Origin of the sequence: Exiguobacterium sp. s141, assembly GCF_018618085.1 — a bacterium.
GTDB classification, from domain to species: domain Bacteria; phylum Bacillota; class Bacilli; order Exiguobacteriales; family Exiguobacteriaceae; genus Exiguobacterium; species Exiguobacterium mexicanum_A.
On sequence record NZ_JACSLJ010000005.1, the window covers coordinates 57268 to 113384 of the forward strand.

The 56117-nt window shown below is 53.5% G+C and carries 60 protein-coding genes and 1 pseudogene (1 of these 61 running past the window's edge); 18 read left to right on the plus strand and 43 right to left on the minus strand.

Going from position 1 to position 56117, the window contains the following annotated elements:
• The first annotated feature begins 47 nt into the window (after positions 1–47).
• The 3 genes from KNP74_RS11290 (at position 48) to KNP74_RS11300 (ending at position 1723) form a co-directional block, all read left to right on the plus strand.
• Positions 48–221: a hypothetical protein gene (locus KNP74_RS11290; RefSeq protein ID WP_167491747.1), complete on the plus strand. Its 174-nt coding sequence runs from the start codon at positions 48–50 to the stop codon at positions 219–221.
• A 60-nt stretch (positions 222–281) separates the two neighbouring features.
• Positions 282–485: a hypothetical protein gene (locus tag KNP74_RS11295; protein ID WP_114165113.1), complete on the plus strand. Its 204-nt coding sequence runs from the start codon at positions 282–284 to the stop codon at positions 483–485.
• Positions 486–616: 131 nt separating this feature from the next.
• Positions 617–1723, plus strand: coding sequence for a sensor histidine kinase (locus KNP74_RS11300; protein WP_214764329.1), 1107 nt, complete (start codon positions 617–619; stop codon positions 1721–1723).
• A 40-nt stretch (positions 1724–1763) separates the two neighbouring features.
• Here the strand turns inward: KNP74_RS11300 and KNP74_RS11305 are convergent, their stop codons facing one another.
• A complete protein-coding gene (locus KNP74_RS11305) occupies positions 1764–2090 on the minus strand; it encodes a winged helix-turn-helix transcriptional regulator (protein ID WP_138858809.1) in 327 nt (108 codons plus the stop codon).
• A gap of 114 nt (positions 2091–2204) precedes the next feature.
• Between KNP74_RS11305 and KNP74_RS11310 the strand changes: the two genes are divergently transcribed.
• Positions 2205–2834: an NAD(P)-dependent oxidoreductase gene (locus KNP74_RS11310; RefSeq protein WP_214764330.1), complete on the plus strand. Its 630-nt coding sequence runs from the start codon at positions 2205–2207 to the stop codon at positions 2832–2834.
• A gap of 14 nt (positions 2835–2848) precedes the next feature.
• Here the strand turns inward: KNP74_RS11310 and KNP74_RS11315 are convergent, their stop codons facing one another.
• On the minus strand, positions 2849–3352 hold the full coding sequence (locus KNP74_RS11315; RefSeq protein WP_214764332.1) for a DUF305 domain-containing protein: 504 nt from the start codon (positions 3350–3352) through the stop codon (positions 2849–2851).
• Between the two features lie 175 nt (positions 3353–3527).
• Here KNP74_RS11315 and KNP74_RS11320 point away from each other — a divergent pair, with 175 nt between their 5' ends.
• The 3 genes from KNP74_RS11320 to KNP74_RS15115 are packed head-to-tail and all read left to right on the plus strand — an operon-like array spanning position 3528 to position 7099.
• On the plus strand, positions 3528–4976 hold the full coding sequence (locus KNP74_RS11320) for a UDP-N-acetylmuramoyl-L-alanyl-D-glutamate--2,6-diaminopimelate ligase (protein ID WP_214764333.1): 1449 nt from the start codon (positions 3528–3530) through the stop codon (positions 4974–4976).
• 54 nt (positions 4977–5030) lie between these two features.
• Positions 5031–5708, plus strand: coding sequence for a response regulator transcription factor (locus KNP74_RS11325; RefSeq protein ID WP_138858806.1), 678 nt, complete (start codon positions 5031–5033; stop codon positions 5706–5708).
• Positions 5663–7099 carry a sensor histidine kinase gene (locus KNP74_RS15115; RefSeq protein WP_214764334.1) on the plus strand — a complete coding sequence of 479 codons (1437 nt, stop codon included), beginning with the start codon at positions 5663–5665 and terminating at the stop codon, positions 7097–7099. The genes KNP74_RS11325 and KNP74_RS15115 overlap by 46 nt, the downstream gene beginning before the upstream one ends.
• A gap of 37 nt (positions 7100–7136) precedes the next feature.
• Here KNP74_RS15115 and KNP74_RS11335 read toward each other — a convergent pair whose 3' ends face one another.
• Positions 7137–8093 carry a F510_1955 family glycosylhydrolase gene (locus tag KNP74_RS11335; protein WP_214764335.1) on the minus strand — a complete coding sequence of 319 codons (957 nt, stop codon included), beginning with the start codon at positions 8091–8093 and terminating at the stop codon, positions 7137–7139.
• Between the two features lie 59 nt (positions 8094–8152).
• Positions 8153–10183: a heavy metal translocating P-type ATPase gene (locus KNP74_RS11340; protein WP_214764336.1), complete on the minus strand. Its 2031-nt coding sequence runs from the start codon at positions 10181–10183 to the stop codon at positions 8153–8155.
• A gap of 120 nt (positions 10184–10303) precedes the next feature.
• On the opposite strand from KNP74_RS11340, the gene KNP74_RS11345 reads away from it, so the two are divergent.
• From KNP74_RS11345 to KNP74_RS11360, 4 genes are all read left to right on the plus strand, one after another.
• Entirely contained in the window at positions 10304–11791 is a 1488-nt protein-coding gene (locus tag KNP74_RS11345) for a multicopper oxidase family protein (RefSeq protein ID WP_251130170.1), read from the plus strand.
• Positions 11792–11817: 26 nt separating this feature from the next.
• Complete coding sequence (locus tag KNP74_RS11350) at positions 11818–12399, plus strand: YdhK family protein (RefSeq protein WP_214711128.1); 582 nt, start codon at positions 11818–11820, stop codon at positions 12397–12399.
• 452 nt (positions 12400–12851) lie between these two features.
• Entirely contained in the window at positions 12852–13553 is a 702-nt protein-coding gene (locus KNP74_RS11355) for a peptidoglycan DD-metalloendopeptidase family protein (RefSeq protein WP_332908946.1), read from the plus strand.
• A 204-nt stretch (positions 13554–13757) separates the two neighbouring features.
• Complete coding sequence (locus KNP74_RS11360; protein ID WP_214764338.1) at positions 13758–14933, plus strand: sensor histidine kinase; 1176 nt, start codon at positions 13758–13760, stop codon at positions 14931–14933.
• Positions 14934–14963: 30 nt separating this feature from the next.
• On the opposite strand, the gene KNP74_RS11365 is transcribed toward KNP74_RS11360, so the two are convergent.
• Positions 14964–16406: a carbon starvation CstA family protein gene (locus tag KNP74_RS11365; protein WP_214764339.1), complete on the minus strand. Its 1443-nt coding sequence runs from the start codon at positions 16404–16406 to the stop codon at positions 14964–14966.
• A gap of 246 nt (positions 16407–16652) precedes the next feature.
• Between KNP74_RS11365 and KNP74_RS11370 the strand changes: the two genes are divergently transcribed.
• Together KNP74_RS11370 and KNP74_RS11375 are read left to right on the plus strand one after the other, a co-directional pair.
• Positions 16653–16799: a hypothetical protein gene (locus KNP74_RS11370; protein WP_167491745.1), complete on the plus strand. Its 147-nt coding sequence runs from the start codon at positions 16653–16655 to the stop codon at positions 16797–16799.
• A gap of 49 nt (positions 16800–16848) precedes the next feature.
• The gene (locus KNP74_RS11375; protein ID WP_214764341.1) at positions 16849–17019 is read left to right on the plus strand and encodes a hypothetical protein; all 171 of its coding nucleotides are present in this window, start codon (positions 16849–16851) and stop codon (positions 17017–17019) included.
• 23 nt (positions 17020–17042) lie between these two features.
• Here the strand turns inward: KNP74_RS11375 and KNP74_RS11380 are convergent, their stop codons facing one another.
• The 7 genes from KNP74_RS11380 to KNP74_RS11410 all read right to left on the minus strand — a co-directional run bounded on the left by KNP74_RS11380 (position 17043) and on the right by KNP74_RS11410 (position 24123).
• Positions 17043–17756 (minus strand): glycerophosphodiester phosphodiesterase, encoded by a 714-nt coding sequence (locus KNP74_RS11380; protein ID WP_214764342.1) that lies wholly within the window; start codon positions 17754–17756, stop codon positions 17043–17045.
• Positions 17728–19041: an ABC transporter substrate-binding protein gene (locus KNP74_RS11385; protein WP_371816336.1), complete on the minus strand. Its 1314-nt coding sequence runs from the start codon at positions 19039–19041 to the stop codon at positions 17728–17730. Before KNP74_RS11385 ends, KNP74_RS11380 begins: the two co-directional genes overlap by 29 nt.
• A 12-nt stretch (positions 19042–19053) precedes the next feature.
• On the minus strand, positions 19054–19863 hold the full coding sequence (locus KNP74_RS11390; protein ID WP_138858798.1) for a carbohydrate ABC transporter permease: 810 nt from the start codon (positions 19861–19863) through the stop codon (positions 19054–19056).
• A complete protein-coding gene (locus tag KNP74_RS11395; protein WP_138858797.1) occupies positions 19860–20765 on the minus strand; it encodes a carbohydrate ABC transporter permease in 906 nt (301 codons plus the stop codon). The genes KNP74_RS11390 and KNP74_RS11395 overlap by 4 nt, the downstream gene beginning before the upstream one ends.
• Positions 20762–21853 carry an ABC transporter ATP-binding protein gene (locus tag KNP74_RS11400; protein WP_214764344.1) on the minus strand — a complete coding sequence of 364 codons (1092 nt, stop codon included), beginning with the start codon at positions 21851–21853 and terminating at the stop codon, positions 20762–20764. Before KNP74_RS11400 ends, KNP74_RS11395 begins: the two co-directional genes overlap by 4 nt.
• On the minus strand, positions 21850–22437 hold the full coding sequence (locus KNP74_RS11405) for a glycerol-3-phosphate responsive antiterminator (RefSeq protein ID WP_371815289.1): 588 nt from the start codon (positions 22435–22437) through the stop codon (positions 21850–21852). Before KNP74_RS11405 ends, KNP74_RS11400 begins: the two co-directional genes overlap by 4 nt.
• 198 nt (positions 22438–22635) lie before the next feature.
• Positions 22636–24123, minus strand: coding sequence for a cryptochrome/photolyase family protein (locus KNP74_RS11410; protein ID WP_214764346.1), 1488 nt, complete (start codon positions 24121–24123; stop codon positions 22636–22638).
• Between the two features lie 73 nt (positions 24124–24196).
• Here KNP74_RS11410 and KNP74_RS11415 point away from each other — a divergent pair, with 73 nt between their 5' ends.
• The gene (locus KNP74_RS11415; RefSeq protein WP_214764347.1) at positions 24197–24823 is read left to right on the plus strand and encodes a class I SAM-dependent methyltransferase; all 627 of its coding nucleotides are present in this window, start codon (positions 24197–24199) and stop codon (positions 24821–24823) included.
• 2 nt (positions 24824–24825) lie between these two features.
• Here the strand turns inward: KNP74_RS11415 and KNP74_RS11420 are convergent, their stop codons facing one another.
• Complete coding sequence (locus KNP74_RS11420; protein WP_214756115.1) at positions 24826–25104, minus strand: hypothetical protein; 279 nt, start codon at positions 25102–25104, stop codon at positions 24826–24828.
• Between the two features lie 76 nt (positions 25105–25180).
• Here KNP74_RS11420 and KNP74_RS11425 point away from each other — a divergent pair, with 76 nt between their 5' ends.
• Positions 25181–25651, plus strand: coding sequence for a GNAT family N-acetyltransferase (locus KNP74_RS11425; RefSeq protein WP_214764349.1), 471 nt, complete (start codon positions 25181–25183; stop codon positions 25649–25651).
• A gap of 17 nt (positions 25652–25668) precedes the next feature.
• Here the strand turns inward: KNP74_RS11425 and KNP74_RS11430 are convergent, their stop codons facing one another.
• From KNP74_RS11430 to KNP74_RS11450, 5 genes are all read right to left on the minus strand, one after another.
• Entirely contained in the window at positions 25669–26718 is a 1050-nt protein-coding gene (locus KNP74_RS11430) for a C45 family autoproteolytic acyltransferase/hydrolase (protein ID WP_214764350.1), read from the minus strand.
• Between the two features lie 63 nt (positions 26719–26781).
• Entirely contained in the window at positions 26782–28521 is a 1740-nt protein-coding gene (locus tag KNP74_RS11435) for a methyl-accepting chemotaxis protein (protein ID WP_214764351.1), read from the minus strand.
• A 98-nt stretch (positions 28522–28619) separates the two neighbouring features.
• A complete protein-coding gene (locus tag KNP74_RS11440) occupies positions 28620–29069 on the minus strand; it encodes a hypothetical protein (RefSeq protein ID WP_034779196.1) in 450 nt (149 codons plus the stop codon).
• A gap of 12 nt (positions 29070–29081) precedes the next feature.
• A complete protein-coding gene (gene fabZ / locus KNP74_RS11445) occupies positions 29082–29504 on the minus strand; it encodes a 3-hydroxyacyl-ACP dehydratase FabZ (RefSeq protein ID WP_021066156.1) in 423 nt (140 codons plus the stop codon).
• Between the two features lie 13 nt (positions 29505–29517).
• On the minus strand, positions 29518–29769 hold the full coding sequence (locus tag KNP74_RS11450) for a DNA-directed RNA polymerase subunit beta (protein WP_138858789.1): 252 nt from the start codon (positions 29767–29769) through the stop codon (positions 29518–29520).
• A 207-nt stretch (positions 29770–29976) separates the two neighbouring features.
• On the opposite strand from KNP74_RS11450, the gene mscL reads away from it, so the two are divergent.
• A complete protein-coding gene (mscL, locus tag KNP74_RS11455; RefSeq protein ID WP_214711115.1) occupies positions 29977–30354 on the plus strand; it encodes a large-conductance mechanosensitive channel protein MscL in 378 nt (125 codons plus the stop codon).
• Between the two features lie 27 nt (positions 30355–30381).
• Here mscL and KNP74_RS11460 read toward each other — a convergent pair whose 3' ends face one another.
• From KNP74_RS11460 to KNP74_RS11475, 4 genes are all read right to left on the minus strand, one after another.
• Positions 30382–31479: a glycerate kinase gene (locus KNP74_RS11460; RefSeq protein ID WP_251130171.1), complete on the minus strand. Its 1098-nt coding sequence runs from the start codon at positions 31477–31479 to the stop codon at positions 30382–30384.
• 64 nt (positions 31480–31543) lie between these two features.
• On the minus strand, positions 31544–32323 hold the full coding sequence (locus KNP74_RS11465) for a flagellar hook-basal body protein (protein ID WP_214764352.1): 780 nt from the start codon (positions 32321–32323) through the stop codon (positions 31544–31546).
• Between the two features lie 11 nt (positions 32324–32334).
• Complete coding sequence (locus KNP74_RS11470; protein WP_214764353.1) at positions 32335–33108, minus strand: flagellar hook-basal body protein; 774 nt, start codon at positions 33106–33108, stop codon at positions 32335–32337.
• A gap of 121 nt (positions 33109–33229) precedes the next feature.
• Complete coding sequence (locus KNP74_RS11475; RefSeq protein WP_214764354.1) at positions 33230–35161, minus strand: sensor histidine kinase; 1932 nt, start codon at positions 35159–35161, stop codon at positions 33230–33232.
• A 343-nt stretch (positions 35162–35504) separates the two neighbouring features.
• On the opposite strand from KNP74_RS11475, the gene KNP74_RS11480 reads away from it, so the two are divergent.
• On the plus strand, positions 35505–35783 hold the full coding sequence (locus KNP74_RS11480) for a hypothetical protein (protein ID WP_251129191.1): 279 nt from the start codon (positions 35505–35507) through the stop codon (positions 35781–35783).
• Between the two features lie 37 nt (positions 35784–35820).
• On the opposite strand, the gene KNP74_RS11485 is transcribed toward KNP74_RS11480, so the two are convergent.
• From KNP74_RS11485 to KNP74_RS11555, 15 genes are all read right to left on the minus strand, one after another.
• Entirely contained in the window at positions 35821–36582 is a 762-nt protein-coding gene (locus KNP74_RS11485) for an SDR family oxidoreductase (protein ID WP_214711111.1), read from the minus strand.
• Positions 36583–36719: 137 nt separating this feature from the next.
• Entirely contained in the window at positions 36720–37706 is a 987-nt protein-coding gene (mreB, locus tag KNP74_RS11490) for a rod shape-determining protein (protein ID WP_021066145.1), read from the minus strand.
• 77 nt (positions 37707–37783) lie between these two features.
• Positions 37784–39085: a UDP-N-acetylglucosamine 1-carboxyvinyltransferase gene (gene murA / locus KNP74_RS11495; RefSeq protein WP_029594691.1), complete on the minus strand. Its 1302-nt coding sequence runs from the start codon at positions 39083–39085 to the stop codon at positions 37784–37786.
• A gap of 244 nt (positions 39086–39329) precedes the next feature.
• Entirely contained in the window at positions 39330–39548 is a 219-nt protein-coding gene (locus KNP74_RS11500) for a DUF1146 family protein (protein ID WP_021066143.1), read from the minus strand.
• Positions 39549–39746: 198 nt separating this feature from the next.
• Positions 39747–40943, minus strand: a complete 1197-nt coding sequence (locus KNP74_RS11505; protein WP_214711110.1) for an EAL and HDOD domain-containing protein — start codon at positions 40941–40943, stop codon at positions 39747–39749.
• Between the two features lie 173 nt (positions 40944–41116).
• Complete coding sequence (locus KNP74_RS11510; protein WP_021066141.1) at positions 41117–41527, minus strand: F0F1 ATP synthase subunit epsilon; 411 nt, start codon at positions 41525–41527, stop codon at positions 41117–41119.
• 28 nt (positions 41528–41555) lie between these two features.
• Positions 41556–42974 (minus strand): F0F1 ATP synthase subunit beta, encoded by a 1419-nt coding sequence (atpD, locus tag KNP74_RS11515; protein WP_021066140.1) that lies wholly within the window; start codon positions 42972–42974, stop codon positions 41556–41558.
• A gap of 34 nt (positions 42975–43008) precedes the next feature.
• On the minus strand, positions 43009–43866 hold the full coding sequence (gene atpG, locus KNP74_RS11520) for an ATP synthase F1 subunit gamma (protein WP_021066139.1): 858 nt from the start codon (positions 43864–43866) through the stop codon (positions 43009–43011).
• A gap of 36 nt (positions 43867–43902) precedes the next feature.
• Positions 43903–45411, minus strand: coding sequence for a F0F1 ATP synthase subunit alpha (atpA, locus tag KNP74_RS11525; RefSeq protein WP_029594689.1), 1509 nt, complete (start codon positions 45409–45411; stop codon positions 43903–43905).
• An 18-nt stretch (positions 45412–45429) separates the two neighbouring features.
• Entirely contained in the window at positions 45430–45963 is a 534-nt protein-coding gene (locus KNP74_RS11530; protein ID WP_114165154.1) for a F0F1 ATP synthase subunit delta, read from the minus strand.
• Positions 45963–46490 (minus strand): F0F1 ATP synthase subunit B, encoded by a 528-nt coding sequence (atpF, locus tag KNP74_RS11535; RefSeq protein ID WP_021066136.1) that lies wholly within the window; start codon positions 46488–46490, stop codon positions 45963–45965. The genes KNP74_RS11530 and atpF overlap by 1 nt, the downstream gene beginning before the upstream one ends.
• 71 nt (positions 46491–46561) lie before the next feature.
• Positions 46562–46774 carry a F0F1 ATP synthase subunit C gene (gene atpE, locus KNP74_RS11540; protein WP_024370837.1) on the minus strand — a complete coding sequence of 71 codons (213 nt, stop codon included), beginning with the start codon at positions 46772–46774 and terminating at the stop codon, positions 46562–46564.
• Positions 46775–46852: 78 nt separating this feature from the next.
• On the minus strand, positions 46853–47590 hold the full coding sequence (gene atpB / locus KNP74_RS11545; protein ID WP_021066134.1) for a F0F1 ATP synthase subunit A: 738 nt from the start codon (positions 47588–47590) through the stop codon (positions 46853–46855).
• Positions 47590–48003, minus strand: coding sequence for an ATP synthase subunit I (locus KNP74_RS11550; RefSeq protein ID WP_029594687.1), 414 nt, complete (start codon positions 48001–48003; stop codon positions 47590–47592). The genes atpB and KNP74_RS11550 overlap by 1 nt, the downstream gene beginning before the upstream one ends.
• Positions 48000–48227 carry a hypothetical protein gene (locus tag KNP74_RS11555; protein ID WP_029594686.1) on the minus strand — a complete coding sequence of 76 codons (228 nt, stop codon included), beginning with the start codon at positions 48225–48227 and terminating at the stop codon, positions 48000–48002. Before KNP74_RS11555 ends, KNP74_RS11550 begins: the two co-directional genes overlap by 4 nt.
• Before the next feature lie 645 nt (positions 48228–48872).
• Between KNP74_RS11555 and KNP74_RS11560 the strand changes: the two are divergent.
• Positions 48873–49862 (plus strand): annotated as a pseudogene (locus KNP74_RS11560) (FAD-binding oxidoreductase); the annotation flags it as partial.
• Here the strand turns inward: KNP74_RS11560 and KNP74_RS11565 are convergent.
• From KNP74_RS11565 to KNP74_RS11590, 6 genes are all read right to left on the minus strand, one after another.
• A complete protein-coding gene (locus KNP74_RS11565; protein WP_214764356.1) occupies positions 49808–50293 on the minus strand; it encodes a CHASE3 domain-containing protein in 486 nt (161 codons plus the stop codon). The pseudogene KNP74_RS11560 and the gene KNP74_RS11565 overlap by 55 nt on opposite strands.
• Before the next feature lie 216 nt (positions 50294–50509).
• Complete coding sequence (upp, locus tag KNP74_RS11570; RefSeq protein WP_021066126.1) at positions 50510–51139, minus strand: uracil phosphoribosyltransferase; 630 nt, start codon at positions 51137–51139, stop codon at positions 50510–50512.
• A gap of 143 nt (positions 51140–51282) precedes the next feature.
• On the minus strand, positions 51283–52653 hold the full coding sequence (locus KNP74_RS11575) for a glycoside hydrolase family 191 protein (RefSeq protein WP_214764357.1): 1371 nt from the start codon (positions 52651–52653) through the stop codon (positions 51283–51285).
• Between the two features lie 361 nt (positions 52654–53014).
• Positions 53015–54244: a hypothetical protein gene (locus KNP74_RS11580; protein ID WP_214764358.1), complete on the minus strand. Its 1230-nt coding sequence runs from the start codon at positions 54242–54244 to the stop codon at positions 53015–53017.
• 128 nt (positions 54245–54372) lie between these two features.
• Positions 54373–55101, minus strand: a complete 729-nt coding sequence (locus KNP74_RS11585; RefSeq protein ID WP_251129663.1) for a hypothetical protein — start codon at positions 55099–55101, stop codon at positions 54373–54375.
• Between the two features lie 116 nt (positions 55102–55217).
• On the minus strand, positions 55218–56117 hold the 3' portion of the coding sequence (locus KNP74_RS11590; RefSeq protein WP_214764397.1) for a sensor histidine kinase. It continues 339 nt past the right edge of the window; the window shows 900 of its 1239 coding nt (coding positions 340–1239); its start codon lies beyond the right edge, outside the window; its stop codon occupies positions 55218–55220.

The window sequence follows — 56117 nt, forward strand, 5'->3', positions numbered from 1 at the left end:
TTGTGGGTAAACCTTTAGTCTAGCAAACATAGAAAAGGTGGTAACGAATGTTTGACCGTATGGGTGATGTGAGTATTGGACTCGTCTTCGGGATCGTGTTGATGTTTCTGTTCAACAGTCTCTGGGGACTTGGAGTCGGCGTGATGTTAGGATTCTTTTTCCTCGTCGCACCGCGCTCGACAAACCGCCGTACTAGAAACTATATACCGCAGACAGACTAAACCGGGGCACATGCTTCGGTTTTTCTTCTGTATACTGGAGAAAACCCTTTAGGAGGAGCCATGAATTATTCAATGACGGAACTGACGGAGGCGAAGCGGCAAATCGATTCGATTCTCCAAAAACTGAACGAGACGGTGAGGACGCTCGAGGCGAAAGACTCCCCTGAGCGATACAAATCGCAGGTGACCCTCGCGAAACGACGGATTGATGCCCTCACGTTAGCGTTATATCTGATCGAAGAGAAGCTTCACAAGGACTTGTGAGAAATTTGGTTCAAATTCAAGAATTTTGCACATTTTGCACATTGTCGCATAGGCAATGCATACACGTTGCTTTACAATTTCACTTGAAGGCGTTTTAGGAACGTTTCAGCAGAAGATAGGGGGCGACACCGATGACACACAACCTTGAACCGATTGCTTCGTCTTCTTTTGAAGCGCACGACGACACTCCACCTGATCCGACCGAGCGAGACTGGACGAAACCGGATGGATTTGTCCAATCCTTGCTCGACAAGTCGCAGGCGATGGTCTGCTTTTATGAACCCGCGACGAATACGTTCTTAATGAATGAGAATTTGGCTCGACGCTTCGAGGTTTCGAAATCAAGCACGCTCGAGTCTTTTCTCGCGCGATGCCGGCAAATAGAAGTCGTACCGCGTGAACAGTTTGAGGCTTTCTTCCGCTCGATTTGCTCATCTGAGCCGGTCTCGACGCTCGAATGCTCGTTCGATACACATCTTTTTCAAGTCGTCCCATACTTTATCAATAACCCGGACAGCGTGTTCCTCACATGGTACGACCATACCGAGACACTTGAGTCATCTTTACGGAAAGAAGTGTTCCTCGCCGAGTTGTCACACGAGATTCGCACACCGTTGACGGCCATCAAAGGATTCACCGAACTGTTATTGCATCAACCGCTCACGCGTGAGAAGCAAGCGAATATGTTACGGCTGATTCAACAAGAGACTGAACGGCTCGAGCGGCTCGCCGATCATTATTTGGATTTTCAACGCCATGATGCGGTCGTGCTGAACGGACACATGGACGACGTGTCCGTCTCCCACATGTTAGATGAAATTCTTGCGACATTTCACGCGACGACCGCAACCCATACCATTTCCATACAGATCGAGCCAGAAAACATGACCATCGTCGCTCATGCGGATCGGGTCAGACAATGTCTGCAAAATCTTATTCATAATGCGATCAAGTATTCACCGCAAGGCGGCAATGTGTCTATATCGGCGTTTGAAGAGGCACATGAGATAGTCATTCAAATCCGTGATGAAGGCATCGGCATCCCCGCAGACGCGTTGCCTAAATTGTTCGAACGTTACTATCGAGTCGAATCAGAGGCTCACCGTGCCATCAAAGGGACCGGGCTCGGACTTCAAATTTGTAAACAATGCATGGACGCCCACGGCGGGAGTATCCACGTTGAATCGGTCGCCGGCATCGGATCCACGTTCACCTTACGTTTTCCGCAACGCCGTTAAAAAAAGAGAAGGATTTGGTCATGCGACCAAATCCTTCTCTTTATGAGCGAGCGGATGCTTGCGGCTGTCCGCTTCTTTCATATTCCCACCGTGCCAACTGTTCTAAAATCGGATAAAGGGACTCCCCTTCTTCTGATAATCGATATTCGACCCGGGGCGGGATTTCCGAATAGACGGTACGGATGATCAATCCGTCTTGTTCGAGCTCCCGCAACTGACGGGTCAATGTTCGCGGGGTCGCTTGCGGGAACAGGCGGCAGATTTCATTGAACCGCTTCACGCCGAGCGTGCCGAGCCGATGCAGAATCAACATCTTATATTTCCCGGAAATTTTTTGGACAATCGTTTCGACAGGGCACGTTTCCATGGAACCACTCCTTCAGTATCTTTAAGGATAGTATACGTCAAATTTGTGCGTACTTCTATTTTTGTACATAAACAAGTACGCTAGAGATATCTACTAGACAAAGGAGTGAATGTGATGCATATCGCAGTATTCGGAGGCAGCGGACGGACGGGGCGTGAATTGATCACTCAGGCTCTCGCCCATGGTCATCATGTCAAAGCGCTAGTCAGAAGCCCGAAAAAACTTGATTTGACCCATGACCGGTTGACGATTGTGAAAGGAGACGCCGAAAACCGGGATGATGTCTTCCGGACCGTTGAAGGAACGGGTGCGGTCCTGATGGCTCTCGGCCATACGAAGACATCGAACAAGGACGTATTGGAACAAGCGACATCCCACGTCGTTGCCGCCATGCATGCGTACAACGCGACACGCGTCGTCAATTTGACAGGTGCGACGATCAAAGTACCGAAAGACGTCAAACAGAAACTCATCAGCCGGTTCGCCGAGACGCTCATGAAGACGTTCGCGGGCGATTTACTGCGCGACAGTTACGTTCAAAAAGGAATCCTCGAGGCGAGCGGGCTCGAATGGACGATCGTCCGGGGACCTCTCCTATTAGAAGGACCTATGACCGGAACGTATCGGACCGGTTACTTCGCGTTTGACAAGCCGATGATCGACCGGGCCGACGTCGCCCATTTCATGTTGCGCGAACTCGAAGAGCGTCAATACGTGCACGAATACCCGCTAATCGGAAACTAACAGACGTGGCCGCATTATTCGGCCACGTCTGTTTTCGCCTCAGATTCCACGTTCGCTTTCGCTTCTTCCTCTTCTTTCTCCAACTCTTCAATCAATCGCTTCATCTCAGCGATTTCTCGTTCTTGCGCTTTGATGATTTCTTCTGACAACTGTTTCACGCGCGGGTCTTCGATTTCCGCCCGTTCGCTCGTCAAAATGGCGATGGAGTGGTGCGGAATCATCGCTTTCATCCAACTGACGTCATCGACCGTGGTCTGGCTCCGGACGAGCCATAACGACAAGGCGAAGACGAGCGCGCTCACGCCTAAGATGACGGCGTTCAGCTTCTTGTTCTTGTACATGCCCCACATGAACAGCAACATGACGAACGCCATGACCGAGCCCATGATGAGCGCCATGTACAGACGTGTCTGACTGAAGAAGACGTGGTCGAATTGGAACACGTTCAAATACATGAGCCAATACATGAGGAATGTCGACACGAGAATCATCACTCCGAATTTCGCATAAGGTTTCATTGTTCTCTCCTGCCTTTCTATTTATTTGCTTCTACGTATTCCTTTGCCTATTCTTTTTTCGTTAAAACCCCATGATTCATCTAGTCGAGCGAGCGTTCCTACCATTTCACTTCTTTTTCACAAACAGGGGCTATACTGTCAAAATGGACTTTGCCGACAAAGGAGACATCAAGACGTGTTAAAAAACCTGCAAGACCTGTTGACAGAGCTGAAACAGCTTGTGACATGGACGTATTTAGACAATCCTGCCGAAACGTTGATTGAAGGCATTTCCTTCTCCTCCAAAGAAATTAAACAAAATTTTTTATTCGTCTGTATATCAGGGTATCGACGTGACGGTCATGACTACGTGAACGAGGCAATCCACAACGGGGCCGTCGCCATCATCGCCGAACGTCCGATCGAGGCCCGGGTGCCTGTCATCTACTGTAAAGATACGAAACATGCTTTAGCTGAACTCGCCAGTGCGTTCTATGACCATCCATCGACGCGACTTCGTCTTCATGGCGTCACCGGGACGAACGGAAAAACGACGACGACCGCCCTGGCACATCAACTGTTCGACCGACTCGGCATATCCGCCGGCTTGATCGGCACACTCGGTATCACCTATTCCGGTCAGACGTTCGAGACACCGAACACGACACCCGATTCGCTAACCATCCACCGCCACCTCCACACCATGGTCGAGGCCGGCGTGACGGATTGTCTGATCGAGGTCTCGTCACAAGCCATTGCGGAGGGACGTATCGCGAACTTGTCATTCGAGACGACCTCGTTTCTCAATCTGTCGCACGACCATTTGGATTACCACGGCACGATGGAGACGTATGCGTACACGAAAGCCCAATTGTTCGCGCAATTATCGGATGTGGGTTGCGGCATCGTCAATGGTGACGACCCGTATCATGAGCTCATGCGATCCGTCGCACCACCTCACGCGAGGCGGTTCAGGTTCAGCCGTCATTCGTCTGTAGCCGATTTAACCGGTCAGACGGAAGCTGACCGTTTTATCGTTCGTATGGACGGAGAGACGGCGTTGTCTGCGCCCCCGTTCCTAGAAGACTATAACCTCGACAACACGTTATGTGCGATCAGTATCGTCCTTCAAACGGGTGTCTCTTTAAAAGAGATTGTCCCTCACCTCTCGAACTTAACCTTGCCGAGCGGGCGACTCGAGAAAGTGTCGGGCATCACGACACCCGTCTATATCGACTACGGACATACTCCGGATGCCATAAAAAAAGTCGTGACATCGCTAACGGCCCGTCATTCTCGTGTGCTCGTGTTACTCAGCGCCGCCGGTGAGCGAGACCGGATGAAACGTCGGATGATGACCGGCATGGTCGCCGCTTCAGGCGCCGACTTCATCTTGACTGTCCATGACCCGCGCCATGAAGATCCCCAGCAAATCCTCGACGATTTAGCGGATGGACAGTCTACCGAACTCGCCCATTTCGACGAGCGCGAAGAAGCCATCCGTTTCTTCTGTGAACGGATGGTAGACTATGACTGTGGCGTCCTGTTCGGGAAAGGGCATGACCGCGTCGAGCGCATAAACGACGAGCTCGTACCGTTCGACGAATCGGAGCTTGTCCGACAGTTCTTTACAAGGAGAACGTAGCACGACTCTCGAAATTGGTAGGAACGATGGACGAAAACAAAAGGAGGACAACAGATGAACATCTTGATTGTCGATGACGAAGTAAAAATGAGACGGCTCCTCCGCTTATTCCTCGAAGGGGACGGCTACACTTGCATCGAGGCCGCGGACGGACGAGAAGCCATGGAGCTGCTATCTGAACGTCCGGACTTGGTCATGTTGGATATCATGATGCCCGGTGTCGACGGGATCACGTTGTGTCGCCAAATCAAAGCACTCGACGCCGAACTACCTGTCGTCTTATTGACGGCCCGCTCGGATAGCGAGACGACGATCCGCGGATTGGACGCCGGGGCTGACGACTATGTCACGAAACCGTTCGAAGGCAACGTGTTGTTGGCCCGGATTCGCGCAGTGTTACGACGGAGCCGCGTCACGAATGTGAATTATGGACAATTGCGCTATGAAGAAGCGAGCGGACGCATCCTGTATCAAGAACAAGAAGTCGTCATGACGCCGAAAGCGACGGCCATCTTAAAGTTGTTTCTGCAACACCCGAACCGGTTGTACAACCGGATGGATTTATATGACTTGGTATGGCCTTATTCGTCCGAATCGGACCCGCGCACGGTCGACGCCCATATCCGTATGATTCGCGACAAACTCGGCGAGGCCGGCTTCCCGATTGACGATTATTTGAAGACGGTGTGGGGACGCGGCTATCGCTGGACCGAGGAGCGGTCGGACTCATGACGTTCCGACGCAATAGCCTCCCGTTCCGAATCAGTCTGATTTTTTTATTGACGACGTTATTGATTGAAGGTGTCTTGTTCTTATTGCTCTACCATACGCTCCTCGGTGAACGTGTTGTCGAAGAAATCGACCGGCTCGAATCGAGAGCGGAAAGCCATGCGAGCGTACTGGCGATGAGTTTTGATGAAGAGACGATTGGCCACGTCGCGACGATGGAGAGCGAGACCGATACGAAAGTCGCCATCACCGCTCCCGACCACTCGATTCTACAGACATCCAACCGCTTCCCCGACCCGCTCTCGGTGCTCGTCCAAACGGAAGCGGACCGAGGGGATGCCGATGTGACGACCATCCTCGAAGACGATTGGGAGAACGAACCGTATCTCGCAGTACGGACCCCGATTGATGCGATGGAAAATGCCACCCGTTACGGGTATGTGTATATGTTTCTACCGACCGAGATCATTCATGGCATCAGCCATCGGCTCCAACTCCGGTTTCTTTATATCACCGGCATCGCCCTCGTCATCACCATCATGACGTTCGTCTTGCTGAGCCGGTTGATTTCAAACCCGATTCAGCTGTTGCGCCGAGCGACCGAGGATGTCTTGACGAATCCCGAAACGTTGACCCTGCCGACGACTCGAGAAGATGAGATCGGAGAGTTGGCCCGCTCGATTGAGGCGATGTCGCTTGAACTGGATCGTCTCCGGAAAGAACGAAATCAGTTCTTGTCGGACCTCGCCCACGAGATTAAAACGCCGCTCACGTATCTGCAAGGATATGCCGAGATCGCATCCAAACCGCAGACGCCAGAGTCGTTAAAAGAACAGTCGATTCAGACGATTCTCGAAGAGAGCCAAGCGTTGACCGAGCTCGTCGAGAACGCGTTCCAGCTCGCCCAGTTGGACGAGAACACGTTCACGTTGCATCGCGAACCCGTGGCCGTCGATGCGCTCTGCGACGATTTGCAACGCGTGCTCACCACGATGTTCCGAGTGACACCGACCGCGTTTGCTAGTAGCACCGATTGCTCCTCCAAGGACGTCGTCTTACAGTTAGATCGACATCGCATCTTACAAGTGTTCCGCTCCATCGCCCACAACGCGATTCAACATAGCGAGGCACGCCACGTCCGATTCGATATGCAACTTACGGATGAAGCACTTCACTTCACGATTCAAGACGATGGGAAAGGTATCCCTCAAGAAGATCTGCCTCACATCTTCGATCGCCTGTACCGGGTCGAAAAATCACGTTCCCGTCGTACGGGTGGCAGTGGACTCGGGCTTGCCATCGCCCATCAAATCATCCGGTTGCATGATGGTACGTTGACCGTCGCCTCTGATTCATCTGGGACGATGTTCACCATCACTCTTCCGCCCCACTAAAAAAATCCGGCACCTGAGCTCAGGCGCCGGATTTTTTTCATTTCACTTTCCCTGCTTGCAACAGTTGCGTCCATTCCTCGTCTTCAAAGACGTACACACTGTTATCCGATGTCGCTAGCAACAATCGCCCGTTTTGGCTGACCAGTTCGATCGGGACGCTGTCCGCGTTCAGCGAGGGCAGCTCAACGGTCGTCTCCGTCTCGTCGGTCAAATCCGAGACCACAAGATCGAACGAGGCACCGTCTTTCGTGATTGACGCCAATTTCCCTTTCGTCGATGCCATCGTGACGATATTCTTCTGTTCCAGGAACGGCTCGAACGTATCTCCCCCGTCATCTGAAACGAGGATGCCATCTGGGCCATAGACGAAGACGCGTTTCGGTTCGCTCGCATCGGCCGTGATACCGGCGATGCCACGACCTTCGATCCCGTCCATCTTCATCGGCTCAAACGAGACACCGCCGTCGAGCGAACGATAAAAACCTGGCGCGAGCTCTTTTGTCGCTTGTTCTAAATACACGTAAAGGCTCTCGGATTCGAAGCCCGCACTCATATAGTGAAAATCGGCCTCGCCCTCTAGCGAACGAATTTCGAGCGTCTCGCCTTTCTCGGTTCCACGGACGACGCCGAGCGGATTCTTATACGGCGAATCCTGCGCCGGGTGACCGCTCGCGTAAAAGCCGTCCGCGACGAGCTCAAAGCCCATATAGTCATGCCGGTTCGACGACAACTCGTACCAGCCGTCTTGCCTGAATTCCATCAGTCCCGTATGCGTCGCGATGACCGGGCGTCCGTCTTGCCAAAAACCGGCACCGTGAATATGGGAGACCGCGGTGCCTGTTTTTGTCGCTGTCCAGTGGTCTGTCGTCTGTTCGGTTGTCGATTTCTCTTTCTCAACAACCGGTGCAGTGGTCTGATTCTCTGTCGGATCCGCACCGCACGAGGCAAGGAATACGGTCGTCACGAACATCGGTACGAATAGCTTTCGTTTCATTCTAGTTCCCCCCATTTTTAGCATCCTACTCATTATAGAGACTAAAGATGAAAGAATTGTTAAAGTTTGAGCGTCCGGGCATTGAGCGCGACGATGACCGTACTGAGGCTCATGAGCACGGCACCGACGGCCGGTGACAAAAGAATGCCGAGCGGTGCCAGCACACCCGCTGCGAGCGGGATGGCGACGATGTTGTAGCCGGCGGCCCACCAGAGATTCTGAATCATCTTGTTGTACGTGTTGCGAGACAAGTCGAGAATCGACAGCACGTCTTTCGGGCTGCTCCGGACAAGAACGATATCGGCCGTCTCGACGGCGACGTCGGTCCCGCTCCCGATGGCGATTCCGACATCCGCTTGGGCCAAGGCCGGTGCGTCGTTGATGCCGTCCCCGACCATCGCCACTTTGCTGCCATCGGCTTGGACGGTTTGGACTTGCCGTGATTTATCATCCGGTAGCACTTCTGCGTACACTTCATCGATGTGAAGTTGCGAGGCGACCCAGTTCGCCACTTTCCGGTTATCCCCGGTGAGCATAATCGAGCGGACACCGCGCTCTCTCAACGCTCGGACCGTCTCTTTCGCCTCATCGCGAACCATGTCCGCCAAGGCGATCATGCCGACCGATTCCCCGTCGCGAATCGTGAAGACGACGGTCTTCCCGGCGGCCGATAACTGATCAAATGCCGTTTCATCGATCGATAGCTCGTGCTCGCGAATAAAACGAGGACTGACGACTTGAACGTGTGCCCCGTTCACGCGACCTTCTAGACCGACGCCCGTGATGGAGGCGAAATCGACGACCTCAGGTAACGTCAAACCTCGCTCTTCCGCTTCGCGAAGAATCCCTCGTGCGAGCGGATGTTGCGAGGCCGTCTCGACGGCGGCAGCCAGACGCAACACTTCATCGTTCGTATACGAGGATGCGGCTTCAATGTCCGTCACCCCAAAATCACCTTGCGTCAGTGTGCCCGTCTTATCGAAGATGACCGCATCGAGATGACGTGCCTCCTCGAACTGGGTCCGGTTCCGAATCAACAGCCCTCGTTTCGCGGATAGCGACGTCGAGACCGCCACGACAAGCGGGGACGCAAGGCCGAGCGCATGCGGACATGAGATGACCATGACGGTGACCATTCGCTCGACGGCCATACTGACCGAGTAGCCGAGAGCGAGCCAAATGACGAACGTCAGCACCCCCGCCCCGACGGCGACATAGAACAAAAGCTTGGCGGCCCGATTGGCCAGATTTTGCGTTTTTGATTTGGACTCCTGTGCTTCTTTGACCAAGTCGATGACTTTCGACAAGTATGTGCTCTCTCCCGTGCTCGTCGTTGAAATCGTCATACTTCCTTCTTGGTTGATTGACCCGGCGATGACGACATCTCCCGTTTCTTTCTCAACGGGCATCGACTCCCCGGTCAACATCGACTCATCGACCGTCGTCCGCCCTTTCAGCAGTTCCCCGTCGACAGGGATCTGCTCGCCCGGTTTGACGAGAATCAAATCCCCCGCAGCGAGCGCCGAGACGGGAACGTCTTCGATATCACTCCCGTTGATGCGGTGCGCCACACTCGGTAATAGACGAACGAGCTGTTGCAACGCGTTCGAGGCACCCATGATGGAGCGCATCTCAATCCAATGCCCGAGCAACATGATCACGATCAACGTCGCCAACTCCCAAAAGAAGTCATGTCCATGCCCATACCCGAACACGATAGCGACACTATAGAAGTACGCGACGCTGATGGCCAGTCCAATCAGCATCATCATCCCCGGGTTTCGTTGACGCAATTCGTCGATGCTCCCTTTCAAAAACGGCCACCCTCCATAGACGTACATGATCGTCGCCAACACGAATAGCGTCTGCTTTTCATAAGTAAACGTAAGTTCGAAACCGGCCCACTCTTGAATCATGTCCGACAAGATGAGGATTGGAATCGTCAGTCCTAACGAGACGAAAAATCGACGCTTATACTCTTCAATCATCCCTTCATGTCCGCCGGCGTGCGAGTCATGCGCTTCTCCGTGTTCATGATAGATGACGCGTGGTGTGAATGTTCCACGTTGACCACCTCTTATGTATACCATATACCCCTATGCAGTATATAAAAACTAAATTTCCCGTTTAACAAAAATTTCATAAGTTGTTGGTATAACTAAATAGGCCATCGTTTTAACTAGAAAGGATGATGCCTCATGAACCGCGTCATGAAATGGATTATCGGGATGGTTATCGTAAGTATCGTGATTGGACTGCTCCTCCTGTTGTTCACGTTCGCTCCTGGAGGCTGGATGATGGGAAACGGATCATTCATGGGAGATCGGGACAATGGCGGCATGATGCACGGCAATGGTGGGATGGGACGTGGGAACACGATTGACCTCATCACCTCCGACGAACCAGCTCAACCGCTTCCGATTCCGAAACGGCTACAACCTGACCGCGTCACAGACGAGGCGCTTTATTATACGGTCCGCACTGAACGTGGCGAGCATCGCTTCTTCGACGAAGGCGTCAACACCGAGACGCTTGGCTATAACGGGACTTTACTCGGCCCAATGATTGAGTTGCCAGCTGGGAAGACCGTGTATATCGACACGATCAATCAGCTCGCCGAACCGACCTCATTCCATTGGCACGGTCTCGTCATCCCTGGAGAAGAAGACGGCGGACCGCACCAACTGATTGGCCCCGGTGAGCAAAAACAAGTTCGTCTCGAGATTGACCAAGAACCGGGCACGCTTTGGTTCCATCCGCATCCGATGGGCGCAACGGCCGAACAAGTATACCTTGGTCTGGCCGGACTCTTGTACGTAACGGACCAAGCGGAGAACGGGTTGCCAAACGAGTACGGTGTCGATGACATTCCGCTCATCGTCCAAGACCGTCTCTTCACAGACGACGGACAACTCGATTACGATCGCCAGATGAACGTCGATGGGACGGTCGGCGATACGTTGATTGCGAACGGTGCCATCAATACGACGTTCGACGTGACCACGAACACGTTACGCGTCCGTCTCGTTAACGGCTCTAACGCTCGGAACATCGACTTCTCATTATCGAACGGATCGTCATTCACTCAAATCGCGACCGACGGCGGGTTGCTCGACAAACCCGTATCACTCAAAACGTTGACGCTCACACCTAGCGAACGAGCCGAGATATTAATCGACTTCTCAGACTTGTCGCTCGGGGACGACCTCGCTCTTCAAGCAGACGGGATTCCGTTCACGACGTTCACGGTGCGTGACGAGGTCGATCAAGACGGCGAATGGAGCGATGCCTTTGACGGAACGTCTGCGTCTAACGAATCAAGCGTTGCCGACCGACGCCTCACGTTGTTCGGGATGGGCAACATGGTGTCGATTGACGGCAAACAATTCGACCCCGATCGAATCGACATCAACGTCCAACAAGGTTCGACCGAGATATGGGAAATTTATAATCGAGAAGACATGATGGGCGGGATGACCCACCCGTTCCACGTCCACGGCGTCCAATTCCGGATACTTGAACGGGACGGCCAACCCCCGCCTGACAATGAACGCGGTTGGAAAGATACGGTCGCTGTCGCACCGGGCGAGAAAGTGAAAATCGAAATGACGTTTCGGGAGACAGGGACGTTCATGTATCACTGCCACATCCTGGAACATGAAGAAAACGGGATGATGGGACAGTTGAAAGTAAACTAATCACACGTTAATTGGAGGGAATAGTAATGAAGGTAAACAAAAAACTTGGAATGATGACGATGGCACTCTCACTCAGCGGTTTGCTCGTCGCCTGTGGCGAAGACGAAACGACGAATACCGATACGAACATGAGTGACCAGATGGAAGAGACGATGGATGGAAACGACCATTCAGGGATGGATATGTCCGGGTCTGGGGACGTCCCCGAGGGCTTGAAGTCAGCGGAGAACCCGACGTTCGCGGTCGGTGACAAGGCCATCATCACAGAAGCCCATATGCCAGGTATGGAAGGAGCCGAAGCGACGATCGTCGGTGCCTACGATACAGTCGTATACAGCATTTCGTATGATCCAATGCATGGGGGTGAACGCGTCGAAGACCACAAATGGATTATCCATGAAGAAGTCAAAAACGCCACGACCGAACCATATGAGGTCGGCGATGAGATCGATGTCGAGGCTGAACATATGGAAGGAATGGGCGGCACGACGGCAACCGTCGATTCGGCTGAAAAGACGACCGTCTATATGGTCGACTTCACGTTAGAATCAGGTGAAGAAGTGACCAATCATAAATGGGTCACCGAGGAAGAATTGTCGGCACCATAATCGAAATATTCATCTGAACGTGGTCACGCCTTCTCCGTAAGGACAGGCAAACTAAGCCGAGGCTCCTGCCTCGGTTTTTCTTATGTATAGGAGGAAGCATTTAAGGAAACAACTGACAAAAAATAATTGATTCTCATCGGTCTTTTTTATTTAGGCCAAACTAATTAAAATTACCCTGTTTTTCAAAAGTTAAACTATGAGAAATCGGAGTTTTTTTGAATATTAGGCATATATTCTTTTACCAACAAAACGTTGTACGTCTCAATTACGTTGGTACAACTCGACTTTTCCCACTACACTGTCGTTTTCATAACAATTATACTTTTTTGAAATATAAATGACATATTAAAATCTATTTTTTGATGGTAAAATTTTTTTGTAAGGTAATTATCATTGTTCTGTCGCATTGTTACATAATTGAAAGGATTTACCATACTATGAAAAAACAACTGATGACGATTACATTAGGCGCCCTTCTTGTTTCCGGCTTAACACTTCCCGCTTCGACACCGGTAGAGGCAGCTACATCGTATAAAGTCAAAGTCACGACGAATGTCCTGAACGTGCGGAGCGGCCCATCGACGTCTTACCAAAAAGTCGGCAGTGCCAAACTCGGCCAAACGTTCACCTATCTCGGCGCGACCGGTTCATGGACGAAAATCAATTATAACGGCAGTACAAAATACGTCTCGAGTACATATGTAAAAAAATATAGCAGCACATCACTCCAAACGGCGACAGCGGGCAAGCTCCTCATGCCGACAAAAGGTACGTTGACGCAAGGGTACGGCCCGGCGAGCGGAAAATATGGCTACACGTTCCATAACGGCATCGATTTGGCGGCCGCCAAAGGCACGACGGTCCAATCGGCAGCATACGGCCAAGTCATCGTCGCCCGGAACTACGGCGCCTACGGCAACCACGTCATGGTTTCACACACGATCAACGGTCAAGCCTATACGACCGTCTACGCCCACTTGGACCGCTTGAACGTCGTCAAAGGACAGAAGGTCGCCAAGGGTGGGAAAATCGGTACGGTCGGCAACACCGGCAACTCGTTCGGGAACCATCTCCACTTCGAGGTCCATAAAAACAAATACGTCTATAGCAGCTCGACGGCTGCCAATAGCGTCAACCCATACACGTTCTTCTAAGCCTGACGCCTTCCTCGCATCCTCGAGGGAGGCGTTTTTTCCTAGAATCGAGACCGAATCGTCCAAGTGTCCCGATCATGACCGGTTTTTAGCTAGGCCTATGGATGGTATAGGGAATTAAGCCGGAATATCGTATAATGAATGGGAATGCTACGCACTTACTTACTTTCATAATATAACCTTTGATGGAAAGGAGGTTCTCTCATGAATCGAAAGTCATTTTATCCGGCACGGCGAAATCATGGACGGTCCGCGAGCAGTCGATCCGTCGTGACGAAGCGCGCCCGCTCCCCTCACGCCTTCCCGATTGCCTCGCTCGTCGAAGAGGTGCAGGATGCCGTCTGCTATATCGACTTCACACGGAACCATCTGTATTCGAATGAACAGCTCCGTGCCATCTGTCCGTCGATGGAGACCCGTCGCTTTCCAAGCATGGACGATATGACCCGTTTCTTTTATGAGACGCTCGAGCGGAACGGGGCCGATATGACCGACGTGACGCTGTTTTGGGATGAGCTGTTGACGAACCGGTTCGGCTGTTGCCCGAGCATGGATGCGAAGTCGCTCCGCATCGGCGAGCGGACGATGCAAGTCATTTCGAACTTCACGCACACCCCGCGTGGCGTGTTCATCATGTGGCGCGACATCACCGACTCGATCCGATTCGAGGAACAGAAGGATGCCTTCCTCGCCGAGCTGTCCCACGAGTTCCGCTCCCCGCTCACAGCCATCAACGGCTACGCCGAACTGCTCATGTACCAGCATAGCGACAACGACAAGACGCACGGGATGTTGACGCTCGTCAAACGGGAAGCCGAGCGGCTCGAACGCCTCGTGGACAACTTCCTCGACTATCAGCGGGTGAACTATTCCGAAGAACTGTTATCGATGTCGACGTTCGCCTTGCGACCGGTGCTAGAGGACGTCGTCGCCCACTACAAGGCGACGTCTCCCCAGCACGACGTCATCTTGTCAGCCGACGACGTGACGATCGAGGCCGACGAGGAAAAACTGTTGCAGTTGCTTCACAACTTGATTGGCAACGCTATTAAGTACTCTCCGGACGGCGGCACGGTCTATGTCGAGATGACGACCGAGGGCGACACGTACGTCCTGTCGGTACGGGACACGGGGATCGGCATCCCGAGCGACGCCATCCCGTACGTGTTCGACGAATACTACCGAGTCGACTCGGACGCCCACCGTCCGATCAAAGGGACTGGGCTCGGCCTCCGCATCTGCAAACGGATCGCCGAGGCACACGGCTGGGGCATTCACGCCGACTCGGTGTACGGAGAAGGGACAACGTTCTCCATCTATCTGTATTCCCACAGCACAACGAGTACGACGCTACTCACGGAACAAGAGACAACCGACTAAAAAGGGTCTGGCCGAGGCCAAACCCTTTTGTCATGCTGCTTGATCGCTTGATATGTCGCACTCGAGCCCTTGTTCGCGCATCGCTTTCGCGTGGCGGAAGAACAAGCCGAACAGTGTGACCGTGCCGATTGTGGCCAAAATATACGGGAGCACCCCGTCCATCTTGAAGCCGATCGGAGCCGTCAAAATGTAGAACCAGACGACATACAACATGAACGTCCCGGGCAACAAGGCGATCCAGTAGTTCCGTCCTTTGATATACAAGTACGTCGCACCGACGAACAAAGCGATGACCGCCGTCGTCTGGTTGGCCCAGTTGAAGTATTGCCACAACAGACGGAAGTCGACTTTCGTCAAGATGAACGACAGGACGAAGAGCGGGAGCGCGATCCACAACCGTGACGTGAACTTCTTCTGGACGATGTTCAAGTAGTCGGCGATGATCATGCGGGCACTCCGGAACGCCGTGTCGCCCGACGTGATCGGCAAGACGATGACGCCGAGGATGGCGAGCGTGCCGCCGATGCTACCGAGCATGAGCGTCGCCACTTCTTGGACGACGAGCGCCGGCGTACCGGCATTGATCATGGCGAGCAGTTCACCCGGTTCGAAGATGGCCATGGCGGCAGCCGCCCAGATCATGGCGATGACCGCTTCGACGATCATCATGCCGTAAAAAATGCTGCGACCGTTGCTCTCTTTCATCGTCGTCCGCGAGATGATCGGTGACTGCGTGGCATGGAAGCCTGACAGTGCCCCGCACGAGATCGTGAAGAAGATGAGCGGCCAGAGCGGCAAGCCGTCCGGATGCATGTTCGTCAACGTCATCTCCGGGATTTGATAGCCTTGCGTGAATAGACTGACGGCGATGCCGACGGCGCTCAACAAGAGAAGCGCCCCGAAGAACGGATAGATGCGGCCGATGATTTTATCGACCGGGAGCAGTGTCGCCAAGATGTAGTAGGCAAAGATGCCGAACGTGACGATGGCGAGCGTCGAGCCGGTGCCGTCGAACAAGTTGTTAATCATATTGGCCGGTGACGTGACGAACACGGTCCCGACTAAGAGCAGCAAGAGCAACGCGAAGCCGTTGACGACGTGGCGGAGCGACCGACCGAGGAACTTCTCGGCGAGCTGCGGCAAGTGCGCCCCGTTGTTACGAAGCGAGATCATCCCGGTCAAATAGTCATGTACCGCGCCGGCGAAGATTGAACCGAGCACGATCCACAGGAATGCGACCGGGCCATACAAGGCGCCCATGATCGGACCGAAGATCGGACCGACACCGGCGATGTTCAACAGTTGAATCATCGAGTTTCGCTTCGTCCCCATCGGCACGTAGTCGACACCGTCCTGTGACGCATAGGCGGGCGTCGTCCGCTCTTCTTTGATCCCGAACGTCTTCTCGACGTACCGGCCGTAGACGAGATAACCGAGCAATAACAGTCCTAACGCTAAGAAAAATGTAACCATCGGGTGGTCCTCCTATATATAAGTGATTTATGATTTCTTCATGTGAAATATATCACATGATTAATATAGCAGGGTCCTCGTCTGTTGAATAGATGAATTTGCTCACAATTTCACATGAAAATATAACTGTTCATCGTTTAGACAAACGTTGCCGTTGAGCCATTTTTATGAAAACGTTTACTTTTAGAATGAATCGATTCCAAACCGGGAACAGTCGAACAGAGAGAAGCAGAAAGGATGATTTTCATGAAACGTCAACGTGGATTTTTAGCACTCCCGGTCGCCGTCGCTTTTGTCCTCATCTTCGGCTTGTTGTTCGATAACTGGTGGCTCGGACTCGGGATCGGCATCGCGATGTTCTTCGCGTTCCAAGGGACGAAGAAGAAAGCTTGAAACTTTTTGAGGCGACATCCGTACAAATTGGACAAAGGAGGAGTTCTCCATGTCCAATAAACAGACGACCGGCAGCTATGCCTTCCCGCTCGCCCTCGCAATCGGTATCTCGTTAGCCATCGCCCTCGACAACTACTTGATTGGGCTCGCGATTGGCGTCGGGATATATTTCGCTTTTAGTGATTCGCCGAAGAAAGATGAACAGAAAAGAACCCCTTGAGAGTCGTCTCTCAAGGGGTTCTTTCAGTTGATGCGTTGAAACCGCTCGACCTCGTCCGTCATGATGGCGTCGACACCAGTCATGTCCGGCAACTCGCTCGGGTCATTGATCGTGTAGAGACGAAGTGACCGATTTTGTTCGCGGAGCGTCGCCGCCTCCACTGTTCCGGTGAATTCCGGCTGGGCGTGGACGGCCTCGGCCCCGATTCGCTCGACGAACTCGATCAAATTCGGATGCCCATCAGTTGTCAGGACGGCAATCCTCGCCTCACGGGCGATATCCCGCAATCGGATGAGCGTGTCTGGATTGAATGAAGAGAAGACGACACGTTGTTCGAGCTTGAACTCGGTGACGGCGAGCCACGTCAGATACTCGATCCCGTCATAGTCGAACCGGTCCGTCTTCAGCTCGATGTTGAGCGTGACGTCGGTCGGTTCGAGCAAGACGAGCACTTCCTCGAGCGTCGGGATTCGTTCCCCGCTCTCCGTCCGGAGCAAGCGGAGCTGCCGGAGCGTCATATTTTTGACGAAACCGCTCCCGTTCGTCGTCCGGTCGACCGTCTCGTCATGGATGACGACGAGGCGTCCGTCGCGCGTCAATTGGACGTCGAGTTCGATGCCGTCAACATGTGGCAACGCCGCCTTGAACGCGCTTAGTGTGTTCTCGGGATACTTGGCGCTATAGCCGCGATGTGCGTAAATCAACATATCACTGCCCCAAGGTGGAAGTCGTCTCATCGGCCGCGCGCTTCAACGCGTCCTCGACCGATACGCCTTGGTATAGGCTCTCCATCGCATTGACGACGCTTTGACGGGATTGCGGGAACGTCGAGATGAGCGCGCCTTGTGTCGCTGGTGAGGCTGTCGTCTCACTCAATTGATCGACCGTCACTTTCAGTTGTGGATACTCGGCCCACATCTCTTTGACGATCGGCTCGTCATACGCCTCCGGGTTGATGGCGAAGTAGCCCGTCTCGACATGCCATTTGGCCTGTGCTTCTTTAGAGGCCGCATACTTCATGAACTCCCATGCGCCCTGCTTCGTCTCATCGGCGATGCCGTCACCCATCCAAAGCGAGGCCCCGCCGATGATGACACCTTCCCGCTCCGCTTCGTTCGGCACCGGCAAGTACGACGCCCCGACCTCGAAGTCGGCGTTATCCGCGACGGTGCGAATCCCGGCCGACGAGTCGAGATACATGGCGACTTTCCCTGATTGGAAAGCGGCACGCATGTCGTCCCAGTTTTGACCAACGTTCATGAACGTCTTCTCGTCGTACATCTCTTTGATCAAGTTGAAGGCGTTCTGTCCTTCTTCCCCATCGAATACCGCTTTCGTCGGCGCACCGCTGCGCCCGTTGTCGTTATCGACGTAGAGCCCGCCTTGCGCGGCGACGAGCTGTTCAAAGAACCAACCGTAGTTCAGCATCGTGAAGCCGGTCTGGCCGTCGGTCGTCAGTGTCTTCGCCGCCTTCTTCAGTTCATCATACGTCCGCGGCGCTTTCTCCGGATCGAGTCCCGCTTTTTCGAACGCATCCTTGTTGTAGATGAGCACCGGTGTCGACGAGTTGAACGGCATCGAGTACTGCTTGCCGTCGACTTGATAGTAGCTCAAGATGTTCTCTTCCCAGACGCTCGTATCGAAGTCCTCTTTGTCGATGAACTCCTGGACCGGCGTGATTTTGTTCGAGTCGATCATATACTTCGTGCCGACCTCGAACGTCTGCATGATAGCCGGTGCATCTGTCGAACCCGCGACGGCGTTGAACTTCGTCAGCGCCTCTTCATACGTGCCTTGGAACACCGGTTTCACTTCATATTCTTCTTGCGACTCGTTGAAGGCATCGACTTGGTTGTTGAGCGCGGTCTCTAAGTCCCCGCTCATCGCGTGCCAAAACACGACTTCCGTCTTTCCGTCCGTCGTCGTAGTCGCCGCGGCCTCTTCCGCTTCTTGACTGCCACATGCCCCGAGCAACAATACCGAACTAGCCAACCCTGCGAATAATGCTTTCTTTTTCATCATATATTCCCCCTATTATTTGATCGCGCCTTGCGTCAAACCTTCTTGTAACTGCTTTTGTCCTGCGAATAACAGCATCAGCGTCGGGATGATGATCAAGATGACCGCCGCCATGACGACACCCCAATCCGAGGCGACCTCGTTCGACTGCATCTGCTTAATCCCGATTTGCACCGTGCGTGCCTGCTCCGTGTTTGTCACGAGGAGCGGCCATAAGTACATGTTCCATGTTGTCAAGAAGCTATATACCGACAACGTGACGAGCGGTGTCTTCGAGACCGGCAAGACGACGTTCCAAAAGAAACGGAAACGGCTGATGCCGGCGATTTGTGATGCCTCGTACATCTCGTACGGAATCGTCTTGAACTGTTGCCGGAGCAGGAACGTCCCGAACGCGAGCGCGAAGAATGGCACCGACAGCCCCCACACCGAGTTGAGCCAGCCGAGCGACTGAATCGTCAAGAAGTTCGGTACCATCGTCGCTTCCCATGGCACCATCATCGTCGCGAGGAAGAGCATGAAGATGATCCCTTTCCCTTTGAAGTCGATGAAGACGAACGCGAAGGCGGCAAGACTCGACAAGACGACTTGGCCGACCATAACGAGGAGTGCGACGACGAGACTGTTCCATAAGTACGTCATGAGCGGGATCCGCTCGAACGCGGCGACATAGTTGTCGAACGTGACGTCGCGCGGGATGAGGTTCCCTTTCAACACTTCGCTCCCGTCCATCAGGCTGATCGAGAACGCGTAGGCAATCGGGAACAGCATGACGACGACGCTCAAGACGAGGAGCGTATACGTGACTACTTTCCGGAGCGTCATTGGTAATGCACCTTCCTTTCGACGAGCTTGAACTGGAGCCACGTCAACAGGAGGACCGTCAAGAACAAGAGCACGGCCTGCGCACTCGCCCCGCCGACGTTATAGTTGATGAACGCGTCCTTATAGATGGCGTAGACGATGACGTTCGTCGAGTTCGTCGGGCCGCCTTTCGTCAGCAAATCGATTTGTCCGAACGTCTGGAACGCATTGATGAGCGAGATGATGCCGACGAAGAAGAGCGTCGGGGATAACATCGGGATCGTGATGGCCCGGAGCTGGGTCCAATATCCGGTCCCGGCGATGTCCGCACTCTCATACAATGTCCGGTCGATGTTTTGCAGCCCGCCGAGGAGAATCAAGAACGTGAAGCCGATATTCATCCAGACGGTCGCGAGCGACACGGATAGAAGCGCGTACTGCGGGTCAAGTAGCCACTGCACCCCGCTTGCCCCAACCGCTTCCAAGAAGCGATTGAAGATACCGATCGACGGGTTGTACATGAACATCCAAATGACGGATGAGGCTGCGACGCTCATCCCCATCGTCGCCGAGAACGCTGTCCGGAAGATGCCAATCCCGCGCAGCTTCTCGTTGGCGAGGAGCGCCAGACCGAGCGCGATGATGATCGTGAGTGGGACGGTCAACAGGACGAAGCCGACCGTCGCCTGGATGCTCTGCCAAAACGAGGCGCTCGTGAACAGTTTGGCGTAATGTTCGCCGCCGACGTAACTGAGTGGCGTCCCTTGCGTGTCCGTTTGAAAGAAACTCAAGTAAATCGTCCGGAACAACGGATAGACGAGAAAGATCCCAAATAACGCGATCGACGGGGACAAGTAGAGGAGTCCGCTCGTCGCGTCTGATAATCGGGTCCAGACGCGTTGTCTCGGAAGGGCGACCGTCATTGGAACACCTCCAACGCCTCGAACAGTTTCGGTTGCCGCGGTTCGATGCGATTCCCCGTCGCATCAAACAGTGACATCTGTTTCGGGTCGACGTAACAGGCAATCTTCTCCCCAATCGCGAGCGGCCATTGTCCGGGCCATTTGGCGAGCCACTCGACGCCGCCCATGTCAAAGGCGAGAATCGTCTCCGTGCCGAGCACTTCGATATTTTTCAGTTCGGCGTAGAACGTGATCTCGTCTTTCGCCGGCGTGATTTGTTCCGGCCGGATGCCGAGCGTCGCCGTATCTTCTCGCGTCAGCGTGTTCGGGTGGAATAGACGCCCGTCCGAGGCGACCCAGCCCTTGTCACTCCGTTGCACCGGCGTCAAATTCATCGGCGGTGACCCGATGAACGAGGCGACGAACGTGTTCGCCGGCTTATTGTACAAATCGAGCGGTTGACCGACTTGTTGGACCTGGCCATCGTTCAACAGCATCATCCGGTCGGCCATCGTCATCGCCTCGACTTGGTCGTGCGTGACGTAAATCATCGTCAGCTTGAGCTTGCGTTGCAGCTGCCGGATCTCCGAGCGCATCTTGGCCCGAAGTTTCGCGTCCAAGTTCGAGAGCGGCTCGTCCATGAGGCAAATCGGCGACTCGGTGACGATGGCCCGGGCCAAGGCGACCCGTTGCCGTTGCCCGCCCGACAGTTCGCGCGGCTTCCGCTTCAAATAGTCCGTCAGTCCGAGCGTCTCAGCCGCTTCCAAGCAACGTTCGCGCTGCTCGAGCTTCGTCAGTCCTTTCGTATGTAACCCGAACGTGATGTTTTTCTCGACGGTCATGTGCGGATAGAGCGCATAGTTTTGGAATACCATCGATAGTTGCCGCTCGATCGGTTTCAGTTCGTTCGCTGCGACGCCGTCGATGCGGAGCGTCCCGCTCGTGATCGACTCGAGCCCGGCGATCATCCGGAGCATCGTACTCTTGCCGCATCCCGACGGTCCGACGAGGGCGAAGAATTCACCGGCCTCGATCGTCACGTCGATGCCACGGATGACTTCCGTCTCGTCGTATGACTTTTTGATATTCTGCAGTTGAATCGATTTCATATGATATCCTCCTTCATTCCTTGCGACGCCCAAAGCCGCTCGTCCCCGGTCGAGACGGCGAACGCCCCGTGAGCGAGTGCTTCATGCACGTGAATCGGTTTCCGGATCATCCCGCCCGTCACAATCGGCAGCGAGACGTGTTCCGCGACGTGCTCGATGACACTCGGGATGAGACCCGGCATCAGTTCGAGCGCGTCCGGCTGTTGGTCTTTCGCCATCTTGATGCCTGAGGTGATGGCGTCCGAGTCGACGAGGAACAGGCGCTGCACCGTCATCAGGCCGGCCCGTTTGGCGTGTTGGATGACAGACGCCTTCGTCGTCACAATCCCATCGGCGCCGACCCGTTTCGCCAAATAGTCGATGCCGTCCCGGTCGAGGCTGATGCCGTTAATGCGTTCGGCGTGCAGGAACACGGTCCGATTCTCACGCTTCAAATGGGCGACGTAGCGGTCGAGCGTGCTGAGCGTCCCCATCATGAGGAACGTCGTCGTCACGTCCGACTGCAGGAACTTCTCGAGTTGTTTCGGTGATTTGATGGAGGCGATCATCTTCTCTTGTCCGATCGTGCGAAGTGTTTCATTCACTTGAATCATCCTTCCCTAAAAAAGGACCAACAGAAACAGGACGTCATCGACGTACGGGCTTCTGTTGGTCTCTCGAATGTTCTACCGGTTGCTATTCACTTGGCATGAGGGGGTCTCACAAGTCATATCGTACCGGATGAATGTAAAGCTTCCGTGAAGCTCGTGCAAAAGTTTGTGAAGCCGACGTAAAAAAACGACTCATAATGAGTCGGTGTCGTCGAGCGTCTGTCTCGCTTTCGCCAAGATGTCGGCTTTGACGGCATCATCCCGGCCTTGCCAGTTGCGGATCATCATCTTCATGCGCTGGTTCTTTTCGAACCGCTCCTCGTGCTTGTCGATGAAGTTCCAATAGAGGGCGTTGAACGGACAGGCGTCGTCTTCGGTCGTGTGTTTCGGGTTATACTTGCAGCCTTTGCAGTAGTCGCTCATCCTATCGATATACTTTCCCGAGGCGATATACGGCTTCGTCGCCAGCTTCCCGCCGTCGGCATGGAGCGCCATCCCGAGCACGTTCGGCAAGACGACCCAATCGTAGGCGTCGATATACATCTCGTTGAACCAGTCGCTCGTCTGTTGCGGCGATACCTCGAACAGTGTCGCAAAGTTCCCGAGCACCATGAGGCGCTGGATGTGATGATTGTGCGCCTTCTCGATGACCGGTTTCACGCTCTGATGGATGCAGTTCATGTCCGTCTCGGCGTCCCAAAAATAGTGCGGCAAGTCGCGCTCATGCTTGAACGTGTTGACCGACTCGTATCCCGGCATCGAGGCCACGTAGACAGCACGCATATATTCCCGCCAGCCGAGGATTTGGCGGACGAATCCTTCGACCGAGGCGAGTGGCGCGTCCGACTCCAACGCTGCCTGGACGACCACATCCGGAGTCAACAGTCCGATGTTGATTGAAGACGATAACAGGCTATGCGACATGTCCTGATTGTCTGTCAGCATCGCGTCTTGATACGGACCGAACGTCTCGAGCCGCTCCTTGATGAACCGTTTCAGTGCCCGGCGTGCCTCACTGCGCGTCACCGGCCAGACGAACGGGGTGATGTCGCCCCGATGGTCGGTGAAATCTCGCTCTACTTTTTCAATGACGTTTTTTGTGATGGCGTCAGGTCGGAAGTGAATCGGTGCCGGGAACGTCAGCCCATCTTTCGGCGGCTGACGGTTGTCCGCATCGAACGACCATTTACCGCCCTTTGGTTTCCCGTCCTCAAGCAATACCTCGAACCGTTTCCGCATCTGGCGATAGAACCGATCCATCCGCCACGGCACGGCACCAATCGTCTCGACGGCCTCCTGTTTCGTTAAATAGAAGAGCGGCACGTCCGAATGTTCAACGAGTTTGTGTTTCTCCCCAAACTGATGCAACTTCTTCTCCATCGCGGCGTCGGTGACGGCCGTGTAATGGATTTCTTCCGGCTCATATCGTGTGAAGTGGTCGTCCCACGCATCTTGGAACGAGTCGGCCTCGTGATAATCGACCATGTAACCTTTGTCGCGCAGCTCGTCGGCGAAATGACGCATCGCCGAGAAGATGAGGACGAGCTTCTGTTTATGATACTTCCGCCACATCGCCCGAGACGTCGCCTCGATCATGACGATGACGTCATCGTCCTCGATATGACTGAACAGCTCGAGCTCGTGTGACAGTTGATTGCCGAAAATCCAAAACGATCGCATCAATTCAACTCCTCTACTTTATGGGTATGCTACACTCAATCTACAACGGCTTCATTTAGAAAGGAATGGTTCGATGCGCGGGAAACGCCTGCAAACATGGATTGACAGTCAATACGAGAACCCGCGCGGCATCGTCGGGACATACATCGGTGAGAAGATGGTCCGCCAACACCGCGTCGAGGTCGATTGGACGATTGAGCAACTTCAGATTCAACCAAACGACTGCATCCTCGACCTCGGATGCGGCGCTGGGGACGCACTTGCTCGGCTGCTTCAGACGGACGGCACGGTACGTGTGACCGGGCTCGACCGTTCTCCGACCATCGTCCGCTCGGCGCTCCGACGTAATCGCGCGGCCGTCCGCGGACAACGGGCTGCTGTCGTCGAAGGAAACATCGGGACGATTCCGTTCCAAGACGAACAGTTTGACCGTGTCTTCAGCATCCATACGATTTACTTTTGGGAAGACGTACCCGCGGTGCTTGCCGCCATCGACCGTATCCTCAAACCAGGCGGGTCATTCGTCATCACGTACTGTAATGGGAAAGGTGGCGTGAACTGGGACGGTGTCACGGCAATCGTGCGTGAACAGTTGATTCCTGCTGCTTCTGTGCTCGGGTTCATTGACGTCCAAGAACGCCGAGGACCTGACTCGCGAGATTATCATACGGTCGCCGTGACAGGACGAAAGTCAGTCTAACGTCAGCCCCTACTCTTGCGCGTGACTGCTACCCCGCCAAACCCGCTGATGATGGCGATATAGAACCCTAAATCATAGAACCAGCCAGTGTTGTTCACCTCATAGACGCGATACGTGTCATTGAACAATCCTAAAATGAGTGACACCGGGGCAATCCAGCCGTGCCAGACGCCCCAAAAGAATCCGGCCGGGTCGGTCGTGTACGTCCCGTCGCCTGGCACACAGCCGCCGAGGACGAGCATCAAACTGAGCATGATGGCTAATAATCCGATTCGTTTCATCTGAATCCCTCCTGCTATGAGTATTCCCGGTTTTACAGAAAACTGTACCGCCCGACACGCGAATGGAGATGAGACCATGACCCCCTATTCGATTCGACACATTTTTGACCTCAACCATGTCGATTTGACCGACTTGCTTGTCGCCAGTCGTCAAGAAGGCTTTCGCATGCTCGACCGGTTGGTGGATGACTTTCACGACGGACGCAATCGGTTCGATCAACCCGGCGAGTGTCTACTCGGAGTGTTTGACGCCTCTGGCCATCTAGTCGGCATCGGAGGAGTGAATCAAAATCCGTATTCTCCGGGACATCCGGTCGGGCGGTTGAGACGGTTTTACATCTTGCCGGCTTATCGCAGACAAGGTATCGGGAGACATCTCGCGAACGCATTGTTGCTCGAAGCAAAACAGACCTTCCTCACCGTCGTTCTCCGGACATATACGACGCAAGGGGCACAGTTCTATGAATCGCTTGGCTTCATCCCATACGATACCTCGACTACAAGTCACGTGATAAGCTTCAACGAAACAAGCAGCGACTCTTCATGAGCCGCCGCTTGTTTGTGTTACCGCCAAAGTTGGACCGTGTTCGCGAACTCGATATCGGTCGCGATTTCCCCGTCGAGGGCATGTAAATCGAAATCCTTGCCGTCGAGCCACTCCTGAAAATCGAAAATGACAGGGTCGCGGTCGCCACCGAGGGCGAACCACGTCTCGAGCGTCTCCGGGAAGTAAGCCGCCGTGTGAATCGTGCCGGCCCAGCTCTTATACAGCTCCGAGAAGACACCCTTGTCCGAGTCGTTCATGAGTCGGAACGCGCTCTCGGCGTCCTGGACGATATGTTGATACATCTTGATTTCCATCATCCGCCGCGTCGAGTCGTCAAGGTGGTAACGATTCTCATGTTGCAACAGCTCGAAATGGTTCGTACAGATATTCGACTCGCGGACACGAATATCGCGCGGTGTCGCTTCGATGACGCGTGTCTTCGACGACTTGTCGTGGACGACATACGTGAACGAGCCGCGGTGCGGAATCTCTTGAAGCAGATCGACCGCTTCCTCGACCGTGGCGCACGTCTCGAGAATCATTCGGCCGATCATCTGGCAGACGAACCCATCCCCCGGGCGCCGGCGGTTGATAAAGTTATAACCCATGGCGAGCCCTTTCTCGTTCATCCCGTCCATCCGGCCGGTGACACGTGAGACGGGACCGATGACGGCGTAACCCTCATCTGGCTGGAACACGTTATAGCGTCCATCGTACGTCATCGGGTGATAGTCATAGTTGCGGACGAGGAAGTTGTCCCCCGTCAAAATCGAACAGCCGCTGACCGGGTTATTGACCCGGAAATGACCGAAGTGAAGGAGCGTGTCGGCGAGCGTCAACTCGAGCTCGTCCTGCAGACCGAGCAGTTCTTCCCAAATCTTCGGGGCGAACCGGTCGAACGCCTGCTTCGCCTCGCGCTCATCAATCTCAAAGCGCGGGACGCGGAGCTTCCATTGGTCGGTCCGATTCTCGAGCAGTTTGCTGCGCTTAATATAAGTACCTTGAAAACGGCCAAAGTCATAGTGACTGCCGCGAAATTGTGTGAGTTCACTTGAGACACGTTGCATGAAAAAACCTCCCTTGCGCTTAGTATAACGGACGCAACGGAGGTATGTCTGACTTGAGACTGTTTACAACTTGAACTGGCGGCTCATGCGCTGCATGTCCTCGGCCGTGTGCGACAAATCTTTGACGAGCCGGTTCATCGTCTCGCTCGTCGCCGACATTTGTTCGGTCGAGGCGGCCACTTCCTCGTTGCCAGCCGTGCTCTCTTCCGAGATGGACGCGATGTCCGAGAGACCACGTTTGATGTCGTCTTGGTTCGTCTTGACGCGTCCGAGTTGTCCTTGCATCGAGTTCGTCAGGCGCTGCATCTCCCGCACGCTCTGCTCGATCTCATTGAATGCGCGCTTCGTCTCCTCGAGCGTCCGCTTGCCGTCCTCGGCGGCATGCATGCTGTCCGTAAACGTCTCGCCGAGCGCAATCGAGTTTCGTTTGACGCTGCCAACGATTTCCGAGATCTCACTGACCGATCGGGCGACGCTATCGGATAACTTGCGAATCTCGGAAGCGACGACGGCGAAGCCTTTTCCATGCTCCCCGGCACGGGCCGCCTCGATGGCCGCGTTCAAGGCGAGCAAGTTCGTCTGTTCCGAGATTTGTCGGATCATCGTGACGAGCGCCGTCACTTCGTCAGCCTGTTGTTCGAAGTCCTTCACTTGTCCTTGCGACTCGCGCACTTGCAGATGGATGTTCGTCATCTTGCCGACGGCGTCCTCCATCAGTCCAAGCCCTTCGGCCGTCACGCGGCTGACGACTTCCGCTTGCTCGCTCACGCCGTTGCCGTCGTGCGCCGTCTGGTCGACGAGTCCCGAGAACTCGTTCATGTGTCCGTACAGTTTCATCGTGAGCACGCTCTGATTCTCGACACCGCCCGCGATTTCTTCCATCGTGAACGCGATTTGACGCGAGGCATCGTTCACTTCTTCCGAGATACTCGCCACGTTGCCGCTCTCATCGCGCACCGTCTGAGCGGATATTTGTAATCCGGAAATCAAGTCGCGGAGCATTTTTGTCATCTGATCCATCGAGGCGGTAAGCCGCTTGATCTCATCGTTCGCTTTCAACTGGATTTTATCCATCTCACGAGCCGCCGTCGCCAAGTCGCCGCTCGCGATATGGGTTGCGACACGTTCGAGCTCACGGAGCGGTCGGAGTTTCCAGCCAAGGTAGCGCCAGATGATGACCGAGGCGATCCCAAGCAAGATGACGAGTCCGATGAGAATCGGCGGCAAGCTCTCTTCCAACACGTCTTCCGTCACCGCGGCGACGTCACTCGCCCCTTTATCGATTCCAAGGACACCGATCACATCACCGCCTTGTTTGATTGGAACGAGCACGGTCATATAGTCCCCGTACTCTGGATCCTCGACAATCGGTGTCGTGACGGTCCCACCTTCAAACGCCGCTCTCGCATCTGCAAACGACGTCGCTGTCGTCGGCGTTCCGATATCGACCGCGTCGGCCGCGCTCATCCCATCGACGATGATTTGAAGCTCTTCGCCGTCGGCTGCGAGAGTGTACACATACATGGCCCCGATTTGCGTCCGATACGTGTCGAGCTGTTCCCGAAACTGCTCGAACCGTTCATCTTTCGCAGGGTTCTGTAAAAAGGCCGCATACGCTTCCGCGTCAATCGCCTCGCTGATGCGCGCCCCATCCGCCAACAGGACGGCCTGCATCGAGCTCTGCACCGTATGTTTCGTGCTGACGTACTGCAACACGCCGAATGTGACGATGAGTAGCGTGATGAACGCCAACATCATCGCCAAGATTCGTTTCTGCAGTGACTGTGGTTTATTTCGTTTCATGTGATTCCCTCCATTCGTCCTTACTCCTTATATCGGACGACTGTCGCGAAGAGTCCACAAAAAAAACGGATGATTTTCGACAAAAATCATCCGTTCGTTCATTCATTTGTCGAATCTACAACCTCGAGCGGCATCGACACCTCGGCTTCGCCTTCTTCTCCGATATGGAAGAGCGGGAGGGTCTCGGTAACGAATAGGTCAGGGTTCAAATCCGCTTGATAGACGTACGTCCGGACGTCCCCTTCGCGTTCCGCGACAAGTTCACCGAACGGGATTGGGACACGGGTGCCATCGACTTCATAACTGATGATCGTCGTCGGATCGAGGCGACGGTCTTCGAGCATCCGAATCGTGAACAGCATCGTCGAGCTGTTCGTCCGCTCGAGCGAGACCGCAATCGATTCCGATTGACCGGCCCGTTTTTCAATCATCGCATCTTCGACGTCCTGCTCGAACACGACGTTCTCTTCGGCCGGGTCATCTTGCACTTGTTGGCAACCGACGATGGTCGCCAATCCGAGAATCAAGGCAATCACCAATACGCGCATCTCGTTCTCTCCTCACTTCAAGGCGAAAGTGAGTTCCGCTTCACAAGCAACTTCTCCATCGACCGTCGCCACGGCGCGCCCTTTACCGATCGGTCCGCGCACTTTCAAAATCTCGACCTCGAGGCGCAATTGATCGCCCGGGACGACTTGACGTTTGAAGCGACATCCATCGATACCTGCGAAGAACGCGAGCTTGCCGCGGTTCGACTCCTGCTTGAGCATCGCGAACGCGCCGACTTGCGCAAGCGCCTCGACGATCAACACGCCAGGCATGACGTTATAGTCTGGGAAATGTCCATTGAAGAACTCTTCGTTCGCCGTCACATTCTTTAATCCAACGGCCCGTTTGCCTTCTTCGACCTCAAGAATCCGGTCGATGAGCAAAAACGGGTACCGATGCGGAATCACTTCTTTAATCTGTTCAATCGTGTACATGGTTCCACCACCCTTATGATGTTAGCCAAAAATCGGTGATATGGCGCCACGTGTCGATGTTGAACACGTCCTTCCACTCGCCTCCGCCAATCACGCTGTACCCGATGACGGCTCCAATCGCAAGCATCACGAAAGCCAACAACAGGACAACGATGACGCGTAACAAGATTGGGAAACGTCGATGGTTCGATAATCGTTTCCGCTCCGTCCGCTCTTTAGACTCGGTCTGTTCCGAGCCGTTTTGTTCTTCCTTCGCCACGTCCATACATCCTTTCAGCTGAATTAATTATAACATATTAGTACCAGGTAACAAAGCTGTTGCATGAGTTCTATATAAGTGTAACGTATCTACCGTACGTCGAACAAGCGCCCGGCCTAGGGCAAGGGCGACGCTTCTGTGAAAAATACTGTCCGCTTCCATCTATGCTGTGCTATCGTAAGAGTATTCATCTTTTTAGGAGGGTTCATTTTTATGTGGAAAGAATTTAAAGAGTTTGCAATCAAAGGCAATGTAATTGATCTCGCCGTCGCCTTCATCCTCGGGGCCGCCTTCACGGCCATCGTCACGTCGCTCGTCAATGACATCTTCATGCCGTTCCTCGGCATCCTCATCGGCGGCATCGACTTCTCGACGCTCGCGGTGTCGGTGCTCGGCGTGAAGGTGATGTACGGCAACTTCTTGCAAGAAGTCGTCAAGTTCTTCCTCGTTGCCTTCGCCTTGTTCATGATGGTCAAAGTGTTGAACCGTCTGAAACGTGAGAAAGCGGTCGAAGAGACGCCAGAACCAGAACTGTCGCGTGAAGAACAGCTGCTGTCGGAGATTCGCGACCTGTTAAAAGAACGCCCGTAACCAAAAGACGCCTGAACCGACTGCGGTTCAGGCGTCTTTGTCGATTAAGCGGAACGCTCGGCTGACGGCGCTCGTCAAGAGCGGTGCCGCTTGCTGCATCGCCTCCTCGAGCGTCATCACCCGGGAAACGATCGGGAACACGGCCTCGATGCCGACGTCAGGGACGGCGATTAGCTCTGTCTGTCCGGCGAAAACGAGCGTCGGGACCCCGTATGCATGCGCGAGACAGGCCAATCCGTACGGCGCTTTCCCGTGAAGCGACTGTTCATCGAACCGACCTTCCCCGGTGATGAGCCAATCGGCCGTTCGTAACGACTCCTCCAAGTTCGACCACCGTACGGCCTCCTCGATCCCGCTCACGTACACGGCCCCGAGTTGATAGAGCGCGAAGCCGATGCCCCCAGCCGCACCTGCCCCCGGCTTGTTTGTGAAATCACGCTCGAAACAACAGGCGTACGCGGCAAGTAGTTCGTCATAGCGCACGACGTCCTCTGGCGCCAACCCTTTCTGCGGACCGAACACGGCCGCGGCCCCGTCTTGTCCAAGAAGTGGATTCGTCACGTCCGAGGCGATACGCCATTCGACACGATGCGCTTCCGGGAGGAGTCCTGTCCACTCGACTTGCACGACGCGCTCAAGTTGATGCGGGAACGGTCCAATGACATGTCCCATCTCATCGAAGAAGCGGACACCAAGCGCCTCGAGCAATCCCTTTCCCCCGTCGACGGTCGCGCTCCCGCCGAGGCCGACGGTGATGCGTGTCGCCCCGCGCTCGAGCGCATGCCGGATTTGCAAACCCGTTCCGTACGAACTATAGCGCCACGGGTCGAGCGTATCGACGAGTGTGAGCCCGGACGCCTCGGCGACTTCGATGACCGCCTCTCGCGTCCGCTCTGACCATCCATACCGAGCCTGCCGCAACGTCCCGTCAAGCGACAAGACGTCTTGCGTGACAACCTCGGCATGCCGGTGCGTCAAGAGCCACGCATCTAAAAAACCTTCCCCACCGTCTGAAACCGGCACCTCGACGACGTCGTGTCCAGCGAGCGCCTCGCGCACCGCTCGATTCGCCTCTACACTCGTCATCGACCCTTTGAACGAATCCATTGCCACGACGATTCGCATGTCCATCCCTCCTCCTCTTCAGTGTAACGCAAAAACCGCCCTTCCGAGGAAGAACGGCCTGTGATTAACGAAGTGACGTGACGAGCCCCATCATCTGGTCACTCATCGACAACGCCCGTGAATTCATCTGATACGCGCGCTGCGTGATTGTCATATCGGTCATCTCTTTCGTCAAATCGACGTTCGACGATTCGAGCGTGCCTTCAATCAACAGATTGCCGAGTGGACGGTCGATGTCAGCCGCCAAGTCGGCCGCATAGACGTTGTCTCCGAGTGGACGGAGCGCCGACGTGTTACGCACCTCGACGATATCGAGACGGCCAAATTCTTGTTCGACGCCGTTCACGCTGGCGACGACCATCCCGTCTTGACGGACGCGGTGCGCCGTCGCCTCGTTCGGCATGACGATCGGATTGCCGTCCGCACCAAGAAGGGCGTTCCCGTTCACGTCAACGAGCGTCGTCGTGTCACCGACCGACAGCTGCATGTTCCCGCTCCGGGTCAATCCGACACCATTCTCTGTCTCGACAGCGAAGAACTGGCGGCTCGCTTTCAAGAACACATCAAGGCCACGGTCCGTCTTCCGGATTTGGCCGATATTGAACTGTTGACTGATGTCAGCGACGTGGCCGCCAACGCCGATGCGAATCCCGTTCGGCGTGTCACGTCCGACTTCAAGCTCGGCACGCGGTTGATTGTCATATGCCTGCGACAAGAGCGAGGCAAAGTGGGTCTGTTCCCGTTTATAGCCGGCTGTGTCGACGTTAGCGATGTTATGGCCCGTCACGTCAAGTTGGCGCTGAAGTTGGGTGAGCGACGAGACCGAGTTATAAATCGATTGCATGGGCTTCCTCCTTAACGAATCCGAGCGATTTCAATGGCCCGCTCGGCACTCTTGTCATACGCTTGGACGACCTTTTGGTTCGCCTCGAACTGACGGTACGTCGTCATCAAGTCGGCCATCGTCCGATCGAGGTCGACGTTCGCCTCTTCGATGAATCCTTGTTGAAACTGGACGTTCGCTGCTGGCGGTGCGTCTCCGTTGACCCGGTAATCGTTCCCGACTTGCTCAAGTGTTGCCAAGTCATCGATTTGGACGGCACCGAGCGTCGCCACGTTTTGACCGAGTGATGTGATTTGTCCGTCACCCGACAACGTGAACTCACTCGACGGCAATTGAATCCGTTCGCCGGCATCAGAAAGAATGTATCCGCCGTCCGCTGAACGCAAGAAGCGCTCCTCATCGACCGCGAAGCGTCCGTTCGTCGTATAGAGCGTCTCACCGTCCTGTTCGACGGCGAACATGGCGGCACCCGTCGCGTCAGCCGGTACTTTCATATAGACGTCGGTCGGGCTGCCCGTCTCGGAGATGCTGCCCGTCGAGAAACGCGGCATCGTCTCTTGAAGGTAGACACCTGTCGATAACGTGCCGACCTCGCCTCCGACGCGTGAACGCGCATTGCCGGGATGGCTCACTTGGGCGAGCAACATTTCCGGGAACGAGCGGACGACGCCGTTCGACGCCTTGAATCCTGGTGTCCGGACGTTACCGAGGTTATTGCTCAAAATCTCTTGTTGGCGCTGGAGCGCGTTCATCGCGCCCGCCGCCGTATATAATCCGCGTAGCATGGTCGTCTTCCTTTCATCGTTCAAAGTCTTCACTCTGTATATCGTACCAAATGAATGTTTCATTCACCGTTTTTTGAAAAAAAGTAAAAAAACCACTTCACGATGATGAAGTAGTTTTGCATCAAGCGACGATCGGGAGTTCGACCATCATCGTCGTCCCGTTCCCAAGTTCCGAACGGACACTGATTGTTCCGCCGTGCGATTCGATGATCTCTTTACAGATCGCGAGTCCGAGGCCGGTGCCTCCAATATTGCGACTCTGCTCGTTCTGCACACGGTAGAACTTCTCAAACAGTCGTTCGGCATCTGCGGGTGCCACACCCATGCCTTCGTCTTCGATGGCGATCCGGATGACATCGTCCTCGCACGAGACGTTAACGGCGATGTTCCCGCCGTCCGGTGAATATTTAATGGCGTTATTCACGATATTTGAGAACACTTGACGCAGTTGCGCCGGGTCTCCAGACACGCGAATCGTTTCATCGCAGTCGAAATGAAACGCATGCAATTCGGTCGAACCGGCGTGGATTTCGAGGATATCGGACAGCATTTCAAACAAATTCTCGATTTTAAAGTCTTGCTGGCCCTTACCGGCTTCCATTTTCTGCACGTCAAGCAAATTGCTGACGAGCCGTTCGAGTCGGGTCGTCTCACTATGGATCATATTCAAGTAGCGTTTCTGCTTCTCTTCGTCGACATGTCGATGCTCAAGCAGTTCGGTAAAGCCAAGAATGGACGTGAGCGGCGTCCGAAGCTCGTGAGAGACCGTGGCGACGAGTTCCGTCTTCAAGCGGTCAATCTCCATCTCTTTCGTAATGTCCCGCGACACAAACATCACACCGAAACGTTCGTCCTGCAGTTCAATCGGTTCGGCGTACATCCGTATGATACGTCTTCCCCCTTGCATCGAGTACGTAAACGTTTCATCGAAGATTCCGCACTGTTTGGCCCGACGCGTGAACCGATTGAGGCCGTCCTGGTCATCGATTTGTTCCATGAACGGTTCGTAGAATGCATCAATCGGATATAGGCTCTGACGGTCTCCGAACGGGAACGGTTGATCATACAGTTCGAACAACGCCTCGTTGGCAAAACGTCGATTCGTGTCTGTCTCTACGAAAACGACGGCATCTCGCATCGTATGGAGAATCCGGGCCGTCTTCTCGCGCTCTTGTTCGAGTTCATTATGTTGACGGATCAACGAGCTCGACATCTCCGTGAACGATTGCGACAATTGCCCGACTTCGTTTTTCATCGGTTCAATCGGAATGAGCGCTGCCTGCGGGTCGACCGCGAGCCGCTCACTGTTCGTGATGAGCGTCTGAAGTTGATTCGTCAAGCGCACGATGTACGGTTGCAAGCTGACGAACAGGATAAACAAGGCACCGAGCAAGATGAGCAACCACATCCATTGGGCTTTTACGAGCTGTTCAGACAGTCGCTCGCGTAGACCCGTCTCTTGATAGTCGAGCTCGGACCGATAATCGGTGAATACGGACTCCATATCGACGATGCTCGCACTCATATCGGCCGCATTTTTCGTGTTCAGTTTGAACCGGGTCTGGGTCGACGATGCATTGCTTGGCATGAGCCGGCCAACCGTCGCCATTTGTAAAAATGGTTCATCGACCACGCCGTTCACTTTGGCGACGACATATCGCTCGAGACCGGGCATGACACGCGTCGTATAAATACTAAAGAGCATACGCGCATCTTCTGCGAAAGTCGCTTCTTCGTTCGTTTCGGCGTTTTGTTCGAACCAGCTCGTCTGGTCATCGATGCGACTCTGGGCTTGTTTCACTTCTGCCAATAGTGCATCTTCTCCGAGCAGAACGTGACCGCGCATCTCGTATTGCATCGACTGCCATGTCTCGAACAAATCGGTCGCCCTTGCTCGTTGTTCACTGATGTGCTCGAGTTCGACTGTCGTTTCGCGGATCGCCTGTTGGGTATAAAAGTATGTGCCGAGTGACGTCAATGTGATTAAGGCGATTAATACGTAAAACACCGTGAGGACTTGGCGGCTAATTCGTTGTTCGATCCAGCGTTTCATATGTGGCCTTCTTTCATATCAGGGATTGATCGGATTGGGCAATACAGTATGTTCGGCTATTCAAAAAAGTCAGTTTCGTGTACGATAAGAAAACATTCATCACTTTTATATGTGAACGAACAGGGTCAGTATATCGTTCGTTTCTCACAAGAAACTCACAAATCATGAAGGGAATATTCAGATGACCCCTAAATCGATTGGGCTGGATTCTGTTGATGGTGATCCTTGCGCTCGGAGGCGGACTAGTCTTGACGCGAGGACAGACGATCGACGATTCTGTCCCCGTCACCCAAGGAACGGCTGATAGTTGTTCGCCCATTTGATTTTCCATCGCGATCAAGTCGTGAACAAATGGCTCATCGCAGAGACGCTCTATCCAGAGATTGACGAACCGCAACGTGCGCTCCACAACGTCTACAATCTCGTCTATCGGTTGAAGAAGACGCTCGCCGAATACGACTTGAGCATCTCGGTCCAAACGATCAACAACGGTTACTCGCTCCACTTGGATGATGCGTGTGCCTGCGATTATCATGACTGGCTGGATGCGAAAGATAAACCGTTCCCGCAAACGGACTTGGCTACCCGGCTCTATGTCGATAAAGATTATACATGGTATTGAATAAGAGCTCTTCCCGACATTGTGGGACAAGCTCTTTTTAGCGTCCGACGAAACCACCGTCGACGTGAAGATGTTGGCCGTTGACCCATGCCCCGTCCGGCCCCACGAGGAAAGCGACGTAACGCGCCGTATCCTCTGGCGTGCCGACACGTCCATGGGGGAAGAGCGGCGCAAGTTGTTCGCGAAGCGCGTCATCAATCCAACCCGAATCGGTCGGACCCGGGTCGAGTGCATTCACGGAAATCCCGTACTGCCCTGCCCCATTGGCCAGTGCTGGCGTGATGGCGATCAACATGCCTTTTGTGGCGATATAGGCCAAGTTGGAAGCATCCGCTCCCCCGGACACCATGAACAAGATGCGTCCGTCCGTATGCCCCGCCTGTTTGTATCGTTCGATGAAGGCAAACGTCAGATCGAGTGTTCCTTCGTTGTTGATGAAATAATGGCGACGTAACGTCTCGGTCGTGAACGTATCGACACTCACGTGCCGCTCATACGTCGCATTGTTGATGAGGCGGCTCGGTGTACCGAGCGCTGCCTCCACGCGATCGAGCAATCCTTTTGCGTCTCCAGACGACAAATCGTACGGTTCATGGGCAACGCGAGCCCCTGATGTCTGTAATTCGTCGATGAAGCTTTCAATAAAGTCCGGTTCCGCTCCGACGCCTTCCGTCCCGTCAAAGGGGCTCCAGTGCGTCAGATACAAGTCATGGCCTGCCGCAGCAAGCTTTCGAGCGACAGCGGCGCCAATACCTTTGCTACGACTGACCCCGGTGATGAGTGTGAGTGGTCGTGTCATTGAGTCCTCCCCTTTCGCGTGCTAGCAAGGCACGTATTGACCCTCCTCCTATCCTCAGTCTATCCATTTATAGGAAATTTGAACAGTCTTGAATGCAAAAAAGGTACGACGCCTGTAGACGTCGTACCTCCCTCTTCTTACTTCAAACGATCCAAGTGCTCCAACATGATGCCCGTGCCATGTGCGACGCTGAGCGTCGGCTCTTCGGCAATCATGACCGGCAACCCGACACGCTCGGCCACGAGCTGGTCGATGCCGTGGAGGAGCGAGCCGCCACCTGTCATGATGATGCCGCGGTCGATGATATCGGCCGCAAGTTCCGGAGGCGTCTGTTCGAGGACGCGCTTCGTCGCTTCGACGATTTCATTCGCCGATTCGGCCATTGCTTCACGGAGTTCTTCCGACGTAATCGTTACCGTACGCGGAAGCCCACGCACCATGTCACGACCACGGATATCCATCGTCTCGTTACGTCCCCCTGGGAAGACCGTCGCAATCTCTTTCTTGATTTGCTCGGCCGTCCGCTCACCGATGACGAGCTTATGCTTGTCCTTGATGGCGCGGAGGATGTCAGTATCGAAACGGTCCCCGGCGATTTTAATCGTTTCACCGCAGACGATATCGCCCATCGAGAGGATGGCAACGTCTGTCGTCCCGCCACCGATGTCGACGATCATATGGCCGACCGGCTTCCAGATGTCCATGCCCGAACCGACCGCTGCTGCCTTCGGTTCTACGGCGAGGAAGACTTCTTTCGCGCCGGCCTTCTCGGCCGCCTCACGGATCGCTTTCGCTTCAACCGGTGTCACGTTTGCCGGTGTACAGATGAGCATGCGGATGCCGCCAAAGAAACCGCGGACTTGGATCTTCTCGACGAAATGGCGAAGCATCTCTTCGGTTGTCGCGAAGTCAGCGATGACCCCATCACGGAGTGGACGGATGGCGACGATGTCACCTGGCGTACGTCCGACCATCTGATACGCTTCCGTTCCGACAGCGAGTACTTTCCCTGTCGAACGCTTGATAGCAACGACGGATGGCTCGTCGAGGACGATGCCTCGACCTTTGACGTGGATGACGACGTTTGCTGTTCCTAAATCAATCCCGATATCTTTTGAAAACATGGTGTGTAGGTTCCTCCGTTCGTTACTTCATTGAAAAGAGCGAGAAGAGTCTCTCCTCGCTCCTATGAGTCTATTAATTAGTTCTTGACCATTTCTTCGGCAACTTCGACGTTACCTTGGATCCGCTCGATATCAGCACCAAGCGCTTGCAATTTCTTGTGGAAGTCGACGTAGCCACGGTCGATGTGGTAGAGATCGCCAACGCGTGTCTCTTCGTCCGCGATGAGTCCCGCGAGGACGAGGGCAGCACCGGCACGAAGGTCAGTCGAGACGACTTCAGCACCTTGGAGGCGAACGCCGCCTTTGATGATCGCCGAGCGTCCTTCGATTTTAATGTCTGCGTTCATACGGCGGAATTCTTCGACGTGCATGAAGCGGTTCTCGAACACTGTTTCGGTGATGACCGATGTGCCGCCAGCTTTTAAGACGAGCGCCATCATTTGTGCTTGGATGTCAGTCGGGAAACCAGGGTGTGGCATCGTCTTCACGTCGACCGGCTTCAACACATCCGGTGCGATGACACGCATGCCTTCCGACGTATCCTCGAACTTGACACCCATTTCTTCCATCTTCGAGATGAGTGGGCGAAGGTGCTCGCGCTCTGCGCCGATGACTTCGATGTCGCCACCTGTGATCGCTCCAGCAACGAGGAACGTACCGGCTTCGATGCGGTCAGGGATGATTGAATGCTCGGCACCATGGAGTTTCTCCACGCCTTCGATTCGAATCGTTTCTGTACCGGCACCGCGGACGTGTGCGCCCATACCGTTCAAGAAGTTGGCAAGGTCGACGATTTCAGGTTCTTTGGCGACGTTCTCGATGACCGTTGTTCCTTCAGCAAGGACTGCCGCCATCATGATGTTCTCTGTCGCGCCGACAGATGGGAAGTCCAAGTAGATCTTCGCACCTTTCAAGCGACCGTCGACCGAAGCTTCGACGAAACCGTTGCCGATGACCGTCTTCGCGCCCATTGCCTCGAAGCCTTTTAAGTGGAGGTCAATCGGACGTGACCCGATCGAGCAACCGCCTGGCATTGCGACACGCGCATGCCCAAGACGAGCAAGGAGAGGACCCATGACAAGGATCGAGGCACGCATCTTGCGGACGTACTCAAGCGGCGCCTCGTCTTTGATTGTGCCCGACGCATCAACAGTGACTTCGTTATTCGCTTCGTCAAACGCAACCTCTGCACCGAGGTGGCGAAGTACTTTGTTAATCGTGTACACATCAGCGAGGCGCGGCACGTTTTGAAGTACCGACTTTCCTTCGCTTGCTAAAAGAGTGGCAACCAATGTTTTGAGTACGGCGTTTTTAGCTCCTTCAACACGCACAGTACCTGACAATTTACGTCCTCCACGGACTACAATCAAATCCTTCATATCTCTCTTTGTCCTCCAACTTCGTTGTTTTTTTGTTTTATACGTCGATATCCGCTACCGGATGTGGTTATGTCGATTACTACGATGGTTTGTAACACGTGACGCTTCATCAGAGAGAAAAATAATAATAAAAGCACTCATGAAATTCTGATGAAAAATTCGTCATGTCAGACGAATTTATCCTACACGATAAACCTATAAGAAACGTTACAGCAGGATTACAGTTTAGTAATCGTTTCCCTGCCTACTGTAATGGTGCGAGCGCCTGGGCCAATCGGATATACTCCAAAAAGAACTGGGCGATCAGTGAACCGAAGACGACGGCCACGAGGACACGCAAGACTGCTGCTTGCGGACTCCTCACTTGATTGAGCAAGCGGTCCCATTTGACCGGCATGAGTGCCCACCAAGCGACGTAGATCGCTACGACGTAAATGACGAGCGATAACACGGTGTTCAACATCGACGATTCCCCTCTTTTCAAAAATTCGTACCATTTTTAATCATAGCATGTCACGTCAGAGAAAAAAAGACTTAGCGTTTAAGTGAGTGGTGGAATGGGTTCATCCGATCAACTCGCTTTCTCTCCATAAACCGCATACAAAAAGGAACGTCAATCGGCGCATGGCCTTAGTACAGTAATTGACGTCCCTTCAACATTTCAAACATTATTCACTTCGCCGTCATAGGTTTGGCTCCATCGAATCGCCTCGACATAGTAACGTGACAAGTCAGGCGCTGTCTCCTCGACAGGCACGGTCAACTGCTCGTAGGCGAGGACCGTGTCGAGTAAACAGCGCAACTCGTTGTCTTCTCCGAGGAGCGCTGCCTTGACGATTGGTTCGACCGGCAGCTCCGAGACGAGCGTCTGCATCTCCTCATCCAAAATCACATCTAGCGACGAGAAAATCCCGGTGATGAACGCATCGAACGCCGTCACTTGCGGCAACGTCTCGGCAGCGATCAGCTCCATCATCTTGCCCCGGATCACACTCTGTTTAATCAATTCTTTCGATTCGGACGTCTGCAGCTCCCGAAGCAACATCAAGTACGACCAGCGTCGCATCTCATCGAGACCGATTCGTGCGACGGCCTGCTCGATCGATTGAATCGTATGACGACCTTTCTGATAGACCGTGTTGACCGAACGCAACATCTTATACGACAAATCCACACTGCGTTCGATTTGGCTCGCGATGCGGCGGAAGTTCGGCTCTGGCTTGTCGAGCTCTTTCAACACTTCGACGAGCGTATGCCGGAGCGGATGAACCTCGGCACCGTGGACGACCGTCGGCCGGCTGAAGAAATAGCCTTGGAACATGTGATAGCCGAGTTTTTTGGCGATCTCATATTCAAACGGCGTCTCAATCTTTTCCGCTAAAAATTCGACGCGATGCCCGAGCGCATCGATCAGCCGCTTCTGTTGGTCGATCGGTGTTGCTTGATAATCGATTTTAATGATATCGGCGAGCCCGATGAGCGGTCGATACTTCTCTTCGAACACGAAGTCGTCGAGGGCGATCGTATAGCCTTTCCGGCGCAAGGAGCGCAAAGCGGCCAACACTTTCTCTGTCGGCTCGACGTGTTCGAGCACTTCGACGACGAGTGTCTGCCGTGGCAACAAAGCCGGCACTTCGCTCTCAATCAAATTTTGCGGAAAGTTGATGAACGCCCGCGTCCCTTCCGTCAACTCCCGAAAGTTGAAGACGAGATAGGCGTTATGAATCACGTCGGCGGTCGCGAGTGCGTCATCGACATGTTCAAATATATTTTTCTCGCTGCGGCGATATAACAGTTCATAGCCACAGACGCGTAATTTCTGATCAAAAATCGGTTGGCGCGCAACATAAACTTTCATTCCCTTTAGCTCCTTTACCGTAGTTCCCACCTATATTATCGGATAAGGCGCCCCTCCCTTCCACTATTTGGGCGTGAAACTTCTGATGCTTTTGACCTATATATATAGAAGGAAGGTAATCCATTCGGTCTAAACACAAAAAATCTCCCCTGCGGCTGCAGGAGAGATGTTGGTTATTCTTTGATATCGCGAATGCTCAAGCGGTTGATCGCTTTTTTGAGCGCGAGCTCCGCGCGACGGAATTCGAGGTCCGAGAGCTTCGTGTCTTGGAGACGACGCTCGGCACGAACTTTCGCCGCAGAAGCGCGGTCGTAGTCGATTTTATCCGCCATTTCGGCTGTTTCAGCTAAGATCGTCACCGTGTCGGGACGAACTTCCATGAAACCGCCGCTGAGTGCGATCAGCGTGCGTCCACCATCTTCGTGGCGCAGTTTGAGAACTGAGATATCGAGCGGTGTCACCATCGGGATGTGTTTCGGTAAGATACCGAGTTCACCGGTCACCGATTTTGCGACGACCATCCGTGCCTCGCCCTCATAGGCTGCACCATCCGGGGTGACGACGTTGACGTGAAGAGTATTCATCGTCTAGTTTCCCCCTTCCGTGTAGGTCTTAGACCAACGTCTTCGCTTTTTCGATGACGTCTTCGATTGGACCAACGAGACGGAATGCATCTTCTGGAAGATCGTCGTGTTTACCATCGAGGATCTCTTTGAAGCCGCGGACTGTCTCTTTAACTGGTACGTACGAACCTTTTTGGCCTGTGAACTGCTCAGCCACGTGGAAGTTTTGTGACAAGAAGAACTGAATGCGACGCGCACGGTGAACCGTGAGCTTATCGTCTTCAGACAACTCGTCCATACCGAGGATTGCGATGATGTCTTGAAGTTCTTTGTAACGCTGAAGCGTCTGCTGGACGTTACGGGCTACTTCGTAGTGCTCTGGTCCGACGATGTCAGGCGAGAGGGCACGTGAAGTCGATGCGAGCGGGTCAACGGCTGGGTAAATCCCCATCTCCGAAAGACGACGCTCCAAGTTAGTCGTTGCATCAAGGTGAGCGAACGTTGTCGCTGGAGCCGGGTCAGTATAGTCATCGGCTGGTACGTAAACCGCTTGAATCGATGTGACCGATCCTTTAGCTGTTGACGTGATCCGCTCTTGAAGCATACCCATTTCCGTCGCGAGTGTCGGCTGGTAACCTACGGCAGATGGCATCCGACCGAGAAGGGCCGAAACTTCCGAACCTGCCTGAGTGAAACGGAAGATGTTATCGACGAAGAGAAGAACGTCTTGTCCTTGCTCATCGCGGAAGTATTCTGCCATTGTAAGACCCGTCAAGGCTACGCGAAGACGCGCGCCCGGCGGCTCGTTCATCTGACCGAAGACCATCGCCGTTTGCTTGATAACGCCTGAGTCCGTCATCTCGTGGAACAAGTCATTTCCTTCACGCGTACGCTCACCGACTCCTGCAAATACAGAAATCCCGCTGTGCTCTTGCGCGATGTTGTTGATGAGTTCCTGAATGAGAACGGTTTTACCTACACCGGCACCACCGAAGAGGCCGATTTTACCACCTTTGATGTATGGTGCGAGAAGGTCGACGACTTTGATCCCTGTTTCCAAGATCTCAACTTTTGTCGACAACTCATCGAACGTCGGTGCGAGACGGTGAATCGGTGACCGACGGACAGTCGGTGACACTTCTTTATCGTCAATCGGGTTACCGAGTACGTTGAAGACACGACCGAGCGTCTCTTCTCCGACTGGTACTGAAATCGGTGAACCTAAGTCAAGTACTTCCATGCCGCGGCGAACGCCGTCCGTTGAGTCCATCGCAATCGTACGGACCGTGTCATCCCCAAGGTGAATCGCCACCTCGAGCGTCAAGTCGACACTGACATCTTGCGCCGATTCAGCCACATGCGTGACTTTGAGGGCGTTGTAGATGTTCGGTAAGTGGTTGTCGAACTTAACGTCGATAACTGGGCCCATGACTGCGACTACGCGGCCTTTCATGCCGTATTCGTTCATCGTGTTAGCCTCCTACAATCTAGAGGGCGTGCGCTTATTCAAGCGCAGCCGCACCTCCGACAATCTCTGTGATTTCTTGTGTGATCGCCGCTTGACGCGCGCGGTTGAACTTGAGCTTGAGTCCACGGATGAGTTCATCCGCGTTGTCCGTCGCGTTCGACATCGCCGTCATCCGAGCCGCGTGCTCCGATACTTTCGCATCGAGGAGCGCGCCGTAGATGAGTCCTTCCGCGTAACGCGGGAGGAGCGCTGCTAAGATCGTTTCTTCTTCTGGTTCGTATTCATACATCACATTAGATGCGGTCTGTTCGATATTCCCAAGCGGAAGCAATCGATCGATCTTCACTTCTTGGCTGATGACAGAGATGAATGAGTTGTAGCAAAGCTTCAATTCATCAATCTCGCCTTCACTGAACGCGCCGACCGTCTGTTTGACGATCTCTGCGACTTCAACGAATGATGGCTGGTCGTTGAGTCCTGTCATGGCACTGTACACCGGAATGTTACGGGCCTTGAAGAACTGAACGCCGACCTTCCCGATCACGTACAGACGGTATTCGTCTGTTGAACCGTGTTTGGCTTTCAACTCGCGATACACGTCACGAAGGACGCTGGCGTTGTATCCACCAGCAAGTCCGCGGTCTGACGTGATGACGATATAGCCGGTCCGTTTAACGGGACGGACTTGAAGCATCGGGTGTGTTGCGCCTGAAGTACCGCCGGCAATCGACGAGATGACTTCCTGCAACTTGGTCATGTACGGCTTGAAGTTGGCGTTGCTCCCTTGAGCGCGGTTCAATTTCGAGGCCGACACCATGTTCATCGCTTTCGTGATTTGCTTCGTGCTTTGGGTCGAGGTGATCCGCATCTGGATCTCACGTAATGATGCCATTTCGATTCACCACCTTAATAGACGCTCGTCACCGGATTAAACCGATGGCGAGAACGTCTTTTTGAATTCCGTAAGTGCATCGACCATCGCCTCGTCAGCAGGAAGGTTTCCTGTTTGACGGATTTCACGGCAGAGGTCCGCACGGTTTTGGTCGAGCCATGCGTTCATTTCTTTTTCGAAACGACGGATGTCTTCGACTGGGACGTCATCGAGATGACCTTTCGTGAGAGCGTAGATGATGATGACTTGCTTGTCGACCGAAAGCGGTGCGTTCAAGTCTTGTTTCAAGACTTCAACAGTCCGTTGTCCACGGTTGAGCTTCGCTTGTGTCGCTTTGTCGAGGTCCGACCCGAACTGGGCGAACGCTTCGAGCTCACGGTATGACGCGAGGTCAAGACGGAGCGTACCCGCAACTTTCTTCATCGCTTTCACTTGAGCCGAACCACCAACACGCGATACCGAGAGACCGGCGTTGATCGCTGGACGTACCCCTGAGAAGAAGAGATCCGACTGAAGGAAGATTTGACCGTCTGTGATCGAGATTACGTTCGTTGGGATGTAAGCCGAGATATCCGACGCTTGTGTCTCGATGAACGGAAGTGCTGTCAATGAACCGCCGCCGAGTTCGTCGTTCAACTTCGCCGCACGCTCAAGAAGGCGTGAGTGGAGGTAGAAGACATCCCCTGGGTAGGCTTCGCGGCCTGGAGGACGACGGAGAAGAAGCGAGAGCTCACGATAAGCTGCCGCTTGTTTCGAGAGGTCATCATACACGACGAGGACGTGTTGTCCGCGGTCCATGAAGTACTCACCCATCGATACCCCAGCGAATGGTGCGAGGTAAAGAAGTGGGGCTGGCTGTGAAGCCGATGCCGAAACAACGATCGTGTAATCGAGGGCGCCGTTTTGACGGAGCGTCTCAACTACGCCACGGACAGTCGATTCTTTCTGACCGATTGCGACGTAGATACAGACCATGTTTTCTTCTTTTTGGTTGATGATCGCGTCGATTGCGATCGAAGTCTTACCAGTTTGACGGTCACCGATGATGAGCTCACGCTGACCGCGACCGATTGGTACGAGGGCGTCAATCGCCTTAATCCCAGTTTGGAGCGGTTCGTGAACTGACTTACGGGCCATAACGCCGTAAGCTTTACGCTCGATCGGGTTGTATGTGTCCGTCACGATCGGTCCGAGACCGTCGATTGGTTGTCCGAGTGGGTTGACGACGCGTCCGAGGAGCGCTTCACCGACTGGAACTTCCATGATGCGGCCCGTACGTTTTACCGAGTCGCCTTCTTTGATGCCTTTGTAGTCGCCAAGGATGATAATCCCGACGTTACCTTCTTCTAAGTTTTGCGCCAAGCCCATTACGCCGTTAGAGAACTCTACGAGTTCCCCCGCCATAACGTTATCGAGTCCGTATGCACGAGCGATACCGTCACCTACTTGAATGACTGTACCTGTCTCGCTGACTTCGATTTCAGAACCGTACGAAGCGATCCGCTCTTTTAGCAGGGCGCTGATTTCTTCAGCTTTGATCGTCATTGAATTCACCCCTATTTCTTACGCATTCAACAATTCACGCTCGAGGCGTGTTAGTTTGTTTTCGATTGTGTCATCATACGTCGTGTAGCCGATCTGGACACGGAGTCCACCGATGACGTCTTCATCGACGACGTTCTTCAATTGAAGTGTCTTGTTCATCTTCTGTCCGAAGACGAGTTCGACTTCTTTCAACTCTGTTGCCGACAACGGGTAAGCACTCGTGACGAACCCTTCGGCGATGCCACGATAGTCATTGATGTAATCAAGGACGTAGCGCGACAAGCCGCGAACTTCGCTCGCACGGTCGTTTTCGACCATGACGAGAAGTGTGTTGAGCACGATATCTGTCATGTCACCAAAGCTATGTGTTAAAAGCTGTGCAAGCTCGCTGTCACTGATTGCCGGATTCTCTAAGAGATTCGCAAGTTCAGGAGTCGCGTGGAGCACTTCATCGAGCAGACGCACTTCCGCTTCGACTTGGTCGAGCGTGCCTTGTTCCCGCGCTAAGTCGAAGAGCGCTTTGGCATAGCGTTTTGCTAACGATGTGTTCATCAGTTAGCACCTTTCGCTTTAGACAGGAAGTCTGTAACGAGGGCACGTTGTTTCACTTCGTCGCCTTTAAGGTCTGACTGAAGGACGTGGCGTGCGGCCGAGAGCGCCTGTGTGACGACTTCGGTCTGGAGCGATTGCTTCGCGAGCTCACGCTCACGTTCGATCGCTTTACCCGCCTCGATCTTGATTTGTTCGGCTTCCAAACGCGCCTGCTCCACCAAGCGTGCTTGTTCCGCTTCTGCTTGACGACGGCTTGAATCAAGCATTTCTTTCGATTCTGTACGTGCGGCGCTGAGCGCGTCACGTTGTTCGACTACATATGTTTCCGCATCTTTGCGGCTCTTTTCAGCGAGCTCAATTTCGTTCGCTACATACTCTTCACGCTGTCTCATCATTCCAAGGAGTGGTCCCCAAGCAAATTTCTTCAACAGGGCCAAGAGTACGAGGAATGTGAAAAGTGTAAAGATCATATCCAGGATGCGGAGGCCTTCGCCGCCAGCACCAGCTGCAATCATCATCGTATCCATGCATACCCTCCTCTTGACTAAATAAGTGAGGGAGACACGCTCCCTCTTACGTTGTTCTCGTTAACTCGTAATCAAGAGTTGAGGAGAAGGAAACCGACAGCCACACCGATGATCGGGAGGGCTTCAACCAAACCGATACCGATGAACATTGTTTGACGAAGTTCGTTTTTGAGTTCTGGCTGACGTGCTTGTCCTTGTACTGTTCCGTATACGATGAGACCGTTACCGATACCAGCCGCGAGTGCTCCAAGACCGATAACGAGTGCTGTTGCGAGAAGATTCATTTGTTCCATTGTGTATATTCCTCCTAAAAGTTAAGTAAATAGTTTTTTTGTTCAACGCTTTGGCGAGACCTGCCCGAATTAATGCTCGGCAGAAGCTTTATGCCCGATATACACCATTGCAAGCGTCAGGAAAATGTAGGATTGGATAACCCCGATAAAGATTGAGAAACCTTGCCATAAAATCATTGGGAGAATTGCGAACACAGCACCGAGCGGGTTAAGTGCCCCTTCTGCGGTAATTGCGAGTCCCAAGATGATGGTAATCATGATTTCACCGGCAAAGATGTTACCGTAAAGACGCAGACCGAGCGTCAAGGTGTTCGCAAACTCCTCGATGAGCTTGATCGGCAATAAGAACCAAACCGGCTTCACGAATTCCGCCGAGTAGTGCTTCAAACCGTGTAGCTTCACGCCGTAATAGTGCGACATTGCAACGACGAGTGTCGACAATGCCAACGTGACGTAAGGATCGGCCGTCGGTGAGTTGAACCATAGATAGTGACCAGAAATGACGTTAAACGGTAGACCCATTAAGTTTGAGAAGAGAATGAACAAAATCAACGTCATTCCAAACCCGATAAAACGGCCACCTGTCTTCCAGTCCATCGCACTCGAGATAATCCCGCGTGTGAATTCTGCGAAGAATTCCATTAAGTTCTGCTTACCAGTCGGCTTCATAGCCAAGCGTCGCGTTCCCCAAACGGCAAACGTAAATACGAGTAGTGATGCGATCAGCACCGTAATGACGTTCGTCCAGCTCCCATATAACGTATAATCTCCGAGTTGTAGAGAATATGTGGGAAACTCATGACCCATTAGTATTCACCTCTTTTCCTGCTGAGCTGGGCAAGTGTGAACTCGCCAAATTGTATGATGTGGCCGGCGATTAGACCAGTTACCACCGCAATCAGCGATACTCGATCCTCATAAAAGAGACCGACTATCACGGCTAGTGCACCGACTGCCATCCTTGAAACAGTCCCGTGCGACTTCGGGCGTCGTCCATGTTCGATGACGTCAAACATCCGAATGACGCTTCGATTCTGCATATGTAGAATAATGAGACTGGCGACCCCGCCTAAGAACAAGCCGAGAAATACCGGTTTGTACATAGGGACGATGAGCGCTCCGATGAGGAGAATGGCGAACCATCCGATAAACCACTTCGTATAGCGTTTCATCAACTGCTGTTGTGCTTTTCTGTCTGCTTGCACTTGTTGTAAGTTCATTCGTCCTCTCCTGTCAGTAAACTTCGAAGGGTGAGAACTAGCGCCGTGATCCCGAAAGCCATTCCGAGAAGCACTGACACATTCCAACCAAACGTGCCCCAAATTTCACGTCTCGCCCCGTATTGGCCAACGAGATAACCGATGACGATCGGTCCAGCGAGCGCGGTCGAGATTTGAGAGGCGAGCGAGGCATAAGATAGGTAACGATTGTCTTTTTTCGTCATCCCCATCCCCCTTTCGAGCTGCCGAGCCATGCATCTTCTCCATCGGATTCACACTCGCGTGACCATCAAAAGTCACACAAGTTCAGAGTACTGGAAATGGCATAAGAAGTCAATTGATTTCACAATTATAAAAGCGCTTTAAATCAAGTCGTATCAAGGCTTTTACGCAGTTCACAAACTAAATTAAAATCATCAAATTTTAAGAAAGTATGAAGAAACGGTGAAATAAAAATGTTGACTTTATAACATTTCACATTACGAATCAGATGAAGAATAGTTCAGTTATACCTCCACGTTTTGGAAAACACAATGACAAACGGCTTACGTTCACAAAAGGTTTTGAAACGGACGTTGACCCAATTTTGAAATCGTTTTCATCTTCCTGTATCAGTATACCGATTATCTTTTTGTCATGTCGAGGGGTTCTGACGAATTTGTAGTGATGAATCTCACAGGGCGATTTTTGTCGTCCACACGTCTGGAAATCCCTTCCCATCAAGCCGAAATGGGTGGACAATACCAGTTTGAATGGCTACGATTACGATGTAAGCGCTATCTAAAAATGTGTCGATTTTGTGACTTTCGAAACCGACGCCCGCATCATGAAAATTTTGATGCGTGTGAGGAGGAACTACCATGGACTGGATGAATCAATTACGTGAGGAAATCGGTGCCGACGTCGTCTTCACGGACCCGACGACCCGACTCGCCTATTCGTTTGACGCGACACCTAACTATCAAGCGATGCCCGACGCCATCGTCGCCCCCCGCTCACATGTACAGACTGTACTACGGCTGTGCCATACATACCGCATCCCAGTCGTCCCCCGTGGGTCGGCGACGAACCTTGCCGGCGGCACGACGCCGCTTTCAGGTGGTGTCGTCATGGACTTCCGTCATATGGACAAGATTGTCGAGATCGACGAGAAGAATTTGACGGTGACGGTCGAACCGGGCTGCATCACCGCCCATTTGGCACAAGCCGTCGAGGCGAGAGGCCTGTTTTATCCGCCGGACCCGAGTTCGATGAAAATCTCGACGATTGGCGGCAACATCAGTGAGAACTCCGGCGGCTTGCGTGGGCTGAAATACGGGGTCACGGCCGATTATGTGCTTGCCCTCGAGGCGGTACTCCCGAACGGCGAAGTGCTCCGTACGGGCGGGAAGCTCGCGAAAGACGTCGCCGGTTATGATTTGACCCGTGTCCTCGTCGGCTCGGAAGGGACGCTCGCCGTCATCACGCAAGCGACGCTCAAGCTCATCCCGCTCCCCGAGACGAAACAGACGATGCTCGCCTATTTCGAGGACTTGGACAGCGCGGCCCGGACGGTGAGCCGCATCATCGAGAACCGCATCATCCCGGCGACACTCGAGTTCATGGACAAGAAGACGATCGAGGTCGTCGAGGCGTATGCGAACATCGGACTGCCGACAGACGTCGGTGCTCTCCTTCTATTAGAACAGGACGGGCCACGTGACGTCGTCCGGCGCGATATCGAAGCGATGCACGCCGTTTGTCTCGAGGAAGGGGCCTTGTCGGTCGAAGTGGCCCGGGACGAAGCGCACGCCGAGACGTTGCGCTATGCGCGGCGCATCGCCTTATCCGCCCTGGCCCGCCTCAGCCCGACGACGATCACGATCACCCACTTCGCCGAGCTCGAGGCGTTATCACTCCGGATTGACGCCTGTTGAATAATGTTGTCGATATCCTCACGAATCGCCGCATCGACGTCCCGGAACTGGTTGATATAGTCGGTTCCACTATAGCGACGCGCGTTCGCTGTCAGAACATCCCCCGCTTTGATGAGTTCAATTTGAGATTCGTGGAACGCCTCCATCTGTCGGATGACGTGAATCGTCTCCGACAACGAGCGCTTCGTCGCTTCATACTGTTCGAGTGACAGGGTGTCTTGATTATATGTATAGCCTCGGACCGACAGCTCTTGATCGAGCAACAGCCGGAGCAGCTCTGAGGCGGCGTTCGCAATCGGGATCGCCTCTTCGACGATACGACGGTTCTCTCGTTCGATATCTTGAAACGCGCTATAGCTCCAGATGCTCGTCAAAAACTCGCCATCAAAGAAATGAGCAAATATCTTTGTAGTAGTGAGAATTTAGTCTTCACGGCGTCTCTTCTCTTTTTCATGATCGGACCGCCATACGGTCCCTTCCTTTTCTACTATCGGTCGTGACTCGCTTCACCTCAACTATTTTGAATCGATCGCGGCACATTCCACAAAAAAAAAGAGGATCACTCGGATCCTCTCTGTACGGGTTCGTGCTTATTTTGTTCCGAACAAACGGTCACCCGCGTCACCGAGTCCTGGGACGATGTAACCATGGTCGTTCAACTTCTCGTCAAGTGCGGCGAGATAGATTTCGACGTCTGGGTGTTCAGCTTGAACACGTTCCACACCTTCAGGGGCTGCGCAGAGGCAAGCGAGCTTGATCGACTTGGCACCGTGCTTTTTAAGCGCGGCAATCGCATCAGCGGCCGAACCACCAGTTGCGAGCATCGGGTCGACGACGATGAAGTCACGCTCTGTGACGTCCGTCGGCAACTTGAGATAGTATTCGTGCGGCTCGAGCGTCTCCGGGTCACGGTATAGACCGATGTGACCGACTTTGACGTTCGGCATCATTTTGAGGAAGCCATCCACCATGCCGAGGCCTGCCCGTAAAATTGGGACGATTCCCAATTTCTTGCCGGCGATCATCTTCTGTGTCGATACAGAGACCGGTGTCTCGATTTCTACATCAGTAAGCGGAAGGTCGCGTGTAATTTCGTATGCCATGAGTGACGAGACCTCGTCTACGAGTTCACGGAACTGCTTTGTCCCCGTCTCTACTTTGCGCATAATCGTCATCTTGTGCTGAATCAATGGGTGGTCATAAACGTGTACTTTGCCCATCATGCTTCACTCCTCTCTCAATCTCTCTTGAGCATTGTACCCTAACTTTTCTGAGAAAGGTAGGGTCAACTTCTGTTTTCTAAGAGGTCAGACGAAACCCGAAGGAACGGAATCGATCCCTCGGGCTTCAGATGACACGTCGATCAGAATTTGAAGAAATTCAGAAAACCGGCCGTCTTGTGTTTCACTTTTCCACACATCTTGCCTTTGGCGGCCTGATGGTGTTTTGACGTTTCATGCTTGGCGGCATGTTTTTTAGCATGCTTCATTGCAAGTTTTTTTGCCTTCTTCTTGTCTTTCTTCTCTTGTTTCAACTCAGCTTTTGTCTTTTGTGTCGACTTCTCTTTTGACGCAGTCTGGTCATTCGTCGACGGAGCCGGTTTCGTCGTTGTCGTTGGCTTAGCGACTGGCGTTGTTGCCGTTTCTGTCGCAGGTTTGGTCGCGGCTGGCTTCGTTGTTGCCGTTGTAGCCGGCTTTGTCGTAGTCGTTTCAGCTGGCTTCGTTGTTGTTGTAGCCGGCTTTGTTGTAGTCGTTTCGGCTGGCTTTGTCGTCGTCGTTGTAGCCGGTTTCGTCGTAGTCGTTTCAGCTGGCTTCGTCGTTGTCGTTGTAGCCGGTTTCGTCGTAGTCGTTTCAGCTGGCTTCGTCGTTGTCGTTTCAGCTGGTTTCGTCGTAGTCGTTTCAGCTGGCTTTGTCGCCGGTGCTACCGCGACTGGCGCTGGTGTCGGCGCCGTGTCTTTCGTACGTGTCACAAGTCCCGCGTTCCAGTTCACGTAAGCATCCGCTTCGTGGAAATGGATGAACCCAGAATCTTTGGCGAGCTTGTGGCTGTCCGCGCTAAGACGTGTCGAAATCGTGAGCGTCTTGACCGAATGCTTCGCGTCGACTGCTTGTAATTTCTTAATCATGTTTTGTGACCAAGCGTCGCTCTTGATCGTGTCGGCGTTGAAACTCTCCCACATGATGCCGTCAACGTAAGGTGCCGTTGACGTTTCTAACGTGTCGAAGCCCCAGTTTTGAACCATGGCGATATCACCATAGCGCGCCCGAGCTTGTTTCAAGAAGTTGACGAGTCCGTCCCGTTGCTGCTTGAGCACGGTCGGATTGTTCAAATGTTCGTTATCGATATCACCGACCGTATCCATGAACACGCCATCGATGCCTTTGGCGACGACTTGGTTCTGGATTTCCGTGAGGAGCAACCCTTGGAAGTGCGGTGAGGCGATGTTCGTCAAGTACGAATCCCATTCCGAGTAATGGACACGTTGTCCGTTACGCGTAAAGAAGTCACCTGACTGAAGTTTTGACATGAGACCTGTGTTCCATGTCGCGACTTCCATAACGCTAATATATCCGAGTACTTTTGTCCCGCGTGCTTTGATTTGCTCCACTTGCGCTTTCGTGTAATGGAGCGGCTCAATGATGACGAGGTCATAGTTTTGCATATCTTTCAAAATCGCTGCCGTTGGATGACCATAATACACTTGATAGTTCTTCACGCCGTCGAGTGGGTTCATGGTTTGTGCCCCCGTTTTGGACATGTTCAGACTAACAATTAACAACACTACCATTAGAGACATAATTAACTTTTTCAATTTCACTACCTATTCCTCTCCTGATGACTGACAAAACGTGGTGACGGACGATGATGGTTGAATGGAGTTGTGTCTCGTGGCTCCCCCTTTTCTTATATTCAAATGACGAGAAGGTTAGTGCTGTGCGTTTTATGGATGTATCGGATTCGTGTATGTAATGTTGAACCTTCGCAAAAAAAATTATAGGATAGTTTTTCACGAAAACATAGTGTCAATTTGATAACAAAAAACCGCTTCACGACATGAAAGTGTCATGAAACGGGTAAAACGATAAGTTATTCGATCATATGTAAGTATTTAGCGTTGACTCTAATTCTAGACGATCAATCAAATAGACTCGTTCCGTCTCGACGTCCATCAATTGAAGGGTGTCTTGCCCTTCCTCCATCCAGACGTCAAACCGTTGTTCGGTCAACTGCTCATAGAGCGCGAGCGTCCCGCATCGTTCCCCGGTCGGCTGTCCACTACTCGGCTTTACATGGGACAACAATTCAAATAGCTCGCTCGTACTCGGTCCACCAAGATGGGCGATTTTCGTCTCCGTCTCGTATGTCGCCAAACGCATCGCATCTTTTTGCTCCGATTTGATCGTCAATTCACCGGCGCCCGGCCGTTGGACGGCCCCCCATACCTCAATCACGGTATCATAACGAGTCGATAAGACGGCAGAGTCCTGATCCGAGACGTCTTCGATCGGCTCATCTGCGAGCACGATTCGCTTCAAGAGCCGCCGTCCTTCGCCATCTAAATTAAAGACGGCTTCCATCGAGTCGATTTGCACGTACTCACCCGAAAGCGAACTAGGTAACACGGTTCGGTCCCACGCCTGTTCTGTACCCATTTGGAGCGTAATCCGTTGATCGGCCAACTGGGTCAAGAACGCCACGCCTTCATTCTTACCGCTCTCGAAGACGAACAGTCCCGGCTCAATCAACTGTCCCGTCTCGGCACCGTCTTGATAGACGTGATAGGTGACATGAAGCGCGCCTCGGTCCGGTGTGTGATACCGGAAGACCGAACCGGGAACAATGGTCTCATGCGTCTCGTTGACCGCGAAGGCGCGCGCCACGGTCGTGACGTCAGACTCAGGAATGAACGATAGCGTGTTGCCGACATCGACCTCCCTCGGTTCTGACCCCGCTGCGGACTCGAACGCCTCAATGGCATCGGTACGGAAGACGCGCTCATTTTGTTCGTTGCTCTTCAAACAAGAGACGTAACGCTCGTCCCCGCTCCGCCAATATTTGACGGTCTTGCTGCCTAATTCGTCGTAGAAAGGATGACGGAATGTAATGGAGGCCACTTCAGCCCGCCGCATCGGCAACACGTCCGTCGGTTTTTGCTCACAGTAGTTTAATAATCGCGACTTCAGCGCAGACGTCAACGGGATGTCTCGGTCTTGGTGAATCGCATACGTCGACAATGACCGCAAGTTGAGCGCGTTCGTCTCGTTTGCGCCACATCCGCTTAAAAAGATGATGGCACCGATCATCATCCATAAGACGTGTTTCATTCCGCCCCCTCCTTTCACATTTATTTGGGTACTATCACCTAAAATTTTCTTTTTCACTTTATCATACAATAATAATTACTTATATAGTTAGAAGAACAAACAAAAAATGCCACTTGCGTGGCACTTTTTTAGTCGTCATCTCGGTCGTCGTCTTGATTATCGTCCCGATCGTCATCTTGGTCGTCATCATTTTGATTGTCGTTTTGATCATCTTGATCGTCTTGGTCATCCCGGTCATCGTCACGTTCAATCTCTTTCACTTGCTGTTGAAGGTTCAACTCGAGTTTGACGCGGTCACCGGCTTTTGGCGCCTCATCGTCAAGCTCGTAGCGGCTCGCGAGTTTGAACGTCTCGGACTTGCCGTCACGCTCGATGGTCACGTCACGGTCCGACAAGCTGACGAACGTGCCGTAGATGTCAAAGTCGTCACTCTCGCGGTCGACTTCCTTCACTTCCTCGTTTTGATTGAACTCGAGTTTGACACGGTCTCCGGCTTTCGGCGTATCATCGTCAATCTCGTGACGGGCCGCGAGCGGATACGTCGCTTCCTTTCCGCTGAAACTGATCGTCACGTCACGGTCTGATAGGCTGACGAGGGTACCATACAATTTATAATCATCGTCATCGACCGAGCGGACCGGTGTATCACTCGATGCTGATCCTTCTGTCGACGCGGCCGCTTCCTTGTTCGCACCGTCCTGTGCGTCATCTGCGGCATCATCCGTCCCACTGTTCACACTGTCGACCGACCGTGGGACGATGACCGTGTCCGTGTTGTCGTTCGCAACATACAACCCGATTCCTGCGACGGCGAGGACCGCCAAGCCGACGCCTAAAATCCATCCGATTAGTTTCATGATGTTTCCTCCTCGTTTCATGTGGTGAACTTGTTCTACATCTTCATCATAGAACGGTGACCTTAGAGCACCACGAGGATTCCATTAGAAAACGATGAGAATCTGCGAAAGGTTTGTCATTTTGCGACGAAGAAAATACTGCCGTCCGGCGCGTTCGCATAACTGCCGATCGACCAACCGTTCATGTCGGCCACTTCCTTGGCGATGGCGAGCCCTAGTCCGCTGCCGCTCCGGTCCCGCGCCTCATCGAGTCGATAAAAGCGGTCGAACAGACGCGCCCTGGCGTCATCGCTCAGCGTCGTCCCATGGTCACGCACTTCAATTCGATTCGGTGTCATCGTCACGTGCGTGTCAGTCGCGTACTTCAAGCTGTTGTCGATGAAGATGACGACGAGCCGTTGCAGCGAATCACGGTGCCCGTACCACGTTCCTGTCGCCTCGATTGGAACCCGGACGCCATGCGAACGCTCGAACCGCTCGGTCAATTGGTCGGCGAGCTCGGCTAATTCAATCGCTTCAGCCTCGATTTCTTCAAGTGAGGAGAAGCGGCTCAGTTCAAGCATCGGTTCAATCAAGTCTTCGCGCATTTGCCGGGATTCGGTCAAAATATGGTCGATCGCCTCGTCACGGACGGCCGGGTCGCTTTGTCCCCAGCGCCGGAGCAGTTTGGCGTACCCTTCGATGACCGTGAGCGGCGTCTTCAGTTCATGTGAAACATCGGCGACGAAACGCCGTTGTTGCTCCATCGATCCTTCGACCCGGCCAATCATTTGATTGAAGCCAGTCGCAAGTGTCGACACTTCGTCTTGGCTCGTCCCGACATCGATGGTCTCAAGGGTTCCCGATTCCGTGATCCGTTCCATCGTCGTCTCGAGCCGGCGGAGCGGGTCGAGTCCCTGGCGCACGATCCACAGGCTGCCGATGAACGTCATCGCCACGGCGATCAAAAAGATGATGAGAAAAATGGTCGCGAGCGTCCGCAGCGTCTCACTCACCGCCGCGTCTTGAAACGCGTA

Excerpts from the sequence above, each read along its gene's own strand:
- KNP74_RS11460 (WP_251130171.1), bottom strand. The coding sequence starts at position 31,479 with ATGCGAATCGTCGTGGCAATGGATTCGTTCAAAGGGTCGATGACGAGT.
- KNP74_RS11390 (WP_138858798.1), bottom strand. The coding sequence starts at position 19,863 with ATGACGCTCCGGAAAGTAGTCACGTATACGCTCCTCGTCTTGAGCGTC.
- murA (WP_029594691.1), bottom strand. The coding sequence starts at position 39,085 with ATGAAGGATTTGATTGTAGTCCGTGGAGGACGTAAATTGTCAGGTACT.
- KNP74_RS11505 (WP_214711110.1), bottom strand. The coding sequence starts at position 40,943 with ATGAAAGTTTATGTTGCGCGCCAACCGATTTTTGATCAGAAATTACGC.
- atpB (WP_021066134.1), bottom strand. The coding sequence starts at position 47,590 with ATGGGTCATGAGTTTCCCACATATTCTCTACAACTCGGAGATTATACG.
- KNP74_RS11400 (WP_214764344.1), bottom strand. The coding sequence starts at position 21,853 with ATGAAATCGATTCAACTGCAGAATATCAAAAAGTCATACGACGAGACG.
- mreB (WP_021066145.1), bottom strand. The coding sequence starts at position 37,706 with ATGTTTTCAAAAGATATCGGGATTGATTTAGGAACAGCAAACGTCGTC.
- KNP74_RS11310 (WP_214764330.1), top strand. The coding sequence starts at position 2,205 with ATGCATATCGCAGTATTCGGAGGCAGCGGACGGACGGGGCGTGAATTG.
- fabZ (WP_021066156.1), bottom strand. The coding sequence starts at position 29,504 with ATGTACACGATTGAACAGATTAAAGAAGTGATTCCGCATCGGTACCCG.
- KNP74_RS11585 (WP_251129663.1), bottom strand. The coding sequence starts at position 55,101 with ATGAAACTAATCGGATGGATTTTAGGCGTCGGCTTGGCGGTCCTCGCC.
- KNP74_RS11295 (WP_114165113.1), top strand. The coding sequence starts at position 282 with ATGAATTATTCAATGACGGAACTGACGGAGGCGAAGCGGCAAATCGAT.
- KNP74_RS11425 (WP_214764349.1), top strand. The coding sequence starts at position 25,181 with ATGACCCCCTATTCGATTCGACACATTTTTGACCTCAACCATGTCGAT.
- KNP74_RS11555 (WP_029594686.1), bottom strand. The coding sequence starts at position 48,227 with ATGACGAAAAAAGACAATCGTTACCTATCTTATGCCTCGCTCGCCTCT.
- KNP74_RS11470 (WP_214764353.1), bottom strand. The coding sequence starts at position 33,108 with ATGCTACGCGGATTATATACGGCGGCGGGCGCGATGAACGCGCTCCAG.
- KNP74_RS11315 (WP_214764332.1), bottom strand. The coding sequence starts at position 3,352 with ATGAAACCTTATGCGAAATTCGGAGTGATGATTCTCGTGTCGACATTC.
- KNP74_RS11335 (WP_214764335.1), bottom strand. The coding sequence starts at position 8,093 with ATGAAACGAAAGCTATTCGTACCGATGTTCGTGACGACCGTATTCCTT.
- KNP74_RS11440 (WP_034779196.1), bottom strand. The coding sequence starts at position 29,069 with ATGCGCGTATTGGTGATTGCCTTGATTCTCGGATTGGCGACCATCGTC.
- KNP74_RS11430 (WP_214764350.1), bottom strand. The coding sequence starts at position 26,718 with ATGCAACGTGTCTCAAGTGAACTCACACAATTTCGCGGCAGTCACTAT.
- KNP74_RS11345 (WP_251130170.1), top strand. The coding sequence starts at position 10,304 with ATGAAATGGATTATCGGGATGGTTATCGTAAGTATCGTGATTGGACTG.
- KNP74_RS11305 (WP_138858809.1), bottom strand. The coding sequence starts at position 2,090 with ATGGAAACGTGCCCTGTCGAAACGATTGTCCAAAAAATTTCCGGGAAA.
- atpG (WP_021066139.1), bottom strand. The coding sequence starts at position 43,866 with ATGGCATCATTACGTGAGATCCAGATGCGGATCACCTCGACCCAAAGC.
- KNP74_RS11485 (WP_214711111.1), bottom strand. The coding sequence starts at position 36,582 with ATGACACGACCACTCACACTCATCACCGGGGTCAGTCGTAGCAAAGGT.
- KNP74_RS11380 (WP_214764342.1), bottom strand. The coding sequence starts at position 17,756 with ATGAGACGACTTCCACCTTGGGGCAGTGATATGTTGATTTACGCACAT.
- KNP74_RS11355 (WP_332908946.1), top strand. The coding sequence starts at position 12,852 with ATGACGATTACATTAGGCGCCCTTCTTGTTTCCGGCTTAACACTTCCC.
- atpD (WP_021066140.1), bottom strand. The coding sequence starts at position 42,974 with ATGAACGAATACGGCATGAAAGGCCGCGTAGTCGCAGTCATGGGCCCA.
- KNP74_RS11350 (WP_214711128.1), top strand. The coding sequence starts at position 11,818 with ATGAAGGTAAACAAAAAACTTGGAATGATGACGATGGCACTCTCACTC.
- KNP74_RS11340 (WP_214764336.1), bottom strand. The coding sequence starts at position 10,183 with ATGGTATACATAAGAGGTGGTCAACGTGGAACATTCACACCACGCGTC.
- KNP74_RS11420 (WP_214756115.1), bottom strand. The coding sequence starts at position 25,104 with ATGAAACGAATCGGATTATTAGCCATCATGCTCAGTTTGATGCTCGTC.
- KNP74_RS11465 (WP_214764352.1), bottom strand. The coding sequence starts at position 32,323 with ATGCAATCGATTTATAACTCGGTCTCGTCGCTCACCCAACTTCAGCGC.
- mscL (WP_214711115.1), top strand. The coding sequence starts at position 29,977 with ATGTGGAAAGAATTTAAAGAGTTTGCAATCAAAGGCAATGTAATTGAT.
- KNP74_RS11290 (WP_167491747.1), top strand. The coding sequence starts at position 48 with ATGTTTGACCGTATGGGTGATGTGAGTATTGGACTCGTCTTCGGGATC.
- atpE (WP_024370837.1), bottom strand. The coding sequence starts at position 46,774 with ATGAATCTTCTCGCAACAGCACTCGTTATCGGTCTTGGAGCACTCGCG.
- KNP74_RS11325 (WP_138858806.1), top strand. The coding sequence starts at position 5,031 with ATGAACATCTTGATTGTCGATGACGAAGTAAAAATGAGACGGCTCCTC.
- KNP74_RS11360 (WP_214764338.1), top strand. The coding sequence starts at position 13,758 with ATGAATCGAAAGTCATTTTATCCGGCACGGCGAAATCATGGACGGTCC.
- KNP74_RS11550 (WP_029594687.1), bottom strand. The coding sequence starts at position 48,003 with ATGAACTTACAACAAGTGCAAGCAGACAGAAAAGCACAACAGCAGTTG.
- KNP74_RS11385 (WP_371816336.1), bottom strand. The coding sequence starts at position 19,041 with ATGATGAAAAAGAAAGCATTATTCGCAGGGTTGGCTAGTTCGGTATTG.
- KNP74_RS11375 (WP_214764341.1), top strand. The coding sequence starts at position 16,849 with ATGTCCAATAAACAGACGACCGGCAGCTATGCCTTCCCGCTCGCCCTC.
- KNP74_RS11300 (WP_214764329.1), top strand. The coding sequence starts at position 617 with ATGACACACAACCTTGAACCGATTGCTTCGTCTTCTTTTGAAGCGCAC.
- KNP74_RS11370 (WP_167491745.1), top strand. The coding sequence starts at position 16,653 with ATGAAACGTCAACGTGGATTTTTAGCACTCCCGGTCGCCGTCGCTTTT.
- atpF (WP_021066136.1), bottom strand. The coding sequence starts at position 46,490 with ATGGATACGATGATGATTGCAGCTGGTGCTGGCGGCGAAGGCCTCCGC.
- KNP74_RS11395 (WP_138858797.1), bottom strand. The coding sequence starts at position 20,765 with ATGACGGTCGCCCTTCCGAGACAACGCGTCTGGACCCGATTATCAGAC.
- KNP74_RS11435 (WP_214764351.1), bottom strand. The coding sequence starts at position 28,521 with ATGAAACGAAATAAACCACAGTCACTGCAGAAACGAATCTTGGCGATG.
- KNP74_RS11530 (WP_114165154.1), bottom strand. The coding sequence starts at position 45,963 with ATGAACACATCGTTAGCAAAACGCTATGCCAAAGCGCTCTTCGACTTA.
- KNP74_RS11580 (WP_214764358.1), bottom strand. The coding sequence starts at position 54,244 with ATGAAACACGTCTTATGGATGATGATCGGTGCCATCATCTTTTTAAGC.
- KNP74_RS11475 (WP_214764354.1), bottom strand. The coding sequence starts at position 35,161 with ATGAAACGCTGGATCGAACAACGAATTAGCCGCCAAGTCCTCACGGTG.
- KNP74_RS11365 (WP_214764339.1), bottom strand. The coding sequence starts at position 16,406 with ATGGTTACATTTTTCTTAGCGTTAGGACTGTTATTGCTCGGTTATCTC.
- KNP74_RS11500 (WP_021066143.1), bottom strand. The coding sequence starts at position 39,548 with ATGTTGAACACCGTGTTATCGCTCGTCATTTACGTCGTAGCGATCTAC.
- upp (WP_021066126.1), bottom strand. The coding sequence starts at position 51,139 with ATGGGCAAAGTACACGTTTATGACCACCCATTGATTCAGCACAAGATG.
- atpA (WP_029594689.1), bottom strand. The coding sequence starts at position 45,411 with ATGACGATCAAAGCTGAAGAAATCAGCGCCCTGCTAAAAGAGCGGATC.
- KNP74_RS11410 (WP_214764346.1), bottom strand. The coding sequence starts at position 24,123 with ATGCGATCGTTTTGGATTTTCGGCAATCAACTGTCACACGAGCTCGAG.
- KNP74_RS11510 (WP_021066141.1), bottom strand. The coding sequence starts at position 41,527 with ATGAATACTCTTCACGTCAACGTCGTCACCCCGGATGGTGCAGCCTAT.
- KNP74_RS11450 (WP_138858789.1), bottom strand. The coding sequence starts at position 29,769 with ATGGACGTGGCGAAGGAAGAACAAAACGGCTCGGAACAGACCGAGTCT.
- KNP74_RS11415 (WP_214764347.1), top strand. The coding sequence starts at position 24,197 with ATGCGCGGGAAACGCCTGCAAACATGGATTGACAGTCAATACGAGAAC.
- KNP74_RS11575 (WP_214764357.1), bottom strand. The coding sequence starts at position 52,653 with ATGAACCCACTCGACGGCGTGAAGAACTATCAAGTGTATTATGGTCAT.